Below are 57,671 nucleotides of genomic sequence, written 5' to 3' on the forward strand. Positions count from 1 at the left end.
CTGCTCCAACCGCTCGATCTCGTTACCGCGTTGCCGCGCATCGGCTTCGGCGATCCGCTGCTGCTCGGCCAGCGCCTCCGCCGACCGCGCGAGAACTTCTGGCGAGTCGGTCCGGTGCACCTGGGTACGGCCGTCTTCGCCGGGCACCAGGCGATAGGTGGTGACGTTGTCTCGGTTCGGCCCGACCAGGTCGCCGAGCTCGGGATGCTGCGCGACCGCGCGATCGATCAGTGTCGTCGGGTCCGTCGCCTCGCCACGCACCACGACGATCGCCTGCGGCGGGTCGCCCGGAATGATGCCGATCTGTGGCACGCCGTCGAGCGGCTCCGCACCCGCCTCGAGCATCGTGTCTTTTCTGATCTGGTCGGCGAGTTGCTGATCCCGCTCGGCCACGTCCCGCTCGGCATAACGATGCCGCTCGAACGCTTCCTCCGCGGCCGCAGGATCCTGCGCCTGCCGCAGCTCTTCCGCAGCCTCGTCCCTCGCCCGAATGGCATCGGCCTTGGCCTGCTCTAACCGCTCGATCTCGTTACTCCGTTGCCGCGCATCGGCTTCGGCGAACCTTTGCTGCTGCGCCAGTTCTTCCGCGGCCGACATCGGCTGATCCGGCTCGGCCACCGGCTTATTCGCCTCGACCACCGGCTTACTCGCCTCAGCCACCGGCTTACTCGCCTCAGCCACCGGCTTACTCGCCTCGACCACCGGCTTATTTGCCGCGCCGTCCTCGGTTGGCCGGGGTGTTTCACGCAGCGGCGCCGCCTGGTCGACCACGTCGTTCGACGTGTTCGCCGGCTTGTTCGTGACCGCTGCCGGATTTTCGTTCGGCTTGCTTTGTGCCGCAGCATCGTTCGTAGCCGGAGTGGTCTGCGGCTGAGCCGGTGCCGGTGTCTCGCCGGTCGGCGGCTTCTTCGCGCCACCACCATCACTCGGCGCGTCGGGTTCCGGCCGCGGCACGGCCAGCGGTGGCGCATCCGGCGGATCGGTCCGGCGCACCTCGGTACGCCCGTCCTCCCCGGGGACGAGGCGGTAGACGACGACATTGTCGCGGTTCGGGCCGACCAGATCGCCGAGCTCCGGATGCACCGCGGTAGCGCGATCGATCAGCGTGGTCGGATCCGTCGCCTCGCCACGCACCACGACAATCGCCTGCGGCGGATCACCCGGAATGATGCCGATCTGCGGCACCCCATCCAACGGCTCCGCACCCGCCTCGAGCATCGTGTTCTTCCGCAGTTGCTCGGCGAGTTGCTGATCTCGCTCGGCCAGCACCCGCTCGGCGAAGTTGCGCTGCTCGTACGCCTGCTCGGCCTCGCCTTGGTCCTGTGCCTCGTCGAGCTGTCTCGCGGCCTCGTCCCTGGCGCGCACGGCGTCGGCCTTGGCCTGCTCCAACCGCTCGATCTCGTTACCGCGTTGCCGCGCATCGGCTTCGGCGATCCGCTGCTGCTCGGCCAGCGCCTCCGCCGACCGCGCGAGAACCTCCGGCGAGTCGGTCCGATGCACCTGGGTGCGACCGCCCTCCCCGGGCACCAGGCGATAGGTGGTGACATTGTCACGATTCGGGCCGACCAGATCATCGAGCTCCGGATGCACCGCGGTAGCCCGATCGATCAGCGTGGTCGGATCCGTCGCCTCGCCACGCACCACCACGATCACCTGCGGCGGATCACCCGGGACGATACCGATCTGCGGCACCCCATCCAACGGCTCCGCACCGGCCTCGAGCATCGTGTTTTTTCTGATCTGGTCGGCGAGTTGCTGATCCCGCTCGGCCACGTCCCGCTCGGCAAAACGATGCCGCTCGAACGCGTCCTCGGCCTCCGCCTGGTCCTGCGCCCGCCGCAGTTCGTCCGCGGCCTCGTCCCTCGCCCGGATGGCGTCGGCCTTGGCCTGCTCCAACCGCTCGATCTCGTTACTCCGTTGCCGCGCATCGGCTTCGGCGATCCGCTGCTGCTGCAACAGTTCTTCCGCGGTCGGGGCCGGCTCCTGCTGGCGTGGGTTCGAATCCGCCTCCAGCACAGGAACTTCCGGCTGCCCGCCGCGAATCGCCGCGCGGGCGCGGTCGAGGTTGACGTCGTGCTGTTCCAGGCGCTGTTCGAGGCGCATGACTTCCGCGGTGGCGGCGTCGAAGTCACGCAGCGCGACCGACAGGTCATCGATGCGCTGCCGGCCTTCCGCGTCCGGCTGCTGCGTCCGCAGATTGGCCAGCCGGTCGGCGGGATCGGCTGCGCGGAACAAACTCTCGGGATCGACCCCGGCCACCCGGGCCGCCTCGAGCAGTGCGCGGGAGCGCGTGTCCCACAGCTCCTTGGCGTTGGCCAGTTGCTGTTCGTAGCGGTCGCGCGGCAGGAACGGCTCCGGCGCGTGCAGCGGTTCGGGCGCGTACGGGATGTTCGCCCGATCGCCGGTCAGCGGCGGCCGGTTCGCATCCCAGTGGAAGCCCTCGGCAACCGCGTGTGCGTTCGCGTCATGCCAGGTCCAGCGCCCGTCGCGGGGAGCGGGAGTGCGCAAGAAGTTGGATTCGGCGAGCGCGTCGAGCATGAGGACGACGTCCGCGGGCAGCGGCTTGCCATCCACGATCCGGTTGATCGCCTCGGCCACATCGGCGAGCTGATCCATTCGCCGCGTCGTCACGTTGCCGTCGGGATCGGCGTAATCGACGGCCGGATGCTCGTCGACCATCAGATGATTCAGGATCTGCTGAATCTCGTCCCTGGTGAAGGCCGGGAATTCGTGCTTCGGCGGGGCGCTGTCGGGTTGCGGGCGATCCGGGAACGGGTCGGGCCAGTTGTGCTCTTCGATCTTCGGCGGCAGCGGACGGATATCCGGAGCCAATCCGTCGACGATCCGGGTGATGTCCGCGTCGGTGATCGCGCGCTCGTTCCGGATATCGAGCAGCTGTTGCCGGATGTCGGCGATCGTGTGCCGGATCGCGACCCGATCATCGGTGGCGAAGTTGTCGAAGGAATCGTCGGCGATCCGGTTGATCGCTTCGTTGATCCGCTGCACCTCCCGGTCGACCCCGGCCTGGTCCGGCTCGATACCGCGGTGCGGATCGACCAGTTCCTTGCGGATGCGTTCGACCAAATCCTGTGCGCCGACCCGCATCTGCTCTTGCCGGTACTCGGCCAGCCGTTCGGCCATGCGGTCGGCGAGCTGATCGTCGGCCCGGAACCTGTCGTATTCGCCGTCGGCCCATTCCTGCACGCGCCGCCAGTTCGCGACGTCCTCATCGATCGCGGGCCGCAGCCACTCCGGGATCTCGACCCTGGCATGCTCGGCCGGCTCCCAGGTGCGGTACATGGGCTGGAAATTGGTCTCCGGTGGCCGGTGCCACTGGAACGACGACCACATGGTGCCGACCGGGAAGAATCGCTTCAGCCACGGACGCGCCAGTACCCAGTCGCCGATCGCCGGATGCCGATGGATCCACTCCCGGACCAGGGGGTGGTCGATCGCCATGAACAAGGTGCGGATATTCCGTTGAATGGAACCGATATCGGCACCGAGATGCAGGCTGACGATATCGTCGGGCGACACGCCGTAATCGAAGTACCGGGTCTCGACATTCATCGGGTTCAGCGGAAGCATGTTCTTCGCGATATGCCCCGGCGGGATATCGGAGAACGGCGTCGCCAAGTCGTTGATGTAGTCGGAAAGCCCACCCCACCAATCCGGATTACCCGGATCGTATTCGTGGCCCGCGTCGGGACCGCGGTTGGTGCGCAGGCTCGGCTTGGCCGGATCGACGTTGTGCCACTGGCCGTCGGCGTCCTGCCAGCGCACCAGCAGCAGGCCGGGGTCACCGTTGATCCATCCGGTCGTGGTCCGCTCGACGCGCGGACCATTCATCGGCTCCCGCCGCACGGTGCCGTCCTGATCGAAGACCACCCGCTGGTATTCGACCCGCGGCTGCCGCATCATCGCCTGTGCCACAACCGGTTCGGTAAGGATGGCGTGTGCAAGCGCGTCGTCGTGACCCGCACGCGACGGCTCGAAATCGGCTCGCGGACCGAACACGATGATGCGCGAAGGCTCACCGGGGATGTAGCCGACCCGATCGGTGACCATCCAGCCGTTCTCCGCCGCGACGAGATCCCGCCACACACCGTTGAGCCGGGCCATCTCGTCGCGCAGCTTGCCCATTTCGTGCTCGCCGACCAGCACGTCGCGGGCGGCGGCTTCCAGCTCGTCGAGCGCGCGGTGGCGCTCGGCCATCTCGCCGTTGTCCACCCGCATGGTGCGCGTGCGATGCCAATCCAGCGCCTTTTCCAGGTCGCGTGGGTGCGGGCCGAGCTCCGAGAGCGGAATCCCGAGCCGGCGGGCCAGGTCCTCCATGACCGGCCGCCGCGCCTCGACCTCGCGGAGCAGATCGGCGTATTCGCGGGCCAGGCGATCGAGGGTGTTGCCGGTATCGTCGCCAGGCGGGCGCTCGCCGACGACGCCCTCGTCCCGCAATTGCGCGAGACGGGCGTCCTTCTCGGCGATGGCCGTGTCGAGCCGCTCGCAATCCCGCATGGCATCACTGAATCTGCGAAGGTCACGCAGGTGCAGTTCGCGCTCGGAACCGCTGAGCTGTTCCCGGACGATCCGTTCCGGGGTGTCCAGGTTGCCGGGGATCCGGGTCCGCCGCGATTGCGCCTGGTCGTACAGCTCGAGCATGCGATGCTCGAACGCGGAGCCGGTCAGATCCGTGAACCCGAGGTACGCGGCCAGCTCATCGCGCTTCGCCCTGGCGAATTCGCGCTCATGATCCAGCTCACGCCGCTCCTCGAGCAGGCGGGCGTACTCACCCTCGGGCGTCTCGAGCCGGGCTGCCTCGCGGGCGGCGTCCAGCGCGGCCAGCTCGCGATCGATCCTGGCGATGTCGTTGTTCGCGTCGTGAACCCGGTCGGACAGCCGCTCGAGCTCGTCGATGCGGGCGTGTTCGCGCGGCATCTCCTCCCGCACCTCCATGGTGCGCCCGCGCAACTCCTCCAGTGTCTGCGCGAGGTTGTCGGGATGCAATGCGGCCCAGTCGTTTTCCGACGAGACGCGCAGGCGGCCCGCCAGCTGATCGCGCTGCTGCTGCACCGCGTCCCGCTCGGCGACGACCCGATCCCGCTCGGCCTCCAGCTCGCGCTGCCGCGCGTCGAACGGGTCCTCGGGGTGCTGTGTGCCGTCGGTCTCGTGCGGCGGCGTGCCGTCGCCGGACTTCCGATCGCCGGGGTTCGTGCCGTCCTCACCCGGATCACCAACCGGCGGTGGCGATTCCGGCGGCTTCTTCCCGCCGCCCGCACCCTCTGGCTCGGGCTGCGCGGTGGAATCCTCTGGCGGCCAGACCTTTACATCGCCCTCGTGCGGAACTTCACCACCGGGCTCCGGAGTCCGGTGCTTGCCCGTTTCCGCGGACGGCACCTCCGTCTCCGGGTGCGGCAACGTACCGTCGGCGATGCCCCGGGAGAACTCGGCCCGCAGCGCCAGCATCCGCGCCCGCCACTCAGCGTGATCGGCCGCCATCTGCGACGCCCAGTCCCGCGGTTCGATATCCGCGATCCGCCGCATCTCGGCGGCGTGGTCGGCGGCCATCCGCGCCGTCCACTCGGCGGTCTCGGCCCGCATCCGATCGGCCCACTCCGCGGTGCTCTCGTACCGGGGGGCGCGGTCGTCACCACTACCCGCCATCTCGTCCGACGGTCTTGGGCGCGTACCGTTTTCCGCCTCGGGTTCGCGCGGTGCGCGATCGCCGACCGGCGTGTTCTCCGCCGACTGGCGCGGGCGCGATTCCGCGTCAGGGACATCGCGATCGTGCGTCGACGTGCCCGGGTCGGCCGGACGCACCGGAGCCGCGGGGCCCGGGTCGGCCGGTTTGATGACCAGGTACCCCTTGTCGCGGGCCTCCTGCTCGGTGAAGATTCCGGCGACGTCCTTCACCTTCGGGATCGGGCTGCTGCCCTCGTGCACGTCGGCCAGCTTCATCAGCCCTTCGGGCGTGGTCGCCGCGATGTCGAGGTCGCTGTCCGCGTGGAACGGCGCACCCGAGCGCTCCGAGATGCCGGTCTGCCTGCTGCCGAAAATCACCAGCGGCTCACCGGTCTCCGCGACCGATTTCCTTGCCGCGTCCAGCATTTCCGGCGTCACGCCGGGACCGGGTTCGCCGATCACCTCCACCTCGGGCAGACCCCGATCCGGCGGCCCGGCATCGGGCCGGTCCAGACCGACCTCGTCCGGCACCTGGGCCGGCAACTCCCCGTTGTCGTCCCGCACCCTGGGCGCGGGCTCGCCCGTGCCGTCGTGCCGCGTGGGGTTCGCGTCGTCGGGCCGCCCGTCGTAGGCCTGACCGACCCTCGGCTGGCCGGCCTGCGCCTGCGCCTGCGCCTCGGCCGTCAACCTCGCCCGGTCCACCGCGTTCAGCGGATGGTCCGGCCGTCCGCGCCCGTCGAACACGATGGCATGCGATCCGTTCATCCCCGCCGGCACCCGCGGCGGATAGCCGTGGTCGGGCAATCCGGCGCCGAGGTCGCGAACGATGATCTGGCCGCCCTCGTTCACCAGCAGGTAGGCGTGGGAGCCGACACCGTACGCGTCCCGCGGACCCGCATACGAGTCGACCATCAACGCCGCCGCGCCGTCCCCGAGATCGAGCAGCCGCTGATGCGTGTCGGCATGCGTGGTCGGCTGCAGCTGGCCGCCCGCCGCCAGCTGCAGTTCCTCCCTGGTCATGCCGTCCGGACCGATCGGGCGGTCCGGCAAGTTCACCCGGTCTTCGCCGTACATCGCCCGCAACTCTTGCAACGACAGCTCACCGCAGCGACCGCGACGATCATCCGGATGGCTCACCGGGTTGTCCGGCGCGTGCGGGACCGGACCGGTCGCGGTCGGGTCGGGGCTGCCGGCGTCCGGTGCGGAAGCGTCGGGCTGGGTAGGCGGCTGCAGGCTGTCGCGGGAAATGACGCCGCCGATGTCGTTCATCGGCACTCGCGCACCGTCATGATCGAGCTTGAATTTCGCGTAGTCCGCTTTGCCGTTTATATCGACGTGCACCTTGTGATATTCGATATCCAACGTGCCGTCGTGATGTGCTTCCAGCAGTTGGTTACGAATATCCAACAGCGCCTGGCCTTCTGGCCGCTGGAGCAGATCCGCTTCGGATTCGGTCAGAATCGTCCGCAGGTTTTCGTCGATGGCGAGCGTGCGCCGCAGGTATTCCGGCGTGCCCTGCTGCGCCCGACCCGCGGGCGTCGCCGCACTACCCAGATCCGAGCCGACACCCTTGGCCTCGATGACCACCAGTTTGGCCGGGGTGTCGCCGTCGCGGGGGATGAAGACCGCGATATCGACGGAGTTGTTGCCGTCGAACGCGCCCTTGAACGGTGTCACCTGTACCGCGCCGGGATGGATATCCGGATCGAGCGCGTAGGCGGTCGCGCCCAGCTCACCGAGCAGCTTGGAGGTCGCCACCATCTCCTTACCGAGACGGTTGTACTCCCTGGCGTTCTCCTCCATGTCGTACAGGCGCGCGAGCTTTTCGATCTTCTGCTCGGGGGTCAGGTGCCGAGGATCGCTTTCCGGGAGCCGCGCGTGCTTCTCGATCTCCGCCGCGATCTTGGGAATTTCCTTCGGGAGATTCTTCTCGCTCAGCTTGTTGACGTCTAGTTTGCCGTCCTTGTCCCGGACGTTGAACTCGTCCATTTGGGGCTTGAGCAAATCGTTGACGTCGCTACGAAGTTCGCCCTGTTTGATCCGGAGCTCGGATGCTTTCGCCAGGTCCGCCAACGCCTTCGGATCCTTGACCGGGTAGTCGCCCTCCTCCGCGACCTCGGCCTTGAACGCCAGATCCTGGCCCGAGAGATGGTCCTTGATCCATCGCTTGCCGTCGGTGAGGTTGAAACCCTTGTCCCGGAACGTTCCCGGCGCATCGTTGACGTGGTGCCACGCGCCGTCGGGCGAGCGGTAGACCTGCGGTGGATCATTGGGTTGGCGCAGCAGCCCGTCCGGGCCCCGTTGCAACCCAGGAGGCACCGGCTCATCCGCAGGGAAGAAGCCGTGGTGCTGTCCGGGCGGCAGATTACCGATCCGGCCCGCGTCCGCAAGATCGGCCGGATTGGCCAGCAGTTCGTCCCGAATGTGGCTGGGCACCTTGTCCGTCGGCGTGCCGTCCGGCTTGAACATGATCGCGCTGACGCTGTGCAGTTCCTTCGGCGTCCGCGGCGGGTAGCCGTGGTCGGCCTCCATGCCGGGGTCGTGCACCTTGATCTGGCCGCCCTCGTTCACCAGCAGGTACGCGTGTGCGCCGACCCCGTGCTCGTCGCGCGGACCCTTGTAGGTGTCCACGACCAATGCGACGGCGCCATCGCCCAGCTTCAACAGCCGTCGCTGGATCGCATCGTGGCCGCCGGCGAAGTCGCGCAACTGCCCGCCCGCGGCGCCGACCAGCTCGCGCTGGGTCATGCCGTCGGCACCAATTGTCCGCTCCGGCAGCCGGATTCTGTCGCCGAACCACTCATGGAGCCGGTTCAGCGAGAGCTCGCCACACTTGCCGCGATTCGGATCGTCGGGTTCCAGCGGCCGCTTGTTCTCGCTGTCGCCGTTCTGGCGCGGCGGCGTGCCGTCTCCGTCGGCAGCGTGCTGGCGCGGCGCACCGTCAGCACCCGACTGCCGTGGGTGTGCGGTCGCACCCGGATCCGCGACCGGGACGAGCTGTACGTCGTCGTGATGTGGGCGACTGTCGGAGTCGTCAGCGTGTTCGTTGCGCCGTGCGGGATCCGCGTCGCCTGCGCGGTTCGGACCGTCGCCTCCCGGCCGGGCGTCGTTCGCACGTGGGCGTCCGCCGTCGTCCCCGGCGCGCGGCTCGGCCCCCGCGTGCGGTCGATCCGCTTGCGGCGCACCGGTTTCCGGCTTGCTCCTGGACTGCGGCGCGTCGGATTCCGAACGCGGCCGCACGTTCTGGTCCGAATCCGGACGCACCTGGACGTGTTCGTCCGCCCCGCCCGCCCTGCGCTCCGGCGCGCGCGACACCTCGGAACCGCTCGATTCCGCGCGCACGCCCGGAGTCGAATCCTTGCCTGCCCGAACAGCATTCGCATCCGAGATCCCTGCGCGCGAATCTCCGCGCGGACGGTCGGCGCCGGACTTGACCTCCGGCGATCCGGCGCGCGAATCGGCGGCCTTCGGCTCTGCGCCGGGCCTGGTCTCGCCACCGCGCCCCGGCTCCGCACCGGCAGGCCGCGAGTTCGCGGCATCACCGGCGGGCCTGGATGTGGCGGCGTCACCGGCTTGCCGAGGCGCGGCGCCGTCACCGCTTTGCCGGGGCGCCGCACCGTCGGCGCCAGGACGAGCCGGCCCGGCGTCGGCGCCGGAGCGGACCGGCGCACCGTCACCGACGCGGCCGGCATCACCCGAATTATGGCTTACCGCAGTATTTCCCGGCTCTGCGCCGGAATGCTGCTGCGGTGCGGACGATCGATCGCCGCTGCCCGATTCGCCGGTGCCGCTGTCGTGCGTGCTGCCCCCATCGGCGATGCCCGCCCGGCTGTGATCCGCGCCGCCGGTGTCGGCTCCGGCATGCTGCTCCGGCGCGCCTGCGCGACTCTCGGGTGCGCCCGCGTGCTGCTGACCACCGTCATTGCCGCGACTCTCCGAACCACCGTGCTGCTGACCAGCGTCGTTGCCTCGGCTTTCGGAACCACCGTGCTGACCACCGTCATTGCCCCGGCTCTCCGAACCACCCTGCTGCTGACCACCGTCAGTACCGCGGCTCTCCGAACCACCCTGCTGCTGACCACCATCGGTAGCGCGGCTCTCCGAACCACCGCCTTGCTGCCGGTCGGCATCGGTGCTGTAGGTCCGATCCGAGTCACCGGTGCGCGACGAGTCGCCGTTCTGCGTCGAGGTGTCGTCGGTCCGGGTGGACGACCCGTCACCGGAGTTGGCGCGATTGTTGCTCCCGCCGCCGACATTGTCTCCGCCGGTCCGTTCACCACCCGAACCACCGTGCTCGCCCTGCCCGACCCCGCCGTTCTGCGTCGTGCTCAGACCGTTGCTGCCGGCCGGGCGCATGTCCGGACCGCCATTGCTGTGCGTCCCAGCGCCTTCCGGCCCGAGGCCCGCATATCCGACCCGTGGCCCGCCCGGGGCCCCGACGCCGATCGGCGCGCCCATGCGACCGAAGTGGAAGTTGGTCGCCCGCGCCTTGTTGCCACCGGACATCGCGCCGTTGGACAGGCCGGCGGTGATCATCCGCGGATCGAAGTTGCTGAGCGCGCCGCCCCAGCCGTTGTTCATGACATCGATCGCGAATTGCGGTGCGTATCCGGCGATCGATCCGGCGAATCCCGCGCCGAGTCCGGTGACCGCGCCCTTCATGCCGGGGCCCAAATCGACGTGCTTCAAACGGTTTCCGAGCCAATGCCCGGCCGCCGCGCCACCGAGTGCGCCCGCACCCGAGGACAGCGCGGTCATTTTGACCTGGTCCCAGTTGATGTCCTTGCGGTGACCCTGTTCCTTCTGGATCCACTGGATTCCCAGGTCCTGGATGGTACCGAGCGCGAGGTCGAGTGCGACGTGCTTGACGAGGAACTTGATGCCCTTCGTCACGGCCATCTTGAGCACATGCTTGAGGGCGGCCAGGAGCGACTGCCTGGCGATCATCCGGATCGTCACCCGGGTCGCGGCAATGGCGGCCAACTCCACGGCAGGCGCGGTGGGCGGAAACAGCCACGCCGCGGCGAGTTCGATCGCCAGCAGTCCCAGCGAGGACCACATCATCCATTTGGCGTACTCGATCTCGGTACCGACACCGTCGGCGGATTCGCTGAGCTTGTCGAAGAATTCGGCGAGCTTCTTGAGATTGTTGTTCTCTTGCTCTTTGCTGGCGCCGGTGCCGTCGCGCATCTTGTCGAACGCGCCCGCGATCTCGTCGCGCGCCTCACCGGACGGGTACGCGCCGAGCGCGGCCGCCTTCGCCGCATTGATGTCGGCCATGATGCCGCGCAGCTCTTCGGCGGCATTGCGCCAGTCACCGGCCAGCGCTCGCATGCCGGTCTCCGAGCCCTCGGGCCAATCGCTACCGGCGACCCACCCAAGGGTTTCGAGGAGTCCGTCCCAGAAATCCATTCAGATCACCAACCGGAATCGGTGACCCCACGCTCCCGGGACTTGACATTGTCGAGCGACTCGACATTGTCGAATGCCATGGCGGCGCTGTCGGTTTCGGCAGCGGTGGCCCGCTCCAACGAATCGGGTTTACTCAGTGACGCGTGCGTCTGCGCGGGCATCTGGCTGCTCAGGTCCGGCATTCCCTCGACCAGATCCGACAGTTTCGGCAAACGGGCGCGCTCCTCCTGGAATGGTGCGAGCAGTTCCTGCGACTGGCGGCGCACGTCGGCGGTGGCTTCTTGCGCCGCCTGGGTGACGGCACGCGCCAATTCCGCGTATTCCAAATCCTCGACGCCTCGGCCGAACTTGGTCTCGATGACGTTGCCGTCCGCATTGACCACGACGGTCACCCGGCCACCGCGCACGGTGGCCTTACCCATCAGCGCAAGACGCTGTTGTTGCAATCGCGCGATCGAGTGGAGCTGCGATTGCACCTCCTCCATCAGGCCGGCGACGTCTCCCCGAGAAAAATCGTGTGCCACGGCTAACGACCCTTACTCACGACATGAAGCTTTCGCCATTGCGCTTGTCCAGATCCTGCTGCAACTTGTCGGCGACCTTCCGCTGGTCGGTGGCCACCTGCTTGAAAGTGCCCGCCATACCGGTGACGCCGTCGATGAGGTTGGTCTTCGACGACAGATATCCGTCGTCGCCGCCAGGGCCGTTCGCGAATTGGTTACCCATTTTGTCGTCACCCCAGGGTGCGCCGCGACCGGCGACTGCCGACTTCAGGTTGTTGACCACATCGGTGATCCGATCGCCGACATGGGCGGTCTTGCCCGCGGCCGATCGGAATTCGTCCGGGTGGAACTCGAATTTCTCATCCGCCACAATGCACCCTTTCCCGCAGTGCGAGGGACGCCAACCCCCGGTCGTAACCTGAAATCCTTGGCAGAGTTCATGATCAGTTCACCCGATCTCCGCCGTCAGTCAATAAACCGTAACACCATCACAACCGGTGGACCACTCCAATGGGACACCCCAGTCCTAGGGGCACCGAAGCCGTCTTGCCCGCTCCGAGCAGCGCCGATCAGGCATCGACCTGTCCGTGCCGCTGCTGGAATCGCTGCTCGAACTCGGCGATGTAGAGCGACGGGGCCACCGAGGACGACGACTGCTCCAGCACGCCGTCGTCGGCGATGTAGAACAGCGCGCGGCCGATCGCGATCTCGCCCGGTGCGGTCGGCACGTAGACCATCCACCCGATGCTGATCCGGTCCGCGCGCAGGCCGTTCAACGGGTACCGGGAGGTGTCCATGCCGCTGTCCAGAATGAACTGGCGAACCCGGGCGATCGCGTCTTCCTGCGGCATCGGCTCCGGCACCGTCATCGTCACGCCGGCCATGGTGAGCTGGTAGAGGGCGCTGTCGATGTCGAAGCCGCCGTCCTCGCCGAACACGTCGACCAGGGTGGACCGGGTGACGACGCCGATCTCGGCGGCCGACACCAGGTTGGCGACCGCCTGCCGAAGCCGTGGGCTCGGCGACTCCGCGATCAAGCCGGTCACGATGTCGACCACGGACTCGGGCGACCACATGCCGGGCACCGCGTCGCTGAGTTCGTCGGCGATCGGCGACATACCGCGATACCAGTTGCCGCCTTCCCACCAGTAGCAGAACGTCAGCAGGCCGCCTGCCGCACGCGAGTTCAGCACCGGGTTGGCGACCCACTCCGGCGCGCCCGCGTACAGGTCGGGCATCGGCACGCCCCGGTTGTAGACCGCGTTCAATTCCGGCGCGTTCCACACTCCGCCGGACAATACGGCCCGGCCACCCGGCACCGTGTACAACGTGGAGCCGCTGCGCTTGGACCCCTCGAACCAGCTCAACGCGGGCAGCACGCGCGGACCCAGCGGCGATCCGGCGGCCACGAACGCCGCGGCGATCACCGCCCAGCGGGCCGCCAGCAGCGGAAACGCCGGGAAGTCGCGCGCGGCGAGCACGCCGCGCCTGCCCGCGTCCCGATCCGCCCGTGCCTGGACCGCCGCCTGCTGCGGAGTCCGCGACTGCCGATCGGCGTGCCCGATGTAGGCCGCCAACCACACCGGCAGCACATCGCGCGGATAGACCTCGAGGTCGGCGCGGTAGATCTCCGGTGCGAAAAGTTGTTCGTCGGGGAAGGGTTCGTCGCCGTAGTCGTAATCGACCTCGACCTGACCGCTGCTGGTCAACGTCATGAGGTAGCGCCACCACGGTCCGTCACTGAGCTGAGCGGACACGTGCCGGTGCTGGCGGACCAGGGCCAGCACCTCCTCCGGCGGGTAGGCCCGCACCATGCGCTCCTGGTCGTCGGTGAACACCGCGAGAGCGACCTCGGCGGCGACGGTCACCGCGAACACGGCCTCCAAGCGCTGCCAGCCGTCCGGGCCGGCCCCGCCCAATTCCCTGGCGATCTGATGGCTGATCGCGGTGGCCACCTCGGCCGGGTCCGTCACCGGCGGCGGTGCGGTCATCCCGCCGGCGAGGGTGAACCCGACGTCGGGTTCCTGGTCGTCCCCCTCGGATCCCTGGCCGGTCGGCTCGCCGGTTTCCGCAAATCCGTTCTGCTGCTCAGGCGAGACCAGGAAGCGCCGCATGAAAGCCATTTGGGCAGCGGTCGTCTCGGCACTGGCCGGTTCACCGGAATGATCGTGGTCCGGCGCCGACTCGTCGCGTGGCTTGTGGTCCGGAGCCTGATCGTCTGGACTGGTCACGTCGCGGAAATCTCCTCATCTGCGCACCGAAACAGCGGCCGTTCCGAAGAGATAGCCGCCCCCTCGTCAATCCTGGCACAGATCGCCGGGCGGCGAGGTTCCCGTGCGCGGACGAGCGGTGGCATCGCGTCAGGCCTCAGGTCGCAATCCGAGGAGCGGCAATTCCAGCGGACTGTTCGCTGTTTTCTCGTTCCACGCTTGATAGACCAGCGATGCGGGATCGGCGATCCGGAACGCGTCGCGCAGTCCGGTCACCACCATCTCCGCCAACTTTCGATAGGCCGCCGACGCCACGGGCCAGGGCAGCTCGACCCACCAATTCCCGAGGTGGTCCTCGTCGGGTTCCTGCCAACCCGCCGCACGCAGCAGATGCCGGCCCGACTCGCCCGCCTGCACCGCGGGATCGAGCCAGCGGTCGCCGGCCAGTTGTGCCCAGACACTGTCGTCGAACTGCCGGAACTGCGCTGTCCTGCTCTTGTCCGAGGAGGTCGGGGCTTCACCGATGACCACAACCGCACCGGTCGGCAGCGTCGCCAATTCCTTGGCCAGCCCGTCGGCGAACTCCGCCCATCCCGTCACAGCAGCCCCTGTTCCTCCAGGTCGATGGCCGCGTCGTGGTCGGCAAGCCAGGAGTTGGTCATCAGATACAGCTCCACCGTGGTGGCGGGATCGCGCAGCACGAGCGTTGTCTCGGGGCCGGCCCAACGAACCTCGGGCACCGCTCCGGGGATTCGCGCGGTCGGCTCACCGAACGCACGGCTCAACGCGGAGACCATGGCCGCGAACGCGTCGCGCGTCTGCGACCCTTCCGGCTCGTCGTCGGAAGCGAAGTCGGTCACCTGGACCTTGATCTCGCCGGCCTGGCCGTCCCGGCCGGTCAGCTTGGCGCTGCCCGCCCCGAAGCCCGCGTCGAGCATGACCCAATCGCCCCGCGCCATCACCACGGTCCAGCCGAACGTCGATGCCAGCTGCGCCGCATCGTCGAGCTGCCACGACCACTCGAGTGACCGCAGCCGACTGGCCAGCTCGACGATTTCCTCGTCGGTCAACGCACGCCATTCCGTCATGCAATCACCCTAGCTCTAGCGTCGGACCTCGTCTTTTCCGCGCGATCGACTGTGCCACAACGGGTAACCATGCACAACAGACCGCGCCCCGAATCGACGACGGCGAACACTATGCCGAGAGCGTGCCTCGCTCGGCCTCCGCGCGCTCGATCTCGGCGATGAACCGCTCGACACCGTCCAGGGCGGCGCGGGCTTCCGGGAGGAGTCGGTGGGCGACCTGGAATACGTGGAACATGCCTGGCCACAGCTGTACCTCGCACTGGCCGCCTGCGGCACGCTGGGCGGCGCCGTAGTGCTCGGCGTCGGCGCTGAGCATTTCGCTGCCGCCCGCTTGCAGCAGCATCGGGGGTAGGTCGGGGCCGACGTGGGCGGCGACGTTCAGCCGGGGGTCGTCGAAATGGGTTGTGCCGGTGTAGAGGCCGGTCATTCGGGTGGCGAGGCCGAAGGACATGAAGGCCTCGTTCACCTCGGCGCGGCGGGCGTCGGCGAGGGCCCAGGTCGAGTCGACCAGGGCCGAGAAGCCGACGAGGGCCTTGGGTTGGGGCAGGCCGAGTTCGCGCAGTTGCACGCACAGGCCGAGGGCCATGTGGCCGCCGGCCGAATCACCCATGAGCACAATGTCTTGCGCGGCGTGGCCTTGTTCGAGCAGCCAGAGGTAGCCGTTCAGCACGTCGTCGTGGGCGGCGGGGAACCGGTGTTCGGGGGCGCGCCGGTAGCGGAGGGTGAACGCGGGGCGGTCGAGGCGGCGCGACAGTTCGGAGACCAGACCGCGGTGGGTGGCCGGACTGCAACCGACGTAGCCGCTGCCGTGCAGGTAGTAGATGAGTGATTGCCCGGGTCGCGGCGCCGCGCCGACCCACTCCCCCATTGCGCGTCCGCGTGGCCCTCGGACATCGACCGGTGTGGCCGGCAAGGTGCGGTCGAACCAGATCCGGCAGGCGACGGCCAACCCGAGCCGCGCACCGGCGACGCCGAGGCGGTTGGCGGGCAGGCGCGCGCCGAGCGGTCGCAGCGTGGTGTGCAACGCGAGAATCACGCCACGGCTGGCCAGAGATAGCGGATCACCATTGATCATCTACCGATTGAACCCAACGCCGCGGGCTGTGGCAATAACCGTCAGCAGCGCAGGGCACAGTGCACAAAGGTGCCTGCCACCTGCTGTTCGATGTCACAGTCTCGCCAGATCAGGCGAAGATCGCGGCGCTACGCGAAGGGTCGGCGAGGATGTCCCGGACCAGCAGGCCTAGGTCTACGTCGGCAGGAACGGAACGGTAGATCGCGTCGAAGGCGGGGACGCCGGCGACGCTGACCACGAACCTGGTGTTGCGGCGATCGTAGGGATACCAATCGATGGTGACCGGGCCGTCGAGATCGATGTCGCGGTTGCCGACCCGCAGCCCCAACCTGCCATGGTGCCGGTAGAGCACCACGGGGACTTCGCCGAGTTCGGCGTAGACACCGCCGAGCCGACTGGACCCACCAGGTGTCGCCCGCAGCGCGCCGGTGATGGGATCGAATTCTGCCCATACGCCGTAGCCGACGTATGGGCGCACGATAACCGTTGCGCCGCCGCCACTTTCGCCGGTATACGCGCGTCGACCATGACCATTGCCGCCGTTGCGGTGACCGTTGCCGCCTGGCCCTGGGCCGCCCATGGGTGGGATGGGCGTCCACGGCGGTAGCGAGGATCCTGGTTGATCGGCCGGTGGAATCGTCACGCCTGGTGGCAGATTCGCCGGCGCCGACGTTCCTGGCGGAACCGGACCCTCGGGATACGGATGCGGGGGTGTCGAAATCTGCGGTGGGATCGACAGGTTCGGCGGAACCGGCAGGTGTGGTGGTGCCGGCGTGTTCGGCGGCACCGGGATATGGGGCGGCTCCGGCAGATTGGGCGACACCGGTAGACCCGGCTGCTCCGGCGGGTTCGGTGGCACGGGCGGATTCGGAGGTTCCGGGATGTGTGGCGGCACCGGCGGATTCGGTGGGTGCGGTGGGTTCGGCAGACTTGGTGGTACCGGGATATGCGGCGGCTCCGGCGGACTCGGTGGAACCGGTGGGTGCGGCGGGTTCGGTGGCTCAGGTACCTCCGGCGGCACGGGCGGGTGCGGCGGCACCGGGATGTGCGGCGGGACCGGCGGCACCGGAAGATGCGGCGGGACCGGCGGAATCGGTTGGACCGGCGGCGTCGGCGCTACGGGCGGTGCCGGAGGCTGGGGCGGATCCGGAGTGTGCGGTGGCGCTGGCGGCGTTGGTGGGTGCGGCGGCGTAGGCGGGTGCGGAGGTGTCGGTGGGTGGGGCGGACGCGGCGGTTCCACCGGGGGTTGGGGGTCGGGGACCGGCCACGGGATGGGAGCGGAGTCCAGGGGGCCGGGGAACTCGAACTCGTAGTCTCGTGGCGGGTGCGGGATGTGTGACCTCAGTGCACGGCCAGGCAGCTGCGGCGGTTTCGGATTTCGTTGAGTGGTGGCGGAATCAGGCGGATCGGCGTCACCACTACGATTCGCCTGCGCGCCGCTGTCACCGGTCTCGGGCTCCGGGCCACGGCGAGGCGACAGCTCTGGCTCCGTTGGGTCGCCACCGTCGCGCCTGCGTGTCGGTGCATCCGAGTCGTCAGTTTCCCGTTGCGGGGTGGGCTCGGGCCGGTCAGCAGGCGACTTGCTGGTTTTCGTAGTGGGCTTCGGCGCAATGCCCTCGTCGCTTTGCTTCGTTTGCGCGTCACCGTTTTCCGATTTCGGCACGGCTTGATCCGCGACGGCCGACTCGCGCGGAGGCGTCTGTTCGAGTCCGGACTCGGGATCCCGGTTGGTTGGCGACTCAGGGTCAGTCGATCGGTCTTGGGTTGGGGGGTGGTCGGATTCGTGCGATGGGCCGTGGTCTGCGGCGGGGTCCGGGGCGGAGGGCTTGCGGGGCGAGGAGCCGTGGGGGTCTGTGGGTGGTTCCTGCGGCGGGGCGGGGGTTGTCGGTGGTTCCTCGTCCGGGTGGGTGGATGCGCGGCGGTCGAGTTCGTCGAACTTGGCGATCATTTCGCGGTGGGCGGCCTCGAGGTTCGCCATGAGTTGCTGGTGTTCGCGCTGGGACGCGAGATCGGTGCGGATCTGCTCGAGGTGGTCGAGCGTGCGGCGCAACTCGGCGTCGGCCTGTTCCGCGTGGCGGCGGTAGGCCTCGTCCACCTTCGCCAGTTCGCGGGCCAGCGCCGCGTCGATCCGGCCGGCCGGGCTCGCCGAATCCTCCTCCGGCGCAGCAGTGTGTGACTCGTGCTGCTCAGCGAGGTCGCGGCCGATCTGCTCGAGCTGGCCGAGCACCCGCCGCAACTCGGCATCGGCCTGTTCCGAATGCCGCCGATACGACTCGTCCAGCGCCGCCAGCTCACGCGCCACCGCCGCGTCGATCCGCGACGACGGAGACACCGAATCCGATTCCGGCGCAATATCTTGCGGCTCTAGCCGTGCTGTGAGGTCGCGCTCGATCTGCTCCAGATGGTCGAGCACCCGCCGCAACTCGGCGTCAGCTTCGTCCGCATGACGGCGGTACGACTCGTCGAGGGCGGCCAGTTCCCTGGCAAGTGCCTCGTCGATCCGCGCCCTCGGGCTCACCGAATCCGGCTCCGGCACAACGCCTTGCGGCTCGAGCCGATCGGCCAGATCACGACCGATTTGTTCCAGATGATCGAGCACCCGACGCAGCTCGGCATCGGCCTCATCCGAATGCCGCCGATACGACTCGTCCAGCGCGGCCAGTTCACGCGCCACGGCGTCATCGATTCGCGCGCGCGGTGCCACCGAATCCGACTCCGGCACACCGTCATGCAGATCGAGCGGCTTGTCCAGGTCCCGGCCGATCTGTTCCAGACGGTCCAGCGTTCGCTGCAACTCGGCGTCGGCCTCGTCGGCCTGGCGCTGTTGCGATTCGTCCAGAGCGGCGAGTTCACGCGCCAGCGCTTCATCGATCCGGGCACGCGGGTCCGCCGAGGTATCCGTCGTCGGCCGATCCGCGCGCGATTTCGGCTCGGCGCTCGGCGGCTCCCCGGCCAGCGTCGCCCGATGACCCGGGTCGTTCGGGCGCTGCCCCGAATCCCGCTGCCGCGCCGGATCATCGGTGGCGGAACTCCCGCCCGGTTGCTGATCGCCGCCCTCGCGGGCGGGGCGCCGGGTGGCGCCATCCGATCCCGGCCCGCTGGGCGGCGGTTCGGTGAAGGTCGAGGAGGGCGTCGGGCCATCGTCGCCGGGCCCGCCCAGTTCGGGCCAGGGGCGCCCGTCGCCGGGATGCGCGGACTGCTCGCCCGCGGGCAGTTGCTCCGGCGCCCGATAGAACTGATCGGCCAGGTCGGCGAGTTCGCGGATCCGCGCGGCCCGCTGCCGCACCTCGTCGCGCATCTTGGCGATCTCCGCGGCCAGCTCCTTGGGAGTCAGGCCCTCGTGCTTTTCGATCTTTCCGTCGCGGTACGCCTCGTACACCTTGCGGAACGTCGCGTCGTCCGCGTCGGCGAGATCGACGCCGACCAACCGGGACCAGTCCCGGTTGGGATCGGGCCGATCGCTCTCTGGATCGCTGTCGCGATCCCAGGTTCCGTCGCCGTCGGGCCGGCGCGGATGCTCGGCGAGGGTCTGTCCGAAGTCGAGCGAGTCCCCGGAATCCATTGCGTCGCGGATGATGTCGCGCAGCGCGTGGATCGCCTCGGGATCGTGGATCGGCGGCTCGCCGGTGACCCGCGGATCGGCGGACAGATCACCGCGCGGCACATCGGCGTAGGGATCGACCTTGATCAGCGAATTGGCGTACTCGGTGAGCGCGTTCCGCAGCAGGTCGTGCTTGCCGTCGCGTTCCAGCTGCGCGAGCAGCTTGCGCAGTTTCTTCGGATCCAGGCTGTTCGAGTCCAGCCCGTGCACCAACCGGCCCGCGTCGTTCTTGGCGTATTTCGGCGGAAAGAGTTCCGACGGCTCGACACCCAGCCGCTTCGCCAGCTGATCGCGCGCGGCGACGAACGCGGCCGGGTCGAGATCGCGCAGTTGCTTGGCGTAGGCGACCAGATCGCCGACCTGCTGGGCGCGCAACGCATTTCGGAACGAACCATCCGTGAGCGCCTCGGCGATCCGCTGCGGGGTCAGCTCCGCCTCGGGAACGCCGAGGCGGGTCGCCAGCTGGCTGCGTGCGTCACCGATGTCGTTGAAGGACGAGATGTCGTTCATCGAGCGCGCGAAGTCGGCGAGCGCCTCGATCTGACCGGCCCGAACGGCGTTGTCCAGCTTCATATCCGCGATCGTCTGCGCGACGCGGTCCGGGTGCAGCGCCTCCGGTTGCAGGCCGAGGGTCCGCGCCAGATCCACCAGGTCGGCGAGCACCTCGGCGCGCGGCCGCGGCGGTGGTTCCGGCGCGTCCGCCGCCGACGGCCCGGTGTGCGGGACGTCGGCCTGGTCGAGTACGACCGGATGCCACTGACCGTCCTTGTCGCGCAACAGGGTTACCGCCAGATCGCGGCCGTCGATCGTCTCGCGGTGGTGATAGACGTCCGGCGTATCGACCGGCTCGAGCTGGATACGACCGTTCCGATCGGTGCGCGCCTTGTGGTAGTCGACCTCGACCTCACCACGATTCACCGCCTGCGCGAGATCCGGATTGTCGGCCAGCACGCGGGCCAGCGCGGCTGCCCGGTCCTGCGGTCCATCGATGACGACGAGTCGGTCCGGCACGTCCTCGCCGACCGGAATCCGCATGACCTGGTCGCCGAACGGTTCACCGATCGGCGGCTGATCGCCGGATTCGGGATGCAGGCGGAATTCGGCGGCGTCGGCGAATTCGGCGACCCGGTCCGCGCGCGCCTGATTCGCCGCCCGCAGCTCGTCGATCCGCTGCGTGGTGACCGAATCGATGTCGAGGCCGAACATCTGTGCCCAGGTGGACAATTCGTCGCGCAGCTGGTCGCGGCGCAGCGCGTGTTCGAAGTAGGCCCGCGGGCCCTGGTCCCGGCCGAGCTCGGGATCATTGGGGCCGATATCACCCCATTCCTTCAGCGGGTCCGCGCCGTTGCCGACCGGCGTGTAGTTCTGCACCCCCGTGGAACCGTCGAAGGCCGCGTTGAGCTCCTTGAGGAAGCGGCCCATGGGGTTGTCGTCGAAGAAGCTGACCTGGTCGGAGTACGGAACCGGCCGTCCGGCCGGATCCGGCTCGCCCTGCCGGACCGGACGATGGCCGGGATCGTCGTCGAACTCGTCCTCGTCGAAATACCGGTCCTCGTCCGCGCGCCGACGCCGGTCGGGTCCCTCGAGCTCGCCGGGGCGATTACGCTGCTCGCCCTCGCCGAGCGCGGGGCGCGAATCCTGGCCCGCCACATCCGCTCTGGTGTACGGGCGGGTCTGCTCCTCGTTGTAGCGCCGGTGCGCGTCGGCGAGGCCCTCGATCGCCGCGGCCTCGCGCAGCGCGCGGTACTCCTGCTCGTCGATGACCCGGCGCACCGTCGCCGGATCCTCGTCGGGCAGGCCGAAGCCGAGCCGGTCGGCCAGCTCGGACAGCGACTCGTGTTCGGGCGGAGGGCCGTCCGGGTCCGGCGTGGGATCCGGGTGCGCCGGCGGTTCTTGCTCGAGCGCCCGCGCCTCGTCTTCGCTGACCAGGCCCAAACGCTCCATGTCGTCGACGATCCGCTGCCGCTGTTCCGGATCGGACACCGAGAGCGCGTCTTCCAGGACGGCCCTGGCCTCTTCCGCCGAAATCTGGCTGACCTCGAAGAGATCGGTGATGGTCTCCCGCACCAGATCCGGGTCGGCGTCACTGACCCAGAAGCGGTACTCCTCACCGTCCGCGGTGCGCGGCACGACGAAGTCACCCGCGACATCGGTTGTCCGCCCGGACAATTGACCCAGGATCGGGAGGTGTTCGCGGTTCTTCCAGATCGTCGCGCCCTCTTTCAGGATGCGAGCGACGTTGGGCGCCTTGTCCGATGCGTCCGGCGCCGGTCCGACATGCGGAACGGTCGGCGAATGCGGAACGTGCGGAGCGGGAGCAGGCGGCTGGTCGAAGAGGTGCGGCGCGTTGGCCACCCCGTCCCGCAGCGCGGTCTGCCCGCGACCGTCCTCACCCGAGCCGGACGGGTACTTGGGGTTGTCCCCCTCGTAACCGCGGATGTAGATCCGGTCCCGGATGCGGTCCCATGCCCGCCGAACCGGCGACTTCTTCTCGACCTCGCCTGAACCCTCTTGCCGCGCGGGCGGTTCCCCGTCACTGGCCGGTACCGCGCGCCAGCGATCCTCGCCGTCCGGGTGCAGTGCCAAGGGCACCTGCTCACCATTGATGTCGAGAGTGTGCGGGTGGGTGTCGTCGGCGAGCACCACCGAATCCGGTTCCAATACCGGAGTTCCGCTGGAGTCGTTGTCGCGGTTGGTATTCGACGCACCGCCGGGGTCGTCCGGCGAGGCGGGCGGTGGCAGTTCGGGCGGCTTTTTGCCGCCGCCATCCGAACCCGATGCCGGTTCGCCGTCCGGCGGCCGGTGCCCGACCCCGACCTCGTGCAACGCCGGATCCCGCGGCGGCAGCGCGGAATCCGCGTGCTGCTGCGGAATTCCGTGCTCGTCGAACAGGATCGTGCGGGTGAGCCGGACCGGATAGTCGGCGCCGGGCGGTACCGGCGGGAAGTCGTGCGGCAGGCCCAGGATCGGATCGCGCACCACGATCGTGCCGTTCTCCTTGACCAGCACGTAGGCGTGCGCGCCGACATTGTGCTCGTCGCTCTTGCCGTAGACGTCGATCACCAGCGCGGCCACACCGTCGGGGCGCTCGATCCGGTTGCCGTCGGAGTCCAGTACGAAACTGCCGTCCGGCCGGGTCTCGTACATCAGCGCGTCGTGAATCTCGTTGTGGTTCCCTACGTCTCGCAGCGGCGCGTGCGCGGCCTGCTCGATTTCGCTCTGGGATACACCGTCCAGACCGACTTCCCGGGTCGGCACGTCGATCACGTCGCTGCCGGTGAGCCGACGGATGAGTTCGAGGCTGCGGACCGCGCAGTCGCGCCGCTGGTCGAGTTCCGATCGATCCGGGCGGGTGGCGGCGTGGTCGGGATCGGCGGCCGCGGCGGTATCCGGTGGCGTGGTCCGATGATCCGCGCGTGGTGCGGCGTCGGCGCCCGCCGCGGCGGCGAGCGGCAGCAGGCCGGCTACGTCGAGCGCTGCCGGGCCGTCCTGTCGAGTGTGCGAGCTGTCAGCCAACCGTGGCGCGTCGGAATCGCCGAGCTGCCGCGTCTCGGCGGCCCCGTCCGCACTCGACCGGGCGCGCGGCGGATGCTCGCCGCTCGAACCCGATTGCAGCGCCGACTGATGCTCGCTGCGGGCGGCGTCCGCTAGGCCGGTGCGATCCGGTTCTCGGGTGCGCGGGGCGGTGCCGTCACCACGGACGTCGCTCACCCGGGGGCGATCGGCGGGCGGGCGGGCATCTGCGGCCGGACGGCTGTCCGGGTGTCCGGCCCGCGGTTGTTCGACGCGTGGGGCGTCCGACGCGGTGTGCGCACGCACATCCGCGGACGCCGGGCGAGACGCACTGGAAGATTGTGGAGTACTGCGGTTTTCACCGGCAGTAGCCGGATTGACCGCTGTCGGGTGGGCGGGCGCAGCGCCCGGGTTCCCGGGAGGCGTCGCATGGATCGGCGCATTGGCGATGAGTCCGCCATCGGTGTTTCGCACCGTGACCGGTTCGCTGCCCGTGGAGGTCGCATCGATCCGGCCGTCGGAACCCGCGCCGTGCGCGGCGTCCACTTCCGGTGCCGGGCCCGCACGCCGAGTTGCGGGATCTGCGGAATCGGTCTGTGCCGCAGTGCGATCCGCGTTCGATCCCGCGCCGTCGACTGGCCGGGAGCCACTGGCGCCGGCCCGCCTCTCACCGTCGCCGCCGGAATGCGCCGATGTTGAATCGCCGGCCGCCCGGTCCGCATCCCGGGTCGTCGCATCGCCCGATCGCCCCTGGGCATCGCCGGTTTGGTCACCATGACCCGCTCCCCGGCCCGCATCGGCCCCCGGGGCCTCGGCAGAACTACGGTCAGCACTCGAAGCCTGGCTATCGCCAGAGCCGTTGGCATCGCTCGAATTACGCCCATCATTCGCCCCGCGGCGCTCGCCGGACCCGTCGACATCGCCCGAGTTCCGGCCATCGGCGGATCCACGATCGGCATCGGATCCGCCGGCCTCGGCAGAATTACGATCGGCACTCGATGCGCGACTATCGCCAGGCCCATTGGCATCGCCCGAGTTCCGGCCATCGGCGGATCCACGATCGGCATCGGATCCGCCGGCCTCGGCAGAATTACGATCGGCGCTCGATGCGCGGCTATCGCCGGGACCATTGGCGGCGCCCGAGCTCTGACCGTCACTCGATCCACGGTTGCTACTGGATCCGGCGCCATCGCCCGCACGCTGTCCGTTGACTCCGCCGCCCTGTCCGTTGCCCGAGACATCTCCAGCGCCGGCCGGTCTGGTCGCTCCGCCGTCACGGGACGAGCCCCGGCCGCTTCCGTCGCCGGCGCCCGCCGGCCGCGCCCCCGCGCCATCGGTCGAATTCGCCCCGCCGCCGGAGGGATTGACCGCGGCGTCGAAGCGGTCGCCGAAACCGGGCCTGCCGAACAGGTCCGGGCGCATGTGTCCCCAAGCATGCTGCGCACCAACCTTGTTCAGTCCGGACATCGCGCCGTTCGACGCGCCCGCGGTGAACATCCGCCAGTCGACCTGGGTGTGCTTCAGGTTGTTCCAGGCATCCCCCATACCGTTGCGTGCGGCGTCGATGCCGAACTGGGTGCCGGTCGCGGCGACGAATCCCGCGCCCGCGCCCACCAGACCGGCGGCCGGACCGGTGATCGCGGCCCGCATCCACGGCTTCATCTCCGAACTCAACCGGTGGCCGAGCCAGTCACCGAACGGACCCGCCGCGGCACCACCCGCGGCCGAGCTCACCGCGGTGACCGCGACCTGATCCCAGTTGATCGATGTGCGGTGGCCGTGGTCCACCTGCCACTGCTGGACGCCGAGCTCCTGCAGCGTGCCGAGCATCGTATCGATCGCCACATGCCGCAGCAGGAACTTCGCGAGCTTCGATGCCACGAGCTTGCCCGCGTGCCGGATGATCGCGGAGACCACCCGTTCGCCGATCATTCGCACCGCGATCCGGGTGATCCCGATCGCGGCCGCCTCGACCGCGGGCGCGGTGGGCGGAAACAGCCAGGCCGCGGCGAGTTCGCCGGCCAGCAGCCCGAGCGAGGACCAGTACATCAGCTTGGCGTACTCGATCTCGGTGCCGACGCCGCCGGCGGATTCGCCGATCTGGTCGAAGAGTTCGGCCAGTTTGGTCAGCGACTGGTCCTTGTCCGACCCGTCGCCGGAGCGCATGCTGTCGAAGCCCTTGATCATCTCCTCGACGCCCGCACCGGCCGGATAGGCGGTCAGCGAGGCGTTTTTCGCCGCATCGATGTCGGCGAGGATGGTGCGCAGTTCAGCGGCGGCGGTGTGCCAGTCCTGGGCCAGCGCCCACATCTGGTCTTCGTTGCCCTCGGGCCACTCCATGCCGACAATCGGCTCGAGCCACTCCAGGAAGCCCGGCAGTTCGATCATGGTGGATCAGGAGAAACCGTCGCGGTTCCCGTGTTCCATCTTCTCCAGCAGCTTGGCGCTCTTGGTCTGGCCGGTCGAGAAGTTGTCGAGCGAACCAGCGATGTTCTGTGCGCCGGTGATCATGTTGTCCCGCGAGGAGGTGTAGCCGCCGGATCCGTCCGGCCCGTTGGCGAAGTTGCGGCCGAGTGTGTCGTTGCCCCAGGGGTTTCCGCGCGCGTTGATCGACGCCTGCAAGGTGTGCAGCACCGTGTTGATTCGGTCGCGCGCGTCCCCGGTCTTCTTCGCTGCCTTGAAGAACAGATCCGAGTCGTACTGGACTTTGTCCGCCACCGCGTTCCCTCCGCGTATGTGCGGTCGGCCCGCACCCACATCAGCTGTACGCATTCGACGATGACAGTCCATAGCAACTCGCCTGTTGCTCGGACATGAACGGAAAGTGCCGCGACAGTTACAGACAACATGCGGGTACACCCGGCCGTCCACCTCGCGAAATGCGCTATACGCGTTGATGTTCGGCCGACGGGGGCGCTACGGGAAGCTCAACCGCGCACAACATCGGCTACTTCGGCCGGTGTGCCGCGGGCGCCCGTTCGAGGGGCCAGGTTCCGAGGGCATGCGCAGATTGGCGTCGCTTTGTGCATGCCCCCGGATCCCACCTCAAACGTTACATCAAAGAACGTGCCGCTGTCTAGCGGCAAGATTCGCGACGCGGACGCCGCCGATCCCGCCTCACAGACCGGGCAGCTCCTCGGCCAGCTCCGCGATGTCGCGGTTCAGGTAGTGCGCGACGAAACGGTTGACCAGCTCCGCCGCCGCCTGACCGGGCACGACCCGGGCGGCGAGCACGCGCTCGGCCAGCTCGGCCCGGTCCGCCTGGGTGCGCCCGGACTGCCGGAACGACTGCCAGGCAGTCCGCTCGAACACGTCCACGAAGCGCCGGGCGATCCGATCGCAATCCCCCCGCAACCGCTCCACCTCGTCCAGGATCTGCGCGGGCGCCGCCCCCGACACCGCCAATTGCTCGGCGATCCGGACGAGCTGCTGGTCGGCCACGACGTAGGTGGCGGCATCGAGCGGCTCGTACATGCCGGTCGCGACCACCCGGGCGAGACCATGCGGCACATCCCGGTACCGATCCGCGAGTTCCGTTGCGGCGACGACCATTTCACTGACAGCGGGGGCAGCGCCCGGATCGCTCGGCACGGCGGACTCGACCGCCGCGCCGGGGTGATCGAGGGCCTCCGGCTCCGGCACACCGAGGATGTCGCCCAGGTCGTCGCCGCGATCCCAGGCCTCGAGCAGTTCCCTGATCCCGTTGAGCTTGATGCCCCGATCCAGCAACCGGCCGATGGTGCGCACCCGGTTGAGATGGTCGGACCCGTAGAACCCGGTGCGCCCCTTCACCTGCGGCGGCGGCAGCACGCCGCGCTCGTGATAGACGCGCAGGCTTCGCACGGTCGTGCCGGCCTCACGCGCCAGCTCATCGATCGTAAATTCCGTACCCGCTGCCATACCTCAAGGAAACCACACCGAAACCTGCGCTGACCGAATGATTGCCGTTCGATAGCCAGTCGATCTGACTGTATGACGATCACGTTTCATGAGATGACAACCATGTACATCTATTGAACGTGCCGTTAAACAACGGTACGTTGTTGAGCGATATGACTGCCGTCACATGAAAGGCCCAGGCATGACCATCGTTCGACCTCCCGCACAGACGCAGGAGCCGGCTTCGCGGGCACTGCACGCCGAGGACGCGGGCTATCACAAGGCGCTGCGCCCACGTCAACTGCAGATGATCGCCATCGGCGGCGCGATCGGCACCGGGCTGTTCCTAGGCGCCGGCGGCAGACTGAAAGACGCCGGGGCAGGGCTTTTCCTGGCGTACGCCGTGTGCGGCATCTTCGTGTTCTTCATCCTGCGGGCCCTCGGCGAGCTGATCCTGCACCGCCCCTCGTCGGGCTCGTTCGTCTCCTACGCTCGCGAGTTCTACGGCGAGAAGCTGGCCTTCGGCGTCGGCTGGATGTACTTCTTCCACTGGTGTATGACCGGCATCGTCGACATCACCGCGATCGCCACCTACGTCCACTACTGGGGCAGCATGCAGGTGATTCCGCAGTGGACCATCGCGCTGGTCGCGCTGGCCCTGGTGGTCGCCATCAACATGGTGTCGGTGCGCTGGTTCGGTGAGATGGAGTTCTGGGCCGCGCTGATCAAGGTGGTCGCACTGGTCGGCTTCCTCATCGTCGGCACCGTCTTCCTGGCCGGACGGCGCCCGATCGAGGGCAACAGCACCGGGATCAGCGTGATCAGCCAGCACGGCGGCCTGCTCCCCAACGGCATCATCCCCATCGTGCTGTGCACCACCGGCGTCATCTTCGCCTACGCCGCAGTCGAATTAATCGGCACCGCCGCCGGCGAGGCGGAGAACCCGGAAAAGATCATGCCGCGCGCGATCAACTCGGTCATCGCCCGCATCGCGCTGTTCTACGTCGGCTCGCTGGTGCTGCTCTCGCTGCTGCTGCCCTACACCGCGTTCAAGTCCGGCGAGAGCCCGTTCGTCACCTTCTTCTCCAAGATCGGTGTCGGCGGCGCGGGCACGATGATGAACCTGGTCGTGCTGACCGCGGCGTTCTCCAGCCTCAACGCCGGGCTCTACTCGACCGGGCGCATCCTGCGCTCGATGTCGATGAACGGCAGCGCTCCCGCGATGGCCGGCCTGATGTCCAAGCGGGGCGTGCCCTACGTGGGCATCCTCGCCACCGGCGCGGTCGCGCTGATCGGCGTCGGGCTCAACGCCCTGGTCCCGGACAAGGCCTTCGAGATCGTGCTGAACATGTCCGCACTCGGCACCATCACCGCGTGGGCGGCGATCGTGCTCTGCCAGCTCAAGCTGTGGCGCTGGGCCAAGGAAGGCAAGATGACGCGCCCCTCCTTCCGGCTGATCGGCGCGCCGTACACCAGCATCGCGACCCTGGTGTTCTTGGCCGCGGTGGTCGTGCTCATGCTGTTCAGCAAGAGCGACGTGCAGCGCGGCGCGGTGATCGCGATGGCCGTGATCATGGTCCCGGCCATGATCCTCGGCTGGTTCTTCGCCCGCGGCCGGGTCCTGCACCTCGCGGCCCTGCGCGAAGGCTTCACCGGCGCGTTCCCCGTCGTCGCCGAGCGGCCGATGGAACACCGCGACCCGCGTATCGCCGATATATCCCGGGCAAGCAACAACGCCGCAACGAACAATGAGGCAGAATCGCGATAAGGCCGACCTGTTCCGCCCCGCTCCGCCGCAACGGTTGTCCACCGGTGCCGCGGAGCGGTGCGGGTTCGGCCGACGTCGAACGCGCTGGTGCTGAGAGGGTCGAATGCCGGAACACTTCAGTGGCTCCGATGACATTCGCCCGCCTGCTCAATCGACCACACTGACCGAGGATCTCGGAGAATTGGCACAACGGGCCCAATATCAGTGGGCTACTCGACGGGTTTCACCGGCCGAAACCAGCCCTTGGCTGCCCGATCAGGACGATTCGCTGGACCTGGACGCCGACCCCGGTTCCGAACGCAGCGTCCGGTCCCGGCCGAGTGTTCGCCGGCTCAGCGCGGGACTGGTCGATCTGCCCCGAGTTTCGCAGGTCGACCCGGCGACCGCGATCCTGCGCAATCCCGAGGTACCCGAGGACAAACGGTTCTGCTGGAAATGCCATAAGCCCGTCGGCCGCTCGGCAGGCAACGGATCCGCCCCCACGTCGGGGAAATGTCCGAATTGCGGGTCGCCGTTCAACTTCCGGCCGCTGCTGGCCCCCGGCGATCTGATCGCCGATCAATACGAGGTGCAGGGCTGCCTCGCCTACGGCGGCATGGGCTGGATATTCCTCGCCCGCGACCGCAATGTCAGCGACCGCTGGGTAGTCCTGAAAGGGTTGCAGAATCCGCTCGACTTCGAGGCCCACGTGGTGGCACTGGCGGAACGGCAGTTCCTCTCGGAAATGGCGCATCCGGGGATCGTGAAGATCTTCAACTTCGTCAAACACCGTTCGGCGGACGGAATTCCGTGCGGGTACATCGTGATGGAGTACGTGGGCGGGCAATCACTGAAGGAAATGCTCGATCTGCGCGCACCGGAGCACCTCCCGGTGGCCGAGGCCATCGCCTATGTGATGGAGGTGCTGCCCGCCCTGGATTACCTGCACTCGTTCGGCCTGGCCTACAACGATCTGAAGCCGGACAACATCATGGTCACCGAGGACGAGGTGAAACTCATCGACCTCGGCGCGGTGGCGGCCAGGGAATCCGGCGGCAGCCTGTACGGCACCCTGGGATATCAGGCGCCCGAGTTCACCAGCACCGGCCCGACCATCGCCTCCGATATCCACACGGTCGGACGGACATTGGCCGCGTTGACGCTGAATATGCCGACCGAAAAGGGCGGTCCGAAACTCCCCGGGATTCCGCCGGCCGACGAGGAACCGGTGCTGCGCCGCTATCCGGTCTTCGAGCGGCTGCTGTTGCGGGCGACCGATCCGGATCCGGCACAACGGTTTCCGTCCGCGTACGCGATGTACCGTCAGCTCGCCGGCGTGCTGCGCGCGGTGCTCGCCGAGGATACGAACCGGGAGTATCCGCAGACCTCGGCGGTATTCGGTTCGCCGCGTGGCGATTTCGGCATCGATACGCTGATTCGGCAGACCGAGGGGGTGATCGAGGGCGTGCACCAGGTGCCGACCCTCGAACCGCCGAGTGTCGTTGCCGCACTGCCGGTCCCGCTGATCGACAGCGAGGACCCGAGCGCGGAGTTGCTGTCCCCCTTGCTGCACGGCGATCCGCAGCAGACGCTCGATACGCTGCGGCAGAGCATCGCCGATATGAGCGCGGGAGCCATCGCGACGCCCGAAACCTTCGACCTGGAAGGCACCTTGGCCGCGGTCCGAGCGCATCTGGACCTGGGCGAGGTGGAGCAGGCCAGGGAAAGCCTGGCACGCTTGCTGCCCGCCCATCGCGCGGACTGGCGGATCGATTGGTACACGGGCATCGCGGAACTGTGCTGTGCCGGCTACGCACAGGCCTACGAGCATTTCGATCGCGTGCACTCGATGGTTCCGGGTGAGATCGCGCCGCTGCTGGCGCTGGCCGCGACCGCCGAACTCCTGCTCCAGACCGACGCGAATCCGGACGAGCCGAATCGGTGGCGGCAGGCGGCGACGGAGTACTACCGGTCGGTCTGGCGGAACACCCGTGGCGTGGCGAGCGCGGCATTCGGCCTGGCCCGCAGGCTCGCCGTGGACGGCGATGTGTTCACCGCCGTGTCCACCTTGCAGCAGGTGCCGGATTCGTCGCGGCATCATAATGCCGCGCGAATGACCGCATGTCTGCTGCTGGTCACCAAGCCGGTGGCCGAGCTGACCCAGGCGGATCTCGACGCCGCTGCCGCACACCTCTACGCACTGCCGGACGAACCGCGCCTGATGCAGTTGCAGGCGATCGTGCTGGCTGCCGCGCTGGCCTGGCTGAACAACGGCGGAAAACCGGAGGGGCGCAGCACTATCCTCGGGTTCCGCTACACCGAGGACGGGCTGCGTGGCGGGCTCGAATCGGTCCTGCGGGCGGTCGCGCGGACGACTCAGAATCGGCTGCACCGCTACGCGCTGATCGACCTGGCCAACGACATCCGGCCCCGTTCCCTCTGGTAAGAAACGAAGTCCGGCACCGCGATTCGGTCAGGGCTTGCCGCGCTTGCCGAAGGAGCGGGTGCTGGTGGATTCCTGCCCATCGATCAGGCCGGCCGCGTCGCGTTGACCGTCGGCGATCGCGCCGAACGTCCCCGAGATGCCGCCGATGCCCTGCAGCAGGTTGTCGCGTGCGGCGAGATAGCCCTTCTCCCCGTCGGCGAACTTCTTACCGAAACCGTCCTTGCCCCAAGGGGTGCCGGTCGCGCCCAGCTTGGACTCCAAGGTGGCGAGCACGCCGTCGATGCGGTCGTGAATTCCCGCGGCATGTTTCGCCGCGGTGCGCAGCTGATCGGTGTCGACCTCGAATTTCGGCATTACCTCTTCTTCTCCTCATCGGTCATGGTGAACGGCACGTCGACCTCCGGTGCCTCGTCCGGTTGCGCGGCAGCGGGAATCCAGTGGTCGGGGGTGGGTGCGGCGGGCACCGTGAACGGCGGGGGCATGGGGCCCCAGTCGATGATCTGCTTGGGCCGGGTCTTCGCCTTCATGTCCTTGCCCGGGCCGAGATAGGCATTCGGGTCCGGACGGGGCGCGGGGCGGTCCGGCTCGGATCCGCCGCTGCCAGACGTCGCCGGTCGCGAGCTCGAAGATCCGGTGGAACCTGCTGTGCCAGAGCCGCTCTGGCTTGCTGCGGACGAGCCCGCGCCACCCGGCGCCGATGACGAGGAGCCCGACGGATGGCTCACGACGCTCGGTGCGCTGTTCGACGATCCGGGCACGCTGCCCCCGGACGACGATCCATGGACGCTGCCGCCAGGCGGCGATCCGTGCACGCTCCCTCCGGGCGGCGTCCACCCGCCGTCGACCGATGATTGGTAGGAGGTCGGTGGCTCGGCGCCGGTGGTGCTGCTCCGTATGGACGGCGGCGGACTTCCCGCTGCACCAACCGATTCCGCGGTGACGAACGAGCCCGAGTTGCGCGAGGAACCCGAGGACCCGTCGGCCGAATCGCGACCTATCGACGCACGCCCCGAAGAGCCACCGACCGAATCACGCACCGAGGAACCGCCGTTCGATTCGCGGATCGAGGAACCACCGGTCGAATCACGCACTGACGACCCGCCCGCCCCCTCGCTGGCCGTCACGAACGAACCCGTCCGGCCCGAACCACTACTCGACGAACCACCGGAAGATCGCACCGACGATCCGTCACCGTGCGTCGACGACCGGCTGGACGTCACGGACTGCCCGTCGCCACCGCCGAACGCATGCGCACTCTGCGCCCGCGAGCCGCCCCCCGAAGCGCCCGAGGATGAACCGTTCTGCGAACCACCCCCGGACGCAGCCGACTGCGATCCGTGCTGCGCTCCTCCCCCCGGCTGCGAACCCGGCGGTGAGCCTCCAGCAGACGTAACCGAGTGCGAGCCATTCTGCGAACCGCCACCAGCCGCCGCCGAGTGCGAACCGTTCTGCGACCCTCCCCCTGACGTGACCGAGTGCGAACCATCCTGCGACCCGCGGCCGGATCCGCCCGAATGCGAACCGTTCCCGGAACCACCACCCGACACCACCGAGTGCGAACCGTTCTGCGAACCGCCTCTGGAGCCACTCGGCTGCGATCCATGCTGGGAACCACCGCCGTTCGACACCGAGGCCGTCGTCACCGACCGCGATCCGCCCGAATGCGATTGCCCTCCTGAACCATTGGCCACCGATACCGATCCATCACCGGTACGGGTAGACCCCGTCCGCCCACCGTTGGTTACCGGCGCAGGTGCGGGCGTCGGCTTGTTCGCCCAGGCGAACCGGCGTATGTCGTTCGGCGACACCGTCTTCAGCGTGAAGCCGCCGCGCGCACCGCCGACCAATCCACCCCTGGCCGCCGCTCCGACCCATCCGCTGGGTGAGGAGAACGATGTCCACGACCCGGTCGCCACCCCGACCGCCACGTTGCCCGCGGCCGAGCCGACGATCCCGGAGGCCGCGCCGATGAACGCACCGCGCCCGGTAGCGCCCCACGCGCCGATATTCCGCCCGCCGATCACCTTGTCCAACCCGAAACCCAAGTAGCGCGCGAACTCTCGCGAGGGGAGGGTGCCCGCGACCGAGGCGAAGATCGATACCCCGAACTGGGTACCGTCGAACTTCCGGCGATGTCCCGCGGCCATCTGCCCGAGTTGTACGGCGGCGTCCAAGCCCGCCGAGGTGACGCCGGTCTCCAGCAGCTTCACCGAGTAGACCCCCCACCCCTTGGCGGTCGGCGCGACCAGGCGGCCCGACGCCAGCGTCTTCAGGAAGAAGCGCTTCTCGGTGGCCGCGCCCAGCTTCGCGGCCAGCCGGCCGATCTGCGCGGCCAGCTTGTCCTCGAGCACCCGCAGGATCGACCGCGTGGTCGTGATGGCCGCCGCCTCCGCCGCGGGCGCCGTCGGCGGAAACAGCCAAGCCCAGATGATTTCCAGCGCCAGCCAGACGAGCGAGACGATGATGTTGAGCTTCGTCGCCTCGAGTTCGGTGCCCGCGTCAAAGCTGGAGTCGGACACGGTTTGGAGGAATTGCGCCAGCGACTCCAGCGATTCGTCGCCGGTGCGCAAGTGGTCGAACGCGACGCCCATGGCGGTTGCGCCGTCACCCTGGAGATACGCCCGCATGGTCGCGCTCTTGGCCGCGTCGATCTCGGACAGCAGGGCGGTCAGGTCGGCGCTCGCGGCCTTCCACGCGGCGGAGATCTCCCACATGCCGCTCTCGTCGCCGTCCGGCCAGGTCGCCCCGGCGATCCAGCCCAGCCAGCGCAGTTCCTCGGGCAGATACAGTCCCATCCCCGCTCACCGGCCCCCGTCGGCGGCCATCGTCGCCCGGCCGGTCCCGGCCCGCTCGTCGGTCATCGATGCTCCACCCGCTCGCCCGTCGACTGGCTTCCACGACACCGCACACGGATGAACTCGCGGTGTCGCCCAACGGAATTCGATCTCAATATCCGTCTCACCCCGATCCGGGAACGCACCCTGCGCGCGGCCGGGGAGAACCCGGGGCACCCACCGCACGCAGGCACGGCATGATCGATGACTGTGCGAATCCTGCTGCAACGAGTGAGCTCGGCCCAGGTGCGCGTCGAGGACGAGATCGTCGGCCGGATCGACCCGGCCGCGTCCGGGGTGCCCCACGGACTGCTCGCCTTGGTCGGCGCCACCCACGGCGACACCGAGGCAACCGCGAAGGCGCTCGCCGACAAGGTATGGCGGCTGCGCATCCTGGACGGCGAACGCTCCGCCGCCGACCTGGCCGCGCCGATCCTGGTGGTCAGTCAGTTCACCCTCTATGCCGATACCGCCAAGGGCCGCCGCCCGTCCTGGAACGCCGCCGCGCCCGGCACGGTCGCGCAGCCCCTCGTGGACGCGTTCGCCGAGGCGCTGCGCGAGCTCGGCGCCACCGTCGCGACCGGGCGATTCGGTGCGCACATGCAGGTCGAGCTGGTGAACGACGGGCCGGTCACGCTGCTGTTGGAAGGGTGATTCCGGGACAGCGGCCCGCGCCGCCGATTCGAAGCACACCCTGCCCACATCACCCGCGCAAGATCCTGGTGCGCCGAGCCGATAACCGTGACAGACTCGTGCGTTAGAAGGTGCGGGTGGCACGCTGCCGCCGCTTAGCGGAGGATCATGCTGGAAACGAGGGACGCGATGGATCTGGACGCGCTGGAGCGTCGGGTCGCCGCGGATCGGTATGCGGCGCTTGATCGTTCGGTCGAGGCGGATCTGCGACTGGCCACCTCGCTCGCCGATCTGGCGAAGGGCTTCATCGCCACCAAGACCAACGGGTCGGTACGCGATCGGACCAGGGACGCGCTGGCGCCCGCCGAGGAGGCGGTCGCCATCCGGCTGCGTCTGCTCTCCACCGGGCAGGTGCTCAACGCCCGGCTCGCGGGCGAGCTGAACGAGGCGCTCCGGTCGGTCGAACTCGCGGCCAGGGACAGCGGTCGCCGGGAACTCGCCACCACCACCATCCGGCGCGCGTGCGACACCTACCGACGGGTGGCGCGCATCCATCCGGAGGTCGCGGGGCTGTGCGCCGACGGACTCTCGAAATGTGGCGTGTGGCTCGGCCGTCTCGATCAGGACGCCGCGGTCGCGGCCAGCGAGGAGGCGGCGCGGATCCGCAGCGCGCTGGCCGCGGCGAACCCGGAGCTGTCGGGTAAATACCTGGCCAGCCTGAGCACGCTGCTGCGCACCCTGATGGTCGGCCGGTCACGCAAGCAGGCGCTGTCGATGTATCGCGAGCGGTACTCCGCGTTCACCTCGACGACCATGTCGATCCGGTTGCGCGCCTGCGGAGTTCAAGATCTCGACCTGACCCCGAAGTCGTACCGGGCGCTCGCCGAACTCAATTGCCGCACGCTGGAGCAGGCCGGTCGGCTGACCCAGCAGCAGATCCTGTTCAAGTCCTCCGGCGATCTGTCGACCGTCGAGGAGATCAACTGGAAGCTGGCCCTGGTCGGCCTGCGGCCGCTGCTGCCCGGCGCGGAACCGGACCCGCCCTCGATGCCGGTGCAGATCGGCACCAGTTTCGGCGCGCTCAGCGTGTACTGCCCGGTGCCGGACGCGATCGCGCAGATCCGCGCGGCGATCATCGGCGCGTACGCGACCGACGACGCCTACCCGCTGGATCGGGAGAGCTATCTCGGTGAGCGCGAGGAGCATTGGAAGATCACCGATGCCGAGGTGAACACGGCGGAGAAGCTCGGCGACGACGTGGTGCTGATCGATCAGCCCTACGGCGGCTGGGTGACGGTGATGAGCCTGCACTGGGAGCTGACGCCGGTGGGCAAGCATCCGCTGGCCAGGCGGCTGTCCCAGGATTGGCCGGTGGCCGCGATCACGGTGACCGAGCACGTCGCCTACGAGCTGTGCTGGTACGAGCACGGGGCGGCCACCCAGTACGCCGCCCTCGGCCGGCCGGCGGGGCAGGCTCCGCTGGATAAACCGTTGGCGCCGTTGGACTTCAAGATGCTGGCCGATCTGAACGCCGACCGCGCGAACGAGACGAAACTGCGCGCGGCGTTCGGCAACACCCAGATGTTCGCCAACCTCACCTATCTTCCGTCGAGCGGGTTGCGGCAGATCAGCGCGACCACCCCGCTGGCCGAGCACGGTGATCGCGTGCTGTTCTTCCGGACTACGCCGTAGACCGTCACCCCGCCGTGGTCGGCCGTATCGGCTGGATGGTCGAGTTGCGCCCCCAGACGAACCACACCACCGGGCCGAGGAACGGGAAGGCGAGCATGAGCAGCACCCAGATGGCCTTCCCGGCGGCCGCGTAGTTGCTGGAGCGTAGCGCGCTCACCACACCGGCGATGAACAGCGCGATGGCGCCGATGGCGACGGCTACGGCGAGGACACCGAAGGCGATCGAGCCTGCCGTCTCGGCGGTACTGGCCAGGACGGGAGCGGAAGCGAGAGCAATTGTTGTCATGCCACTGAGCGTAGGGTTGGACCCCTTCGCACCACATCGGTGACTAACCCTGAATTTGCTATGGCGGATGTACTCGCCGATATACACCGCGAGGATGACGTGGGATGCGACGCCGGGATCGTGTCGGCCGAGCGGCCTCAGGGCAGCTTCAACAGTTCAGGATTAAAGTACCTCGCGTTTACCGCGCGTTGGTTCCCGGTGAATACCGAAATCGGCCGACGACGTGCGATCCGCACGTCAGCCGGGCGGACGGGACGAAACCCGCAGGCGAACTTCTCGAGAACTAATTGAACGGAACGCTTACGCCCTGCCATGGAGTGCTCTACTGAGATCACGCCCGAACGGTGTCGTAGGTCACCCTCAGTGACCAGCACACACCCGCTCGGGCGGCTTCACCAGACAACGATGCTAGTCGAGGCTCTTCTCATGGACCAACTGGCGTTGGCGGAAACCCCAGCCGCCCGATGCGCCTATTACCGCCATACCTGTGACCTACCCGCCGGCTTCCATCCGGAGATCGGCCGGATCACCGTCCGGGCCGGCTTCGTCGGCGCGATCACCATGCCCGCCGCGCTCGGTCAGCAGGTGCACGACGATTTGATACATCATCGAAATCCATTGGGCCCCGTCATTTCTCACGTGCGCTCGAAACGCTGGACCTTTCTGATCCGGCCCGACCTGCCCGACGACGTCCGCCTGTTCGCGGAGTTGTTCCGGCTCAACGTGTCGATCGTGCCGATCGGCGGCGAGATCGCGCTGCCCTCCCCCGCCGACACCCACGCCGGCTACCGCGAGTGGATTGTGGCTCCGGAGAACCGGTTTCGGCCCTCCGGCGCGGCCATCGTGGATACCGTGCGCTCCTGCCGGAACACGGGGCCGCGATGACCACGGGCCAGCTTCCCGCGAAACATCAAGTGCTGCAAGCCTGCCGAGGCGAGCCGCCGGAGAACAACCCCCTCCTGCGGGGCGCCCACGAGTTGACCACGCTGCATGAGCGCCGGCTCGGCGCGGGCCGGGAGACGACCGAGGAAATCGACGCGCTCCGAGCCAGTTTGGTGCGCGACATCGATCGCTGGATCACGGTCCAACTGCCGCCCGCACACGGCGCCGCACATGTGCACACCGAGACGGTCGGCGCCGTGATCGACCGGCTCGCCCAGTTCACCGCCAACGCCTACGCGGCGCTGGCGAGCGCCTCCGAATGGGACCTGTGGGACGCGTGGCAGCGCCTGGCCGAACTGGCCGTCGGCTACGACGACCTGGCCGCCGAGGTGTGCGCGGGCGTGCGCCGGTTGCCCGGCGCGTCGTAAATCCCGCCCGCGCGCTGCTACCCGGACTTAGGGTGGGGCGCATGGGGAATACGACTGATCGAGATGCGAGCAAGCGTGCCCTGCATGCCCGTCGGGCCGCGTCCTTCGGCGCCAACGCGATGGACTATGCCGACCACCGACCGGACTACCCGTTAACCGCCATCCGCTGGGCACTGGAGCAGGTGCCCACCGTCCCCGCGCCGATCGTCCTCGACCTCGGGGCGGGCACCGGGAAACTGACCGAGGGGCTGCTCGCGGTCGGCGCCTCGGTGATCGCGGTCGAGCCCGACGACGGCATGCGCGTGGAACTGATGCGGCGCCTGCCGGGCGTCCGCGCCCTCGAGGGAACGGCGGAGGCGATTCCGCTCCCGGACCGTTCGGTGGACGCGATCGTGGCCGGGCAGGCCTTCCACTGGTTCGATCAACAGCGTGCTTTTCCGGAGTTCGCGCGAGTTTTGCAGAAAGGCGGCGTTTTCGCCGCCCTGTGGAACACCGACGACACCCGGGTCGACTGGGTCGCCGAATTGGGTCGCATCGCGCGCTCGGCGGCGTCGGCTCCGCCGCTGGAACTGGCCCCCGCGGCACTACCCGAGCACCCGCTGTTCGAGGCCTTCGAAACCGCCAACTTCCCGCACTCGCAACGACGAACGGCCGAGTCGCTGACCACGACCATCGGTACGCACTCGCACACCCTGGTGGTATCGGCGCAGCAGCGGGCCGAGGTGCTGAGCCGGGTCACCGAGTATCTGCGTAGCCGGCCGGAGACCGCCGAGGGCGAATTCGACCTGCCCATCGTGACTTTGGTCCTGCGCACCGCGCTCCGCACCGGCTGACCGCCCGGCGACTACCTGCCGCAAGGGAATTCGCACACCACACACAATTTCCGATGCTCGTGCCTGCCCGGGTGAGGTGGCCCCGCACTCGAACCACGTGACGCGCCAACCGGATTCGAGTAGTCGCCTACTCGGGCAGCACCCACCTGCCCGGACTTACGCTGACAGCAGAGTTCAACACCAGAGTTCAACACCGTAGCGATCAGGCCACCAACGTCGACCTGATCCGACACTCGGGCAACGCCGCCCGCTCAATGTCACGGTCGCGCGCAGCAGGCGCAAGGAACGACGACACCGATCCAGCGATATCGCTGGGTATCGCCGCGAGGCGAGATCGTCCAGCGGGGGCCGCCACCCCCGCAGGCGTCGGTGCGTATCGACTCCTCGCCACGTCGCGTGCCGACCGCCAGTGTCTCGAATAACGTTGCGCCGCTCGATCTTCCGCACAGGAGGGGTCGGCAGGGATCGACGGCGCCGACCGTGCGCCGCCCGGCACAGCAGTGTTGTGCCGGGTGCTTACTCCGGGCGCAGCGTCAGGATGCGGGGGCCGTTCTCGGTGACGGCGACCGTGTGCTCCCAGTGTGCGGCGCGGGTGCCGTCCACGGTGACGACGGTCCAGTCGTCGTCGAGCACCTGGGTCTGGGTGGTGCCGAGCGTCAGCATCGGTTCGATCGCGAGGACCGATCCGACGACGAGTTTCGGGCCCTTGCCCGGGTCGCCCTCGTTCGCCAGGAACGGATCGAGGTGCATCTCGCGGCCGATGGCGTGACCACCGTAGCCGTCGACGATGCCGTAGGCGCGGCCGTGTAGCTGCTCGGCCGCGCGGGTGCCGAGTTCGATGGCGTGCGAGACGTCGGAGAGCCGGTTGCCCGGCACCATCGCCTCGATACCCGCCTCCATCGACAGCTTGGTCGCCTCGCTCAGCAGGCGGTCGGCGTCGATGATGTTGCCGACGCCGAACGTCCACGCCGAATCACCGTGCCAGCCGTCGAGAATGGCGCCGCAGTCGATGGAGACCAGGTCGCCCTCGGTGAGGATCTCGTCCGCGGTCGGAATCCCGTGCACCACACGGTCGTTCACCGACGCGCAGATCGAACCGGGGAAACCGTGGTAGCCCTTGAAGGACGGCACCGCACCGGCGTCGCGGATCAGCTGCTCGGCGACCTCGTCCAGCTCCAGGGTGGACACCCCGGGCTTGGCGGCGGCGCGCACGGCGACCAGGGCGCGGCCGACGATCGCGCCGGCCGCCGCCATGGCTTCGAGTTCACCGGTGGTGCGAAACGGCACCACCTTCTTGCTCTTGCGGCCGAAGACCATCAGCCCACCGTCGTGAACTGCATCAGCGGCCCAGGGCGTGCAGCACGCGGGCATGCACCTCGTCGATGGTGCCGACCGCGTCCACCGGAACGACCAGGCCGTCGTAATGCTCGAGCAGCGGTGCGGTCTCGTCGCGGTAGACGACCATCCGGTTGTGAATGACCTCGGCGTTGTCGTCGCTGCGCCCGCTGGTGCGGCCACGCTCGACCAACCGCTCGATCACGGTCTCCTCGGGCACGTCGAAGCTCAGCACCGCGTCCAGCTTCTTGTCCATCTCGGCGAGGATCTTCTCCAGCGCGTCGGCCTGGTCGACCGTGCGCGGGTAGCCGTCCAGCACAAAGCCGTTCGCGGCGTCGGTCTCGTTGACCCTGGCCTCGACCATGCGGTTGGTGACGTCGCTGGGCACCAGATCGCCCGCGTCCATGTACTTCTGTGCTTCGCGGCCGAGCAGGGTCTGCTGGCTGATGTTCGCGCGGAACAGATCCCCGGTAGAGATGTGCGGGACGCCCAGTGTTTCCGAAAGCAGGACGGCCTGGGTGCCCTTGCCGGCACCCGGCGGACCGAGCAGTACAACTCTCACTTGAGGAACCCTTCGTAATTTCGATTCATCAGCTGGCTTTCGATCTGCTTGACCGTGTCCAGGCCGACACTCACCATGATCAGCACCGCGGTGCCGCCGAACGGGAGGTTCTGACCGTTACCGGAAGCGCCGATATCGAGGAAAAGATTCGGCAGGACAGCTACGAGACCGAGGTAGACCGAGCCGGGGAGGGTGATGCGACTCAGCACATGGTTGAGGTAATCCGCGGTGGGCTTGCCGGGGCGGTACCCCGGGATGAAGCCACCGAACTTCTTCATCTCGTCCGCGCGTTCCTCCGGGTTGAAGGTGATCGCGACGTAGAAGTAGGTGAAGAACACGATCAGACCGAAGTAGATCGCGATGTAGACCGGGTTGCCCGGGTTCACCAGATACTTGGCGATGATCTCCTGCCACCAGCTCGGGTCCGGATTGTTCCGCGAGGAGGTGAGCTGCGAGACCAGGTTGGGCAGGTACAGCAGCGAGGACGCGAAGATCACCGGGATGACGCCGGCCTGATTGACCTTCAACGGCAGGTAGGTCGAGGAGCCGCCGTACATCTTCCGGCCGACCACGCGTTTCGCGTACTGCACCGGAATACGCCGCTGGCCCTGTTCCACGAAGATGACCGCGGTGATGATCGCGAACGCGGCGACACAGACCAGGCCGAACACCAGACCGCCACGGCTGTCCAGGATCTGCTTGCCCTCGGTCGGGATGCGCGCGGCGATGCCGGCGAAGATCAGCAGCGACATGCCGTTGCCGACACCGCGCTCGGTGATCTGCTCGCCGAACCACATGACCAGTGCCGCGCCTGCGGTCATCACCAGCACGATGATGATCATGCCGAAGATGCCGTTGTCGGCGATGATGTCCTTGTCACAGCCTTGCAGCAGCTGCTTGCGCGAGGCCAGCGCGACGAGGCCGGTGGCCTGCAGGATCGCGAGCGCGATCGACAGGTACCGGGTGTACTGCGTCATCTTGTTCTGGCCGGACTGGCCTTCCTTGCGCAGTTCCTCGAACCGCGGGATGACGACGGTCAGCAGCTGGATGATGATGCTCGCGGTGATGTACGGCATGATGCCGATCGCGAACACCGACAGCTGCAGCAGCGCGCCACCGGAGAACAGGTTGATCAGCTGGTAGATACCGCCGGAATCACCGCCGGATACCTGCTTGATGCAGTCCTGGACGGCCCTGTAATCGACGCCGGGGGACGGCAGCGCGGCACCCAGACGGTACAGCGCGATCAACCCCAGCGTGAAGAGAATCTTCCGCCGTAAGTCCGGAGTCCGGAAGGCCGATACGAAGGCGGAAAGCACAGATCCTCCTGGCGAACGACATGGTGGTCAGGACATGGTTGATTCAAGCAATACTCCAGATCCGACGACGCGGCATCTGGGGACGCTGAAAACCATGACGAGGCTTGGCAGACAACAACTTGAACTCTAACAGTGGCACCGGACGAGCTTTCACTCGTCCGGTGCCACTGGTTGTCAGAGTACCGTCAGCCCAGCTCGGTGACAGTGCCACCGGCCGCAGTGATCTTTTCCTTGGCCGCGCCGGTCACCTTGTCGACGGTCACCTGGACCGCGACGCCGATCTCGCCGTCGCCGAGGACCTTCACCAGCTGGTTCTTACGAACCGCGCCGGCCGCCACGAGCTCGGCCTTGCCGATCTCGCCGCCCTCGGGGAAGAGCTTGGCGATGATGCCGACGTTCACGACCTGGTATTCCGTGCGGAACCGGTTCGTGAAGCCCTTGAGCTTGGGCAGCCGCATGTGCAGCGGCATCTGCCCACCCTCGAAGGCGGCGGGGACGTTCTTGCGTGCCTTGGTGCCCTTGGTACCACGGCCCGCGGTCTTACCCTTGGAACCCTCACCACGGCCGACCCGAGTCTTCTCGGTCTTGGCACCGGGCGCGGGACGCAGGTGATGCAACTTGATGGTCATGTCAGACCTCCTCAACTGTCACGAGGTGGCGCACGACATTGATGAGTCCCCGGTTCTGCGAGTTGTCCTCGCGAACCACGGTCTGCCGGATCTTGCGCAGACCGAGCGTGCGCAAACTGTCACGCTGGTTCTTCTTGGCGCCGATCGTGCTCTTGATCTGGGTCACCTTGAGATCTGCCATTACCTGGCACCTCCCGCAGCCTGGGCGCGCGCACGCAGCATGCCCGCAGGGGCAACGTCCTCGAGCGGCAGGCCACGGCGAGCCGCGACCTCTTCCGGACGCTGCAGCATCTTGAGCGCCGCAACGGTCGCGTGCACGACGTTGATGGCGTTGTCGCTACCGAGCGACTTCGCCAGGATGTCATGGATGCCAGCGCATTCCAGCACGGCACGGGCCGCACCACCGGCGATCACACCGGTACCGGGCGAGGCCGGACGCAGCATGACCACACCGGCCGCCGCCTCACCCTGAACCGGGTGGACGATGGTGGAGCCGATCATCGGGACGCGGAAGAAGCTCTTGCGAGCCTCCTCGACACCCTTCTGGATGGCCGCGGGAACTTCCTTGGCCTTGCCGTAGCCGACGCCGACCAGACCGTTGCCGTCACCGACGATCACGAGGGCGGTGAAGCTGAAGCGACGACCACCCTTCACGACCTTGGAGACGCGGTTGATCGCGACGACGCGCTCGAGCTGGTTCTTCTCGGCCTGCTGGTCGCGACGGTCGTTGCCGCCGCGCCGGTCGCGGCCACCGCCGCGCTGGTTGTCGCCGCCACCGGCGGCACCATTCTGCTGTCCGGCGGGTCCGTTGCCGCCGTCACGCCGTTGACGTCCCGGCATCAGACGTTCCTTCCGTTGGTCTTGATCATCAGAACTTCAACCCACCTTCGCGAGCAGCGTCGGCGAGCGCCGCGATGCGGCCGTGGTAGTCGTGACCACCACGGTCGAACACGACGGCCTCGACGCCGGCGGCCTTGGCCCGGGCGGCAAGCAGTTCGCCGACCTTCTTGCTCTTGGCCGACTTGTCGCCGTCCAGCGCGCGCACGTCGGCCTCGATCGAGGACGCGGCGGCGATGGTCTGGCCGATCGAATCGTCGATCAGCTGCGCGTGCAGGTGCCGCGAGGAGCGGTTGACCACCAGGCGCGGACGCTCGGTGGTGCCGGCGACCTTCTTGCGCAGACGGAAGTGACGGCGGGTCTTCGACAGACGACGCGTCGTGGACACGTCCTTGCCGCGCGGCTTGCGCTTGGCGATCTGGTTTTCGGTTTGCGCCATGATCACTTACCCGTCTTTCCGACCTTGCGGCGAACGACCTCGCCGGCGTAGCGGATGCCCTTGCCCTTGTACGGGTCGGGCTTACGCAGTCCGTGGATCACAGCGGAGATCTGACCGACCGCCTGCTTGTCGATTCCGGACACGGAGAACTTGGTGGGCGATTCCACCGCGAAGGTGATGCCCGCCGGGGCCTCGACCGGCACCGGGTGGCTGTAGCCGAGGGCGAACTCCAGGTTCGAGCCCTTGGCCTGCACGCGGTAACCGACACCGAAGATTTCCATCTTCTTCTCGTAGCCCTTGGTCACGCCTTCGACCATGTTGGCGACGAGGGTGCGGGTCAGGCCGTGCAGCGAGCGGTTCTGGCGCTCGTCGTTCGGGCGGACGACCTCGAGCTGGCCGTCCTCACCCTTGGAGATGGTGATCGGCTCGGCGACGGTGTGCGTCAGGGTGCCCTTGGGTCCCTTGACCGACACCTGCTGGCCGTCGATGGTGATTTCGACGCCGGCCGGAATTGCGATGGGCTTCTTGCCAATACGCGACATTTGTCCTACCTCCCCTTACCAGACGTAGGCGAGGACTTCCCCGCCTACACCTTGCTTGGCCGCCTGGCGATCGGTGAGCAGGCCGGTCGACGTGGAGATGATCGCCACGCCGAGGCCGCCCAGGACCTTGGGCAGGTTGGTGGACTTCGCGTACACACGCAGACCCGGCTTCGAGACGCGGCGCAGGCCCTGCAGGCTGCGCTCACGGCTGGGGCCGTACTTGAGGTCGACGACCAGGGCCTTGCCCACGGTCGCATCCTCGGTCCGGTAATCGGCGATGTAGCCCTCGCGCTTGAGGATCTCGGCGATGTTCGCCTTGAGCTTCGAGTGCGGAGCCTTCACCTGATCGTGGTACGCCGAGTTGGCGTTGCGCAGACGAGTCAAGAAGTCCGCGATCGGATCAGTCATGGTCATGGTTAGACCTCGACACCTTTCTCGCTACGGTTCCCATGCAACACCGCCATGTCCAAGACATGCCGATCGTGGGCCTACAGCAATTGGGCTGGTCCGGCCGACGCTTGCCGACCGGATGAGTTCTCGAAACGAGTTCTCAGTGCCAGGGACCGGCCGCAGGTGTCTGGTCAGTCACTGCACACAGACCTGCGGACACAGAGGTGCCCAGGCAACCGGTCTAGTGTAGACAACCCCCAGCTGACGGCCAAATCCGGGGCCGTGACCCCGCACACCCGCCTCCGCCTGGAAGTACCGGACCCCGCACAGCTGCATCGACTCGACCTGAATCCCGAGAAGAAGCTGCGCAACCCCGGCCGTCACCTGCGCCCGCGGAACCCGCATCGTTGGCACCGATTCAACCACCGCAACCAACCAGACCTGGGCATATCCCCATAGCCAGCGGTGAGCAGCACCCAACGGGACATGATGGCGTCAAACGTCGAGTAGACGCTCCACCATGTCCCGTTCGACACACCTTATAGCCCTGATGGTGTCCGAAAAAGAATCTATTCCGCAGCGACAGCGTCTCCCCTGGACCGCTGCTCACATCTGCTGCCGCCTCGTTTGCCCCCAGCAATGAGGGATAGAACAGGTTAGTTCCGGCGAAGAATCTTCCCGCACCTCTGCCCAGCAACTCCAGGAACGCAATATATTCGTCCGGAACCGGAAACCCGTCCGGGGCCGCAGTTACAATCTCTGCGACTCGTCGGCGGTACATCCGGAAATGTCGTCAACCGCCGCAAGACCCAACTCGACCAAGTCTCGACATACGGATCTCATCGCCGCAACATTTTCCGCACCGGCCATACGTCGCATTCACCTCTCGACTCGAGGTCGCAGATTTTCTTGTCGCGAGCCTCTCAGTAAGACATCGAGTTCATTCACCCTCGCCGATTCGGAACTCCGGATCAGCGTCGCTGCGAATCCTGATGTTTCCCCAGTCACCGTTCACCGAGTAGACCCCCTCTGAACCGGTCAATGAATCAATGTTACCCAGATCCTCGACGCCCGTAGCATCGCTATATTTTTGGGCCGACCGATCGAGCCACTCGACACTGCGAACCTCAGTGAATACGAGTTCGCCACCAATATAGCAGTACTGTTCACCAGGCGCAGGCGAGTGGTAGCGAAGATGCTCAGGCGTCAAGACCGCTTCGAGCACAAACCTGACCTCAGCAGAACCCTCGACAATATCCAGAACATAACTGTCCGCCAAATAGATACCAGAAAGGCTCGGATAGTCACCGCGACCCCATTCCAATGAAGGGGACTGACCGGATGCAGCCACTGGATGCCTCATGACTCTATTCAATCACGGAAATGTCGAGCGTAAACCATTCTCGGGGGAGTTCCGATTTGAATACAGAATCGACTTCTTCGTAGCTCATCACCAGTGGATGCGAGAATCGCACTGCGTCGATTTCCCCGAGACGACCGCGGTCAACGACCTCGTCATCGACATAGAGAATTCTATCCGAATACTCGCTGGCGGGATCCGCTTTTTCCAATCGCACACGAGAGTCGACACCTTCTCGGTACCATCGAATGCCGGGTGCCGCGGCACGAAGCTGCCCGGTATATGGCACCCCTCCCATCAAACAGAGCAGATATTTTTCCATATCCTCGAATCTGCGCAGCTCGCCGACCGGGCTCGGCAGATCTCGCTCATCCTTGGTAAGCAGCCACGCATCGCCCGACTGCGTAACGATCCACTTCAGCCCGCCGATCTCCAAACAAAGTTGGCCATCGTTGAATCGTGGCGGGTTGGCGAGCCAGAATTCGTACTCAGGAGCCGCTCCCGGAATTCGCGCTACGCCGATATCTTTTCCTGCGCTCCGCAAAGCGGCCGCCTGCCACTGATACCAGCTACGCACTACCCTCTGCATCTCCGAAGGAAACGACCGAAGATCCACCGCTGCGTGCGCCAAATGATCCACCCTTCTCCGCTTATGAAAGCTCGAAATCATACCGCCGACTATGGAATAAGATACCCACAGTCTATTAAGTCCTGTACACTTCCGTCGACCTCGGGGCTCTTCGACTTCAGAATCCTATATTGGATCCCACCCCCCTCTTCACCGAACCACGTAGCAACCTTGGACTGCTCAATAGACCACCCTGGCGGCAATCTTGCTCCAGGTGCTACTTCGTACGTGTTATATGCCTTGGTTGCGAGTGTGTCCGGTGGCAGCGAACGTGCGGTGAGCGGAGTCCCTTCCGGCGACAGCCAAGACCCGTACTCCGATCCATATCGATCTATTTTCGTCCCTGCCGGAAGGTCGACATCGACCTTTGTTCCAGGAACTGCGTAATCCGCACCCGGATACTTCCAGTTTCCCGGAGATCCGTACTTCGCCACGTATTCCGCGTCCGTCAGGCTCTCGCCGGAAGGATAGGTCTTCTTTGCCCCCAGTTTGGGGGACAGCTTATTTCTCAGGCGCTCATACAGGTCCTTGACGGCCTGCTTGCCCTTTGCCATCGCGGCCTTCGCATCGGCGGCAAGTCCCTTCAGCTGCAAGATTTTGCGCGCCCGCCAGGCGGTGACGGCTTCTTTGATCTTCACGGCCCATTTGCGGGCTGATTCGGCGGCTTTGGCGCCGGCGATCAGACCGCCGACGCCGGTGAGGCAGGAGGCTATGACGATGACTGCCACGTTGAGGGCGGCTTCTTCGATGATGGATTCGATGAAGCCCTTGATCTCGTTGCGGAGTTCGACGATCGATTCTTTGTAGTCGAGGCAGGTTTTGCTGATCTGGGTGCAGGTGGTGAGGAGTTGTCCGATGGACGTCTCCAGGGTTTTGAGGTCTTCGCGGACCTGTACCGCGTCCTTGGACGTCACGTCGTCGAAGAGGCCGGCGGCGATGGTGATTTTGTCTTTGGCGTTGGTGTTCTGATAGATCGTGCCGAGGCGGTCCCAGGCGTCGGCCGCCTTGGTCAACGTGTCGGTGTCGCCGTCGGGGAGCGGGCAGTTGATGGCGTCGAGCACTTCGATGGAAGTCTTCGCCAAGCCTTGCGGAGTACCGCCCGCGGCCGATGCCGGGAGGGCGTAGGGGCCGAAGGTCACTGTCGATGCGGAGTCGGCCGGTCTTTCCGGCTGTGCCGTACCTTTCAGCGCGGCATCGGATTTGGCGTGTTCGAAACCGAGGTCGTTGAGGGCGGTGCCGTAGGCACGCAGGGTCGAAAAGGTCTGGTCGAAGAACGAGACGGCGTCGCGCGCCGACTCATCGTAGGCGGCGGCCCAGGCGCGGCCGTCTTCGTCTCGCCCTGCCATCTGCCCGCAGCTGTTGAGCTCGCCGAAGACGTATTTGAAGCTGTCGTTCAGCGCTGCCGCGGCATCGAAACAGTTGATCGCGGCCTGGTAGTAGACCTTCGGATCCACCTCGAGCTTGCTCATACGCCGAGAATCCGCAGGGTCTGGGATGACGCATTGGTGTAACTGTCGTGGGCGGTTTTCAACGCCGTTTCCAGAGCCGCCAGCCCGTCCTGCATATCGGTAACCCCAGCCACCCATTCGGCGTGGGCATTGCTATAGGCCACGGCGGCCGCGCCACCCCAGACGCCTTCCACTTCTTTGGCCTTCGCCTCGAGTTGCGCCAGCCGATCGGCGACCGCGGCCTTGTATGCGCGCATGCGGGCGGCCAACTCTTCGAGCTTGTCGAGGTCGACGGAGAAGGCGGGGGTATCAGCAGTCATGAGATCGGCCCCCGGTTCACGGCAAGTCCAGCGAACTGATGCCGGAGGCGAACGACCGGTCGGCCGTCTGCAGCGTCTCCGCGGTCGCGCCCAACTTTTCGGCCAGCTCGAGCAACGCGTCCCACACCTGGTCGGCTCCCTCATGGAACTCATCCCACGCGGCGGTGAACGCGTCCGCGTTGTTCCCCGCCCAGCTGTCGGTCGTGGCCTTCGTGTCGGTGACCAGCGACGAATACCCGGACTTCATCTCCTCCGCGATCTGGTACGCCATGCGCCCCAGCGCTTTCACCTGTTCGGGCTCGACCGAAAGCGACGATTGATCTCCCATGGACGACCCGCTCCTCTCGACAACGGCTCAGGTGCTCCGTGCTTACTATGACGCGCCAGGTACCGCCTCGGTTCCGTCTGATTCAGCGCCCCCGTCCACGGCTGGTGTAATGCCGAACGGCAATCGTGCAGCACAGTAGATGCAACAAAGCCGCAATGCGGCCCTACGCGGGGGCTCTGCCCGAAACAAGGTCACCCTGCTGCGATCCAGCAACCTCGATAGGACATCTCAGCGAACCTCACGTGACCTCTGTCGGCCGGGTGGCGGAGCTGCACATACTACGTAGGTGCTCGTGACCGGGCCGTAACACTCCGGACCTGAGTCACGGTGTAGTCAAGGAACCATCTGCAAGATCGTCGAGAAGGGACCGCGGGTGAACGTCCTGGTCGAAATGACCGCCCTGACTCTGAGCCGCCCCACTGCCGGGGCCGGCGACATCGAGCGTGCGGCCTGGTACGAGGCCAAAGCCAATCTGCATTCGTACCTCGCCGGGCAAGGCGGCGCCGACGCCGCGCGGGAAACCGCGTTGGCAGTCAGCGCCCACCAGCGCTCGCTGGAATTGCTGGGCCAGTTGAACTGACGAAGTTACCGACAACGCACAAAGGCACGGCCTCCACTGGAGACCGTGCCTTTGTTCGGTTCTACCCTGCGCTCACGAGGAGGGCAGGCTCACCAGGAGCTCTTGTGCACGCCCGGCAGCTCGCCGCGGTGCGCCATCTCGCGAAGGCAGACACGGCAGAGGCCGAACTTGCGGTAGACCGCGTGCGGGCGACCGCAACGCTGGCAGCGGGTGTAGGCGCGGACGGCGAACTTCGGCTTGGCCTCAGCCTTGATCCGCAGTGCTTTCTTGGCCATCGTCAGTTCTCCTTGAACGGGAAGCCGAGGTGCTTGAGCAGGGCGCGGCCCTCTTCGTTGTTCGTCGCGGTGGTCACGACGGTGATGTCCATACCGCGCGGACGGTCGATGGAGTCCACGTCGATCTCGTGGAACATCGACTGCTCGCTGAGGCCGAACGTGTAGTTGCCGTTGCCGTCGAACTGCTTCGGCGACAGGCCGCGGAAGTCGCGGATACGGGGCAGCGCGATGGAGACCAGGCGATCCAGGAACTCCCACATGCGATCGCCACGCAGGGTGACCTTCGCACCGATGGGCATGCCCTCACGCAGCTTGAACTGCGCGATCGACTTGGTCGCCTTGCGGATCTCCGGCTTCTGGCCGGTGATCAGCTCGAGGTCCTTGACCGCACCGTTGATGAGCTTCGCGTCCCGGGCGGCGTCGCCGACACCCATGTTCACGACAACCTTGACCACGCCCGGGATCTGCATCACGTTGGCGTAGTCGAACTCGCTGTTCAGCGCGTCCTTGATCTCGGCCCGGTAGCGCGCCTTCAGGCGCGGCTGGGTCTGCTCAGAGGTAGTCATGTCAGATGTCCTTCCCGTTGTTACGGGAGATCCGGACCCGCTTGCCGCTCTCCTCGTCGGTCCGGTAACCGACGCGGGTCGGCTTGCCATCGGAGTCGACGATCATCACGTTGGACACGTGGATCGGAGCTTCCTGGGTCACGATGCCACCCGAAGAGGCGCCACGCTGGTTGGTGGAGTTCGCGACGTGCTTCTTGATCCGGTTGACGCCCTCGACCAGGATCCGGTTGCGCTCCGGGTAGGCCTGAATGACCTTGCCCTTGGCGCCCTTGTCCTTACCCGAGATGACGAGCACGGTGTCGCCCTTGTGCACCTTCATGTCAGAGCACCTCCGGGGCCAGCGAAACGATCTTCATGAACTTCTTCTCGCGCAGCTCACGGCCGACCGGGCCGAAGATGCGCGTGCCACGCGGGTCGTTGTCCGCCTTGATCAGCACGGCCGCGTTCTCGTCGAACTTGATGTACGAACCGTCCGGGCGACGGCGCTCCTTGGTGGTGCGCACGATGACGGCCTTGACGACCTCACCCTTCTTGACGTTGCCACCGGGGACAGCGTCCTTCACGGTAGCGACGATGATGTCGCCGATACCGGCATAGCGACGCGACGAACCACCGAGAACGCGGATGCAAAGGATTTCCTTCGCGCCCGTGTTGTCGGCGACGCGCAGTCGCGACTCCTGCTGAATCACTTCAGCTCCTCCTGGACCTGGATGTATACGCACGCCGGATTGCCGACCCGACGGGCATGGTCAGTTGCCCTCCGGACGCGCGCCTGCCAGCGGTTTCGTGGATCCGAATGTGCAACTCGAGAACCAACCACTGGGGGTTCACTGCCGAATTGCGGGCATAGCTCCCGCAGGCAACTGGTCCAGTGTAGGCGAACCCGCAGGTCGGCCCAAATCGGGGGTCTCGGCTACCTGGCGAGCGTCCGCGCGGGCGCTACCCTCGGACCGAGCAAGATCAGCAAGGAGAAGCACCGTTCGGCTCGACCGTACCGAAAAGGGGATGCTCTTGAGCTCGTCCGCTCGTCTCGATCGCCGCGCCTTCCTGCTCGCCCTCGCGGCTGTGCCCGCCGCGGCGACGTTGGCCTCCTGCGCGCAGGATTCGCAAGCCTCGAACGTCCGGCTCACCGGCGTCGACCTGGCCGGGGCGAACCCGGCGATCCGCCCGCAGGACGATCTCTACCGGCACGTGAACGGGGCCTGGCTGGCGCAGTATCGGCTGCCACCGGACAAGTCGTCGTTCGGTTCCTTCGACGAGGCGAACGACCGCACCGAGCAGCAGCTGCGCGGCATCGTCGAGGGCATCCGCGATCCGAAGGCCGGTTCGACCGAGCAGCAGATCCGCGATCTCTACGACGCCCGGCTCGATCGCGACACGATCGAGCGGCTCGGCATGACACCGGTCGCCGACCTGCTGGCCGCGATCGACGGCGCGAAGACCAAGCCGGAGCTGGCCAGGGTGATGGGCGCGCTGCCGATCGCCGGCCTGATCGGGTTGCAGGTCGTGGTCGATCAGAAGAACTCCGCCAACTACATCGCTCAGGTCAGCCAGTCCGGCATCGACGCCAATCTGGACGAGCAGTATTACCGCAAGCCCGAGTACGCCGAGCAGATCGCGGCCTACCGGACGTATCTGGAGCAGGTTGCCGCCGGCGCGGGACTCGCGGATCCGGCCGGCACCGCACAGCGGGTGCTCGACCTGGAGACCAAGATCGCCGCCGGGTTCTGGGACAGCGTCCGCGATCGCGACCCCGACACCACCTACAACCCGGTCACCTGGGCCGAATTGGTCGCGCTCGCACCGCAGTTCGACTGGGATGCGTGGCTGGCGGGCAGCACCGACCGGCCGAAGCAGCTGTTCGGCAACCTGGTGGTCCGGCAACCCTCGTTCGTCACGACCGCGGGTCAGCTGTGGGCGGACGTCCCGATCGAGCAGTGGCAGGAGTACCTGCGCATCGGTGTCGTGAAGGAATTCGCCCGCTACCTGCCCAAGGCGATCGCCGACGCCACGTTCGAGTTCGTCGACAAGACGCTGCAGGGCCGGAACGAGCGCCAGGAACCGTGGAAGGACGGCCTCGACACGGTCGACGCCAACCTCGGCGAGCCGTTTGGCAAACTCTATGTGGCCAAGCACTTTCCGGCGTCGGCCAAGGATCGGGCCAAGGCGCTGGTGGCCGACCTCATGGCCGCCTACCGGCAGGACTTCACCAATTCCTCGTGGATGTCGCCGACGACCAAGACCGCCGCGCTCGCGAAGCTCGACAAGATCGTCGCGAAGATCGGCTACCCGGACAAGTGGATCGACTACTCCGGGGTGCGGATCACCAGGGGCAAGCTGGTCGAATCCGTCCGCGCGGTGAGGACTTTCGAGCTGGCTCGGGCGTTCGGCAAGCTCGGCACGCCGGTTGACAAGACCGAATGGGGCTTCCCGCCGCAGACGGTGAACGCCATGTACGACCCGAACGCCAACCAGATCACCTTCCCCGCCGCCATCCTGCAGGCGCCGTTCTTCGACGCCGACGCCCTGCCCGCGGTGAACTTCGGCGGCATCGGCGCGGTCATCGGCCACGAGATCGGGCACGGCTTCGACGACCAGGGCGCCAAGTACGACGGCGACGGCAATCGGCGCGACTGGTGGACGCCCGAGGACACCGCCGCGTTCAAGGCCAAGACCGAGCAGCTGATCCAGCAGTACGACGCGCTGACACCACAGGGCCTCGATCCGAGCAAGCACGTCAACGGCGCGCTGACCGTCGGCGAGAACCTGGCCGACCTGCGCGGACTGCAGATCGCCCTGGCCGCCTATCGCGCGTCCGCCGAGCGCGACGGCAAGCAGCCGGATCTGGAGACGGTGTTCCTGTCCTGGGCGCGGATCTGGCGGCAGCAGGCGACCACGCAGACCAAGGAGATGCTGCTCGCCAGGGACGTGCACTCGCCCAACGAGTTCCGGGCCAACCAGGTGGTCCGCAATATCGCCGACTACTACTCCACCTTCGGGGTCGTGGCGGGTGACAAGCTGTTCCTGGCGCCGGACCAGCGGGTCACGCTCTGAGATGGACAGCCGGGTAGCGCCGGCGGCGGGTAGCCTCGGGCGAACAAATCGCGCCTGACGAGGATGCGGCGGGACCGCATCGGGAGAGGAAATCCTCGTGACACGTCTCGGACACCTGGACCGTCGTGCCTTCCTGATCGCGCTCGGGGTGGTGCCCGCCGCTGCCGCGCTGGCGTCTTGCTCGAGCGATACCGAGGCGGCGAGCAAGCCGCTCGCCGGTGTGGACATGGGTGGTGCGGACCCGGCGATCCGGCCGCAGGACGACCTGTACCGGCACGTCAACGGAAAGTGGTTGCGCGACTACCAGTTGCCGCCGGACAAGGTCGCTTTCGGCTCGACGAGCGAGGCGGCCGAGCGCACCGAGCAGCAGTTGCGCGAGATCATCGACGGCATCAAGGATCCGAAGCCGGGATCCGAGGAGCAGCAGATCCGGGATCTGTTCGACGCCAGGGTGGACTGGGACGAGATCGAGCGGCTCGGCATGACCCCGCTGGCCGGGTTGTTCGGCAAGATCGACGGCGCGGCGACCAAGGCGGACCTGGCCAAGGTGATGGCCGAGCTGCCGATCGCCGGCCTGATCGGCATCGGCATCGGTACCGACCGGAAGAACTCGAACGCCTACATCCCGTCGGTCGGGCAGTCCGGGCTCGGGCTCGGCGAGCAGTACTACCGCAAACCCGAATACGCCGACGTGCTTGCCCAGTATCGAATCTTCTTGGGGCGCATCGCCGCCGGTGCCGGGCTGCCCGATCCGGAGGGCCTGGCCCAGCGCGTGTTCGACCTGGAGAAGCGCATCGCGCCCGCGCACTGGGACAACGTGCGCACGCGCGATACCGACGCGACGTACAACGTGTTCAGCTGGGCCGACATGGTCGCGCTGGCACCGGGATTCGACTGGGATCCGTGGCTGGCGGGCAATACCGACCGGCCGCGCGAGCTGTTCTCGACGATGGTGGTCGGCCAACCGTCGTTCATCACCGCCGCCGGTCAGCTGTGGACCGAGGTCGACATCGCCACCTGGCGTGACTATCTCAAGATCAGCGTGATCCGGGACTTCGCGCCGTACCTGCCGAAGGCCGTCAACGACGCGAACTTCGAGTTCAAGGGCAAGGTGCTCAACGGGCAGGAGGAGCGCCCCGATCGGTGGAAGTACGGGGTCGGGATCGTCGACGACAAGCTGGGCGAGCAGCTCGGAAAAGTGTACGTGGACAAGTACTTTCCGCCCGAGGCCAAGCAGCGGGCCAAGGAGATGCTCGACGATGTCATCGCCGCGTACCGGGACAACTTCACCAACTCGACGTGGATGTCCCCGGCGACGAGGGCCGCGTCGATCGCGAAGCTGGACAAGATCGATCCCAAGATCGGTTACCCGGACAAGTGGGTCGACTACTCGCAGATGAAGATCACCAGGGGCAAGCTGATCGAATCTCTGCTGTCCATCAACACTTTCGAGTCAAAGCGCGCGTTCGCCCGGCTCGGCACCCCGGTCGACAAGACCGAATGGGGGATGTCGCCGCAGACCGTGAACGCCTACTACTCGGCGTCCTCCAACCAGATCGTGTTCCCGGCCGCGTATCTCCAGCCACCGTTCTTCGACAAGGACGCGCAGCCCGCCGTCAACTTCGGCGCGGTCGGCTCGACCATCGGCCACGAGATCGGCCATGGCTTCGACGATCAGGGCTCCAAGTACGACGGCGACGGCAACCGGAAGGACTGGTGGACGCCCGAGGACAAGGCCGCCTTCGAAGCCAAGACCAAGCAGCTCATCGATCAGTTCAACGTTCTGGTGCCCGAGGGCCTCGACCCGAGCCAGCACATCAACGGCGAACTTACCGTCGGCGAAAACCTCGCCGACCTGCGCGGCCTGCAGATCACCCTGTCCGCCTTCCGCATCTCGGAGAAGCGCCGCGGCGTCGACAACCCCGACTACAAAACCTTCTTCCTCTCCTGGGCCCGCAGCTGGCGGGAGAAGCAGACCAAGGAACTGACGGTCCGCTACCTCGCCACCGACACCCACTCCCCCGCCGAATTCCGCTGCAACCAGGTAGTCCGCAACCTCACCGAGTTCTACACCACCTTCGACGTCAAAGAAGGCGACAAGCTCTTCATGCCCGCCGACCAGCGCGTCACCTTCTGATTCCCGCACACCCCTCGTCTTCCCGCACACCGTTTCGTCGGCGATTCGGTGTGCGGGAGATAGCCGGATCAGCGAACGGGGACGGGGACCAGGTGTTCGGCTTCGGCGAGTTCGGCTTGTTCGTCGTGGACGTATTTGTTGCCCGCGAAGAATGAGGCGGCGGCGGCCAGGAACATCATGATGGCGGCGGCCACGAAGACGACCACCAGGCCGGTGTGGAACGGACCGGTGAGGAGGTGGGGGAAGAATTCCTGGCCGGTGAGGGTGTCGGCGTTGACGCCCGGTTTGGCCAATTCGCCGGTGGGGCCGAGCAATTCCTGGATCGGGTTGTAGCCGAGGAACGCGGCGAACATGCTGGCTACCGGGGGTAGTCCGGCGACCTCGGCGGCGGCTCCCGCGGAGACGCCCTGGGCGCGCAGACCCGCGTCGAGGGCCGAGGGCAGGCTGGCGGCGAGGCCGACGACCATGAGCGAGAAGAAGATTCCCATGGACAGCGCGTTGCCGCCGTTGAACAGGGTGCCGCGCATGCCGGAGGCCGCGCCCCGCTGGGCGGCGGGCACGCTGGACATGATGGCGGCGGTATTGGGCGAGAAGAACAGTCCGCTGCCGATGCCGTTGAGCAGGATGATCGCGGCGAACACCCAGTAGTTGAAGTCGACCGGGACGACCAGCAGCAGCAGGAACGTCACGCCCGCGATCAACGCGCCGCCGGTGGTGAAGGGGCGCGAGCCGTAGCGGTCCGACAGCCAGCCCGAAATCGGTCCGGCGGCAAGGAATCCCACGGTCAGCGGCAACAGATAGATGCCGGCCCACAGCGGCGTCGACTCGAAGCTGAAGCCGTGCAGTGGAAGCCAGATGCCCTGCAACCAGATGATCAACATGAACTGCATGCCGCCGCGCCCGATGGAGACCATCAGGTTGCTGAAGTTGCCGAGGCCGAAGGCCCGGTTACGGAACAGCGCGAGATGGAACATCGGGTCGTCGACGCGGCTCTCCACCACGCAGAACACACCGAGCAGCGCGATACCGCCGATCACCGAGCCGAGCACCCACGGGCTGGACCAGCCGGTGGCGTGCCCGCCGTAGGGCTGAATGCCGTAGGTGATGCCGGTGAGCAGCGCGGTGAGCCCGAGCCCGAAGGTGATCGTGCCCGCCCAGTCGACCTTGCCCTTCGACCGGATGCCGACCTCGTGCAGCGAGCGATACGACCAGAACGCGCCGAGGATGCCGATCGGGACGCTCACCCAGAACACCGCGCGCCAATCCCATTCCGACAGCACGCCGCCGATGAGCAGGCCGAGGAACGAGCCCGCGACCGCCGCCACCATGTTGATGCCGAGTGCGGTCCCGCGCTGCTTGGCCGGGAAGGCGTCGGTGAGGATGGCGGTCGCGTTCGCGGTCAGCATCGCGCCGCCGACACCTTGGATGACGCGCCAGACAATGATCCACATGGCGCCCGCGCCACCGTGGAACGGATCGAAGGACAGCGCGAGCGCACAGAACGCGAACACCGCGAAACCCAGGTTGTACACGCGCACTCGGCCGAACAGATCGCCGAGCCTGCCGAACATGACGACCAGCACCGCCGTCGCGAGCAGGTACCCCATCAACATCCACAGCAGGTAGCCGACATTGCCCGCGTCGAGCGGGTTCAGTCCGACACCGCGGAAGATCGCGGGCAGCGAGATCAGCACGATCGACGAGTTGATCGCGGTGAGCAGCACCCCGAGCGTGGTGTTGGTCAGCACGATCCACTTGTAGTGCGGATGGTCCCGGTCGTAGCGCTGCCTGCGGCGGATGGTCGAAACCTCGCCGAGGTCGAGATCGGTGGATGGAGACGTCACAGCACAGCCCCTCACAGATGGTTATCTCCGCAAACTATATAGTTAGCCGATGTAACGATCAAGACCGATCGGTGTGATCTGTTCCCGGAACGGCCTGGGTCGACGGGGTCAGCGGGATCGATCGGCCACCCACGCGCGGGACAACGCGAGCAGATTGCTGAGTTCGGTGGTCCGGTCGCCCGCCGGAAACCGAACGGCCCGGCCCGGATTGGCCGGCGGCGTCCCGCGCCGTTTCAGGCGGGCGGCCTCCGCGATATCCCTGGCGTAGGCACGGAGGTCGGAGGTCCCGGCGGCGCTCGGATCGGGCACGTACTGCTTCAGATGCAGGAGGGCGTCC

The 57,671-nt window shown here is 67.2% G+C and carries 42 protein-coding genes and 1 pseudogene (1 of these 43 cut by a window edge); 10 read left to right on the forward strand and 33 right to left on the reverse strand.

What is annotated here, in order from left to right:
- From ACFQ9K_RS35020 to ACFQ9K_RS35065, 10 genes and pseudogenes are all read right to left on the reverse strand, one after another.
- Positions 1-11,091: pseudogene (locus ACFQ9K_RS35020) on the reverse strand (hypothetical protein); the annotation flags it as partial.
- A gap of 5 nt (positions 11,092-11,096) precedes the next feature.
- On the reverse strand, positions 11,097-11,615 hold the full coding sequence (locus tag ACFQ9K_RS35025) for a YbaB/EbfC family nucleoid-associated protein (protein WP_378713312.1): 519 nt from the start codon (positions 11,613-11,615) through the stop codon (positions 11,097-11,099).
- A 16-nt stretch (positions 11,616-11,631) separates the two neighbouring features.
- On the reverse strand, positions 11,632-11,964 hold the full coding sequence (locus ACFQ9K_RS35030; protein ID WP_378713314.1) for a hypothetical protein: 333 nt from the start codon (positions 11,962-11,964) through the stop codon (positions 11,632-11,634).
- Between the two features lie 199 nt (positions 11,965-12,163).
- Positions 12,164-13,825, reverse strand: coding sequence for a hypothetical protein (locus ACFQ9K_RS35035; RefSeq protein ID WP_378713316.1), 1,662 nt, complete (start codon positions 13,823-13,825; stop codon positions 12,164-12,166).
- A 129-nt stretch (positions 13,826-13,954) separates the two neighbouring features.
- Positions 13,955-14,404: a hypothetical protein gene (locus tag ACFQ9K_RS35040; protein ID WP_378713318.1), complete on the reverse strand. Its 450-nt coding sequence runs from the start codon at positions 14,402-14,404 to the stop codon at positions 13,955-13,957.
- On the reverse strand, positions 14,401-14,892 hold the full coding sequence (locus ACFQ9K_RS35045) for a DUF6301 family protein (protein WP_378713320.1): 492 nt from the start codon (positions 14,890-14,892) through the stop codon (positions 14,401-14,403). Before ACFQ9K_RS35045 ends, ACFQ9K_RS35040 begins: the two co-directional genes overlap by 4 nt.
- Before the next feature lie 109 nt (positions 14,893-15,001).
- Complete coding sequence (locus tag ACFQ9K_RS35050) at positions 15,002-15,967, reverse strand: alpha/beta hydrolase (protein WP_378713322.1); 966 nt, start codon at positions 15,965-15,967, stop codon at positions 15,002-15,004.
- A gap of 109 nt (positions 15,968-16,076) precedes the next feature.
- Positions 16,077-25,469: a hypothetical protein gene (locus ACFQ9K_RS35055; RefSeq protein WP_378713323.1), complete on the reverse strand. Its 9,393-nt coding sequence runs from the start codon at positions 25,467-25,469 to the stop codon at positions 16,077-16,079.
- A gap of 6 nt (positions 25,470-25,475) precedes the next feature.
- Positions 25,476-25,799, reverse strand: coding sequence for a hypothetical protein (locus ACFQ9K_RS35060; protein WP_378713326.1), 324 nt, complete (start codon positions 25,797-25,799; stop codon positions 25,476-25,478).
- A gap of 399 nt (positions 25,800-26,198) precedes the next feature.
- Positions 26,199-26,981 carry a MerR family transcriptional regulator gene (locus ACFQ9K_RS35065; protein WP_378713327.1) on the reverse strand — a complete coding sequence of 261 codons (783 nt, stop codon included), beginning with the start codon at positions 26,979-26,981 and terminating at the stop codon, positions 26,199-26,201.
- Positions 26,982-27,162: 181 nt separating this feature from the next.
- Here ACFQ9K_RS35065 and ACFQ9K_RS35070 point away from each other — a divergent pair, with 181 nt between their 5' ends.
- Entirely contained in the window at positions 27,163-28,728 is a 1,566-nt protein-coding gene (locus tag ACFQ9K_RS35070) for an amino acid permease (RefSeq protein ID WP_378713329.1), read from the forward strand.
- 103 nt (positions 28,729-28,831) lie between these two features.
- Positions 28,832-31,153 carry a tetratricopeptide repeat protein gene (locus ACFQ9K_RS35075; RefSeq protein WP_378713331.1) on the forward strand — a complete coding sequence of 774 codons (2,322 nt, stop codon included), beginning with the start codon at positions 28,832-28,834 and terminating at the stop codon, positions 31,151-31,153.
- 27 nt (positions 31,154-31,180) lie between these two features.
- Here ACFQ9K_RS35075 and ACFQ9K_RS35080 read toward each other — a convergent pair whose 3' ends face one another.
- Positions 31,181-31,507: a WXG100 family type VII secretion target gene (locus tag ACFQ9K_RS35080; protein ID WP_378713333.1), complete on the reverse strand. Its 327-nt coding sequence runs from the start codon at positions 31,505-31,507 to the stop codon at positions 31,181-31,183.
- The gene (locus tag ACFQ9K_RS35085; protein ID WP_378713335.1) at positions 31,507-33,948 is read right to left on the reverse strand and encodes a hypothetical protein; all 2,442 of its coding nucleotides are present in this window, start codon (positions 33,946-33,948) and stop codon (positions 31,507-31,509) included. Before ACFQ9K_RS35085 ends, ACFQ9K_RS35080 begins: the two co-directional genes overlap by 1 nt.
- A 249-nt stretch (positions 33,949-34,197) precedes the next feature.
- Between ACFQ9K_RS35085 and dtd the strand changes: the two genes are divergently transcribed.
- Both dtd and ACFQ9K_RS35095 read left to right on the forward strand, forming a co-directional pair.
- Positions 34,198-34,641 carry a D-aminoacyl-tRNA deacylase gene (dtd, locus tag ACFQ9K_RS35090; protein WP_378713421.1) on the forward strand — a complete coding sequence of 148 codons (444 nt, stop codon included), beginning with the start codon at positions 34,198-34,200 and terminating at the stop codon, positions 34,639-34,641.
- 147 nt (positions 34,642-34,788) lie between these two features.
- Entirely contained in the window at positions 34,789-36,312 is a 1,524-nt protein-coding gene (locus tag ACFQ9K_RS35095) for a hypothetical protein (protein ID WP_378713337.1), read from the forward strand.
- 4 nt (positions 36,313-36,316) lie between these two features.
- Here ACFQ9K_RS35095 and ACFQ9K_RS35100 read toward each other — a convergent pair whose 3' ends face one another.
- A complete protein-coding gene (locus ACFQ9K_RS35100; RefSeq protein WP_378713339.1) occupies positions 36,317-36,598 on the reverse strand; it encodes a PLD nuclease N-terminal domain-containing protein in 282 nt (93 codons plus the stop codon).
- 363 nt (positions 36,599-36,961) lie between these two features.
- Between ACFQ9K_RS35100 and ACFQ9K_RS35105 the strand changes: the two genes are divergently transcribed.
- From ACFQ9K_RS35105 to ACFQ9K_RS35115, 3 genes are read left to right on the forward strand one after another with little or no spacing between them, the layout of a single operon-like run.
- A complete protein-coding gene (locus tag ACFQ9K_RS35105) occupies positions 36,962-37,483 on the forward strand; it encodes a DNA-directed RNA polymerase subunit beta (protein WP_378984113.1) in 522 nt (173 codons plus the stop codon).
- Positions 37,480-37,908 carry a DUF4254 domain-containing protein gene (locus tag ACFQ9K_RS35110; RefSeq protein ID WP_378713342.1) on the forward strand — a complete coding sequence of 143 codons (429 nt, stop codon included), beginning with the start codon at positions 37,480-37,482 and terminating at the stop codon, positions 37,906-37,908. Before ACFQ9K_RS35105 ends, ACFQ9K_RS35110 begins: the two co-directional genes overlap by 4 nt.
- Before the next feature lie 41 nt (positions 37,909-37,949).
- Entirely contained in the window at positions 37,950-38,741 is a 792-nt protein-coding gene (locus ACFQ9K_RS35115; protein WP_378713343.1) for a class I SAM-dependent methyltransferase, read from the forward strand.
- Positions 38,742-39,257: 516 nt separating this feature from the next.
- On the opposite strand, the gene map is transcribed toward ACFQ9K_RS35115, so the two are convergent.
- The 14 genes from map to ACFQ9K_RS35185 form a co-directional block, all read right to left on the reverse strand.
- Positions 39,258-40,058: a type I methionyl aminopeptidase gene (map, locus tag ACFQ9K_RS35120; protein WP_378713345.1), complete on the reverse strand. Its 801-nt coding sequence runs from the start codon at positions 40,056-40,058 to the stop codon at positions 39,258-39,260.
- 22 nt (positions 40,059-40,080) lie between these two features.
- Positions 40,081-40,638 carry an adenylate kinase gene (locus ACFQ9K_RS35125; RefSeq protein ID WP_378713348.1) on the reverse strand — a complete coding sequence of 186 codons (558 nt, stop codon included), beginning with the start codon at positions 40,636-40,638 and terminating at the stop codon, positions 40,081-40,083.
- Positions 40,635-41,957 carry a preprotein translocase subunit SecY gene (gene secY / locus ACFQ9K_RS35130; protein WP_378713350.1) on the reverse strand — a complete coding sequence of 441 codons (1,323 nt, stop codon included), beginning with the start codon at positions 41,955-41,957 and terminating at the stop codon, positions 40,635-40,637. Before secY ends, ACFQ9K_RS35125 begins: the two co-directional genes overlap by 4 nt.
- A 185-nt stretch (positions 41,958-42,142) precedes the next feature.
- A complete protein-coding gene (gene rplO, locus ACFQ9K_RS35135; protein ID WP_378713351.1) occupies positions 42,143-42,586 on the reverse strand; it encodes a 50S ribosomal protein L15 in 444 nt (147 codons plus the stop codon).
- 1 nt (position 42,587) lies between these two features.
- Positions 42,588-42,767: a 50S ribosomal protein L30 gene (rpmD, locus tag ACFQ9K_RS35140; protein WP_150404110.1), complete on the reverse strand. Its 180-nt coding sequence runs from the start codon at positions 42,765-42,767 to the stop codon at positions 42,588-42,590.
- Positions 42,767-43,426 carry a 30S ribosomal protein S5 gene (rpsE, locus tag ACFQ9K_RS35145; RefSeq protein WP_107654159.1) on the reverse strand — a complete coding sequence of 220 codons (660 nt, stop codon included), beginning with the start codon at positions 43,424-43,426 and terminating at the stop codon, positions 42,767-42,769. Before rpsE ends, rpmD begins: the two co-directional genes overlap by 1 nt.
- A 28-nt stretch (positions 43,427-43,454) precedes the next feature.
- A complete protein-coding gene (gene rplR, locus ACFQ9K_RS35150; RefSeq protein WP_378713354.1) occupies positions 43,455-43,862 on the reverse strand; it encodes a 50S ribosomal protein L18 in 408 nt (135 codons plus the stop codon).
- Positions 43,863-43,864: 2 nt separating this feature from the next.
- Positions 43,865-44,404 (reverse strand): 50S ribosomal protein L6, encoded by a 540-nt coding sequence (gene rplF / locus ACFQ9K_RS35155; protein WP_378713355.1) that lies wholly within the window; start codon positions 44,402-44,404, stop codon positions 43,865-43,867.
- Between the two features lie 15 nt (positions 44,405-44,419).
- A complete protein-coding gene (gene rpsH / locus ACFQ9K_RS35160; RefSeq protein ID WP_069161946.1) occupies positions 44,420-44,818 on the reverse strand; it encodes a 30S ribosomal protein S8 in 399 nt (132 codons plus the stop codon).
- Between the two features lie 916 nt (positions 44,819-45,734).
- The gene (locus ACFQ9K_RS35165) at positions 45,735-46,157 is read right to left on the reverse strand and encodes a hypothetical protein (RefSeq protein ID WP_378713357.1); all 423 of its coding nucleotides are present in this window, start codon (positions 46,155-46,157) and stop codon (positions 45,735-45,737) included.
- A 4-nt stretch (positions 46,158-46,161) separates the two neighbouring features.
- Entirely contained in the window at positions 46,162-46,824 is a 663-nt protein-coding gene (locus tag ACFQ9K_RS35170) for a hypothetical protein (protein WP_378713359.1), read from the reverse strand.
- A gap of 8 nt (positions 46,825-46,832) precedes the next feature.
- Entirely contained in the window at positions 46,833-48,251 is a 1,419-nt protein-coding gene (locus tag ACFQ9K_RS35175; protein WP_378713361.1) for a TNT domain-containing protein, read from the reverse strand.
- Positions 48,248-48,550 (reverse strand): WXG100 family type VII secretion target, encoded by a 303-nt coding sequence (locus ACFQ9K_RS35180; RefSeq protein WP_378713363.1) that lies wholly within the window; start codon positions 48,548-48,550, stop codon positions 48,248-48,250. Before ACFQ9K_RS35180 ends, ACFQ9K_RS35175 begins: the two co-directional genes overlap by 4 nt.
- A gap of 16 nt (positions 48,551-48,566) precedes the next feature.
- Complete coding sequence (locus tag ACFQ9K_RS35185; protein ID WP_378713365.1) at positions 48,567-48,878, reverse strand: WXG100 family type VII secretion target; 312 nt, start codon at positions 48,876-48,878, stop codon at positions 48,567-48,569.
- Between the two features lie 373 nt (positions 48,879-49,251).
- Here ACFQ9K_RS35185 and ACFQ9K_RS35190 point away from each other — a divergent pair, with 373 nt between their 5' ends.
- Positions 49,252-49,458: a hypothetical protein gene (locus tag ACFQ9K_RS35190; RefSeq protein ID WP_378713367.1), complete on the forward strand. Its 207-nt coding sequence runs from the start codon at positions 49,252-49,254 to the stop codon at positions 49,456-49,458.
- 89 nt (positions 49,459-49,547) lie between these two features.
- On the opposite strand, the gene ACFQ9K_RS35195 is transcribed toward ACFQ9K_RS35190, so the two are convergent.
- Genes ACFQ9K_RS35195 through rplN form a run of 4 tightly spaced genes read right to left on the reverse strand, consistent with a single transcriptional unit; the run spans position 49,548 to position 50,988 of the window.
- Complete coding sequence (locus ACFQ9K_RS35195; protein ID WP_040731429.1) at positions 49,548-49,733, reverse strand: type Z 30S ribosomal protein S14; 186 nt, start codon at positions 49,731-49,733, stop codon at positions 49,548-49,550.
- A 2-nt stretch (positions 49,734-49,735) separates the two neighbouring features.
- Positions 49,736-50,299 (reverse strand): 50S ribosomal protein L5, encoded by a 564-nt coding sequence (gene rplE, locus ACFQ9K_RS35200; RefSeq protein ID WP_150404096.1) that lies wholly within the window; start codon positions 50,297-50,299, stop codon positions 49,736-49,738.
- Position 50,300: 1 nt separating this feature from the next.
- Positions 50,301-50,618, reverse strand: coding sequence for a 50S ribosomal protein L24 (gene rplX, locus ACFQ9K_RS35205; RefSeq protein ID WP_150404095.1), 318 nt, complete (start codon positions 50,616-50,618; stop codon positions 50,301-50,303).
- A 1-nt stretch (position 50,619) separates the two neighbouring features.
- On the reverse strand, positions 50,620-50,988 hold the full coding sequence (gene rplN / locus ACFQ9K_RS35210; protein ID WP_107654146.1) for a 50S ribosomal protein L14: 369 nt from the start codon (positions 50,986-50,988) through the stop codon (positions 50,620-50,622).
- Positions 50,989-51,304: 316 nt separating this feature from the next.
- Between rplN and ACFQ9K_RS35215 the strand changes: the two genes are divergently transcribed.
- Together ACFQ9K_RS35215 and ACFQ9K_RS35220 are read left to right on the forward strand one after the other, a co-directional pair.
- Complete coding sequence (locus ACFQ9K_RS35215; protein ID WP_378713368.1) at positions 51,305-53,353, forward strand: M13 family metallopeptidase; 2,049 nt, start codon at positions 51,305-51,307, stop codon at positions 53,351-53,353.
- Positions 53,354-53,450: 97 nt separating this feature from the next.
- On the forward strand, positions 53,451-55,490 hold the full coding sequence (locus tag ACFQ9K_RS35220) for a M13 family metallopeptidase (RefSeq protein ID WP_378713370.1): 2,040 nt from the start codon (positions 53,451-53,453) through the stop codon (positions 55,488-55,490).
- A 68-nt stretch (positions 55,491-55,558) separates the two neighbouring features.
- Here ACFQ9K_RS35220 and ACFQ9K_RS35225 read toward each other — a convergent pair whose 3' ends face one another.
- A complete protein-coding gene (locus ACFQ9K_RS35225; RefSeq protein ID WP_378713372.1) occupies positions 55,559-57,334 on the reverse strand; it encodes an MFS transporter in 1,776 nt (591 codons plus the stop codon).
- A gap of 108 nt (positions 57,335-57,442) precedes the next feature.
- On the reverse strand, positions 57,443-57,671 hold the final stretch of the coding sequence (locus tag ACFQ9K_RS35230) for an MAB_1171c family putative transporter (protein ID WP_378713374.1). Its footprint extends 845 nt past the window's final position; 229 of the gene's 1,074 nt are visible here — the last part of the coding sequence; its start codon lies beyond the right edge, outside the window — the gene reads right to left on this strand; its stop codon occupies positions 57,443-57,445.

Source organism: Nocardia sp. NPDC056564 (assembly GCF_042793755.1).
GTDB lineage: Bacteria > Actinomycetota > Actinomycetes > Mycobacteriales > Mycobacteriaceae > Nocardia.

Excerpts from the sequence above, each read along its gene's own strand:
- ACFQ9K_RS35045 (WP_378713320.1), bottom strand. The coding sequence starts at position 14,892 with ATGACGGAATGGCGTGCGTTGACCGACGAGGAAATCGTCGAGCTGGCC.
- ACFQ9K_RS35055 (WP_378713323.1), bottom strand. The coding sequence starts at position 25,469 with ATGATCGAACTGCCGGGCTTCCTGGAGTGGCTCGAGCCGATTGTCGGC.
- ACFQ9K_RS35095 (WP_378713337.1), top strand. The coding sequence starts at position 34,789 with ATGCTGGAAACGAGGGACGCGATGGATCTGGACGCGCTGGAGCGTCGG.
- ACFQ9K_RS35080 (WP_378713333.1), bottom strand. The coding sequence starts at position 31,507 with ATGCCGAAATTCGAGGTCGACACCGATCAGCTGCGCACCGCGGCGAAA.
- ACFQ9K_RS35100 (WP_378713339.1), bottom strand. The coding sequence starts at position 36,598 with ATGACAACAATTGCTCTCGCTTCCGCTCCCGTCCTGGCCAGTACCGCC.
- ACFQ9K_RS35215 (WP_378713368.1), top strand. The coding sequence starts at position 51,305 with ATGCTCTTGAGCTCGTCCGCTCGTCTCGATCGCCGCGCCTTCCTGCTC.
- rplO (WP_378713351.1), bottom strand. The coding sequence starts at position 42,586 with ATGACCATCAAGTTGCATCACCTGCGTCCCGCGCCCGGTGCCAAGACC.
- map (WP_378713345.1), bottom strand. The coding sequence starts at position 40,058 with ATGGTCTTCGGCCGCAAGAGCAAGAAGGTGGTGCCGTTTCGCACCACC.
- ACFQ9K_RS35165 (WP_378713357.1), bottom strand. The coding sequence starts at position 46,157 with ATGAGGCATCCAGTGGCTGCATCCGGTCAGTCCCCTTCATTGGAATGG.
- rplF (WP_378713355.1), bottom strand. The coding sequence starts at position 44,404 with ATGTCGCGTATTGGCAAGAAGCCCATCGCAATTCCGGCCGGCGTCGAA.
- ACFQ9K_RS35180 (WP_378713363.1), bottom strand. The coding sequence starts at position 48,550 with ATGACTGCTGATACCCCCGCCTTCTCCGTCGACCTCGACAAGCTCGAA.
- ACFQ9K_RS35175 (WP_378713361.1), bottom strand. The coding sequence starts at position 48,251 with ATGAGCAAGCTCGAGGTGGATCCGAAGGTCTACTACCAGGCCGCGATC.
- ACFQ9K_RS35195 (WP_040731429.1), bottom strand. The coding sequence starts at position 49,733 with ATGGCCAAGAAAGCACTGCGGATCAAGGCTGAGGCCAAGCCGAAGTTC.
- ACFQ9K_RS35185 (WP_378713365.1), bottom strand. The coding sequence starts at position 48,878 with ATGGGAGATCAATCGTCGCTTTCGGTCGAGCCCGAACAGGTGAAAGCG.
- ACFQ9K_RS35115 (WP_378713343.1), top strand. The coding sequence starts at position 37,950 with ATGGGGAATACGACTGATCGAGATGCGAGCAAGCGTGCCCTGCATGCC.
- rplX (WP_150404095.1), bottom strand. The coding sequence starts at position 50,618 with ATGAAGGTGCACAAGGGCGACACCGTGCTCGTCATCTCGGGTAAGGAC.
- rplR (WP_378713354.1), bottom strand. The coding sequence starts at position 43,862 with ATGGCGCAAACCGAAAACCAGATCGCCAAGCGCAAGCCGCGCGGCAAG.
- ACFQ9K_RS35110 (WP_378713342.1), top strand. The coding sequence starts at position 37,480 with ATGACCACGGGCCAGCTTCCCGCGAAACATCAAGTGCTGCAAGCCTGC.
- ACFQ9K_RS35075 (WP_378713331.1), top strand. The coding sequence starts at position 28,832 with ATGCCGGAACACTTCAGTGGCTCCGATGACATTCGCCCGCCTGCTCAA.
- ACFQ9K_RS35085 (WP_378713335.1), bottom strand. The coding sequence starts at position 33,948 with ATGGGACTGTATCTGCCCGAGGAACTGCGCTGGCTGGGCTGGATCGCC.
- ACFQ9K_RS35170 (WP_378713359.1), bottom strand. The coding sequence starts at position 46,824 with ATGATTTCGAGCTTTCATAAGCGGAGAAGGGTGGATCATTTGGCGCAC.
- ACFQ9K_RS35050 (WP_378713322.1), bottom strand. The coding sequence starts at position 15,967 with ATGATCAATGGTGATCCGCTATCTCTGGCCAGCCGTGGCGTGATTCTC.
- rpsH (WP_069161946.1), bottom strand. The coding sequence starts at position 44,818 with ATGACCATGACTGATCCGATCGCGGACTTCTTGACTCGTCTGCGCAAC.
- rpsE (WP_107654159.1), bottom strand. The coding sequence starts at position 43,426 with ATGCCGGGACGTCAACGGCGTGACGGCGGCAACGGACCCGCCGGACAG.
- ACFQ9K_RS35070 (WP_378713329.1), top strand. The coding sequence starts at position 27,163 with ATGACCATCGTTCGACCTCCCGCACAGACGCAGGAGCCGGCTTCGCGG.
- rpmD (WP_150404110.1), bottom strand. The coding sequence starts at position 42,767 with ATGGCAGATCTCAAGGTGACCCAGATCAAGAGCACGATCGGCGCCAAG.
- rplE (WP_150404096.1), bottom strand. The coding sequence starts at position 50,299 with ATGACTACCTCTGAGCAGACCCAGCCGCGCCTGAAGGCGCGCTACCGG.
- ACFQ9K_RS35065 (WP_378713327.1), bottom strand. The coding sequence starts at position 26,981 with ATGGCAGCGGGTACGGAATTTACGATCGATGAGCTGGCGCGTGAGGCC.